This window comes from Streptomyces sp. NPDC058371 (assembly GCF_042723265.1).
Classification (GTDB): Bacteria; Actinomycetota; Actinomycetes; order Streptomycetales; family Streptomycetaceae; genus Streptomyces.
In genome coordinates this window covers 27,415-82,460 of the sequence record NZ_JBHXJC010000007.1, presented here as the reverse complement: position 1 = coordinate 82,460, position 55,046 = coordinate 27,415, and the positions used below count along the sequence as shown (strand labels likewise).

At 70.9% G+C, this 55,046-nt stretch carries 54 protein-coding genes; 29 read left to right on the top strand and 25 right to left on the bottom strand.

Annotation, left to right across the window (positions count from 1 at the left end):
• Positions 1 to 155 precede the first annotated feature (155 nt).
• Positions 156 to 452 carry a GntR family transcriptional regulator gene (locus tag ACFWM2_RS21720; protein ID WP_383282227.1) on the top strand — a complete coding sequence of 99 codons (297 nt, stop codon included), beginning with the start codon at positions 156 to 158 and terminating at the stop codon, positions 450 to 452.
• Positions 453 to 467: 15 nt separating this feature from the next.
• Here ACFWM2_RS21720 and mqnP read toward each other — a convergent pair whose 3' ends face one another.
• Together mqnP and ACFWM2_RS21710 are read right to left on the bottom strand one after the other, a co-directional pair.
• Positions 468 to 1,370, bottom strand: coding sequence for a menaquinone biosynthesis prenyltransferase MqnP (mqnP, locus tag ACFWM2_RS21715; RefSeq protein WP_383282224.1), 903 nt, complete (start codon positions 1,368 to 1,370; stop codon positions 468 to 470).
• A 31-nt stretch (positions 1,371 to 1,401) separates the two neighbouring features.
• Entirely contained in the window at positions 1,402 to 2,853 is a 1,452-nt protein-coding gene (locus tag ACFWM2_RS21710; protein WP_383282222.1) for a menaquinone biosynthesis decarboxylase, read from the bottom strand.
• Between the two features lie 155 nt (positions 2,854 to 3,008).
• On the opposite strand from ACFWM2_RS21710, the gene ACFWM2_RS21705 reads away from it, so the two are divergent.
• A complete protein-coding gene (locus ACFWM2_RS21705; protein WP_383282220.1) occupies positions 3,009 to 3,392 on the top strand; it encodes a PLD nuclease N-terminal domain-containing protein in 384 nt (127 codons plus the stop codon).
• Between the two features lie 86 nt (positions 3,393 to 3,478).
• Here the strand turns inward: ACFWM2_RS21705 and ACFWM2_RS21700 are convergent, their stop codons facing one another.
• Positions 3,479 to 3,898 (bottom strand): CoA-binding protein, encoded by a 420-nt coding sequence (locus ACFWM2_RS21700; RefSeq protein WP_383282217.1) that lies wholly within the window; start codon positions 3,896 to 3,898, stop codon positions 3,479 to 3,481.
• A 70-nt stretch (positions 3,899 to 3,968) separates the two neighbouring features.
• Here ACFWM2_RS21700 and ACFWM2_RS21695 point away from each other — a divergent pair, with 70 nt between their 5' ends.
• Entirely contained in the window at positions 3,969 to 4,619 is a 651-nt protein-coding gene (locus ACFWM2_RS21695; RefSeq protein WP_383282213.1) for a class I SAM-dependent DNA methyltransferase, read from the top strand.
• Here the strand turns inward: ACFWM2_RS21695 and ACFWM2_RS21690 are convergent, their stop codons facing one another.
• The gene (locus ACFWM2_RS21690) at positions 4,620 to 4,736 is read right to left on the bottom strand and encodes a DUF397 domain-containing protein (protein WP_383282210.1); all 117 of its coding nucleotides are present in this window, start codon (positions 4,734 to 4,736) and stop codon (positions 4,620 to 4,622) included.
• Positions 4,699 to 5,646, bottom strand: a complete 948-nt coding sequence (locus ACFWM2_RS21685; protein ID WP_383282207.1) for a Scr1 family TA system antitoxin-like transcriptional regulator — start codon at positions 5,644 to 5,646, stop codon at positions 4,699 to 4,701. The genes ACFWM2_RS21690 and ACFWM2_RS21685 overlap by 38 nt, the downstream gene beginning before the upstream one ends.
• A 111-nt stretch (positions 5,647 to 5,757) precedes the next feature.
• Here ACFWM2_RS21685 and ACFWM2_RS21680 point away from each other — a divergent pair, with 111 nt between their 5' ends.
• Complete coding sequence (locus ACFWM2_RS21680; RefSeq protein ID WP_383282204.1) at positions 5,758 to 6,402, top strand: hypothetical protein; 645 nt, start codon at positions 5,758 to 5,760, stop codon at positions 6,400 to 6,402.
• A 29-nt stretch (positions 6,403 to 6,431) separates the two neighbouring features.
• Here the strand turns inward: ACFWM2_RS21680 and ACFWM2_RS21675 are convergent, their stop codons facing one another.
• Positions 6,432 to 6,758, bottom strand: a complete 327-nt coding sequence (locus ACFWM2_RS21675; protein WP_383282201.1) for an ArsR/SmtB family transcription factor — start codon at positions 6,756 to 6,758, stop codon at positions 6,432 to 6,434.
• Positions 6,759 to 6,870: 112 nt separating this feature from the next.
• Here ACFWM2_RS21675 and ACFWM2_RS21670 point away from each other — a divergent pair, with 112 nt between their 5' ends.
• The 7 genes from ACFWM2_RS21670 to ACFWM2_RS21640 all read left to right on the top strand — a co-directional run bounded on the left by ACFWM2_RS21670 (position 6,871) and on the right by ACFWM2_RS21640 (position 15,284).
• Positions 6,871 to 7,845, top strand: a complete 975-nt coding sequence (locus tag ACFWM2_RS21670) for a zinc-binding alcohol dehydrogenase family protein (protein WP_383282198.1) — start codon at positions 6,871 to 6,873, stop codon at positions 7,843 to 7,845.
• Positions 7,846 to 7,899: 54 nt separating this feature from the next.
• Entirely contained in the window at positions 7,900 to 8,610 is a 711-nt protein-coding gene (locus ACFWM2_RS21665) for a MerR family transcriptional regulator (protein ID WP_383282195.1), read from the top strand.
• A gap of 163 nt (positions 8,611 to 8,773) precedes the next feature.
• The gene (locus tag ACFWM2_RS21660; RefSeq protein WP_383282192.1) at positions 8,774 to 9,886 is read left to right on the top strand and encodes an abortive phage infection protein; all 1,113 of its coding nucleotides are present in this window, start codon (positions 8,774 to 8,776) and stop codon (positions 9,884 to 9,886) included.
• 124 nt (positions 9,887 to 10,010) lie between these two features.
• Complete coding sequence (locus tag ACFWM2_RS21655; RefSeq protein ID WP_383282189.1) at positions 10,011 to 10,469, top strand: nucleoside deaminase; 459 nt, start codon at positions 10,011 to 10,013, stop codon at positions 10,467 to 10,469.
• The gene (locus ACFWM2_RS21650; RefSeq protein ID WP_383282186.1) at positions 10,450 to 11,463 is read left to right on the top strand and encodes an isopenicillin N synthase family dioxygenase; all 1,014 of its coding nucleotides are present in this window, start codon (positions 10,450 to 10,452) and stop codon (positions 11,461 to 11,463) included. The genes ACFWM2_RS21655 and ACFWM2_RS21650 overlap by 20 nt, the downstream gene beginning before the upstream one ends.
• Before the next feature lie 162 nt (positions 11,464 to 11,625).
• Positions 11,626 to 13,734 carry a hypothetical protein gene (locus ACFWM2_RS21645; RefSeq protein ID WP_383282183.1) on the top strand — a complete coding sequence of 703 codons (2,109 nt, stop codon included), beginning with the start codon at positions 11,626 to 11,628 and terminating at the stop codon, positions 13,732 to 13,734.
• Positions 13,734 to 15,284: a hypothetical protein gene (locus ACFWM2_RS21640; RefSeq protein ID WP_383282180.1), complete on the top strand. Its 1,551-nt coding sequence runs from the start codon at positions 13,734 to 13,736 to the stop codon at positions 15,282 to 15,284. The genes ACFWM2_RS21645 and ACFWM2_RS21640 overlap by 1 nt, the downstream gene beginning before the upstream one ends.
• 118 nt (positions 15,285 to 15,402) lie before the next feature.
• Here ACFWM2_RS21640 and ACFWM2_RS21635 read toward each other — a convergent pair whose 3' ends face one another.
• The 8 genes from ACFWM2_RS21635 to hemL all read right to left on the bottom strand — a co-directional run bounded on the left by ACFWM2_RS21635 (position 15,403) and on the right by hemL (position 24,037).
• The gene (locus tag ACFWM2_RS21635) at positions 15,403 to 15,807 is read right to left on the bottom strand and encodes a hypothetical protein (protein WP_383282178.1); all 405 of its coding nucleotides are present in this window, start codon (positions 15,805 to 15,807) and stop codon (positions 15,403 to 15,405) included.
• A 75-nt stretch (positions 15,808 to 15,882) separates the two neighbouring features.
• On the bottom strand, positions 15,883 to 16,959 hold the full coding sequence (gene ccsB, locus ACFWM2_RS21630; protein WP_383282175.1) for a c-type cytochrome biogenesis protein CcsB: 1,077 nt from the start codon (positions 16,957 to 16,959) through the stop codon (positions 15,883 to 15,885).
• Complete coding sequence (locus tag ACFWM2_RS21625) at positions 16,956 to 18,845, bottom strand: cytochrome c biogenesis protein ResB (protein WP_383282172.1); 1,890 nt, start codon at positions 18,843 to 18,845, stop codon at positions 16,956 to 16,958. The genes ccsB and ACFWM2_RS21625 overlap by 4 nt, the downstream gene beginning before the upstream one ends.
• Before the next feature lie 3 nt (positions 18,846 to 18,848).
• Positions 18,849 to 19,559 carry a cytochrome c biogenesis CcdA family protein gene (locus tag ACFWM2_RS21620; protein WP_383282901.1) on the bottom strand — a complete coding sequence of 237 codons (711 nt, stop codon included), beginning with the start codon at positions 19,557 to 19,559 and terminating at the stop codon, positions 18,849 to 18,851.
• 126 nt (positions 19,560 to 19,685) lie between these two features.
• Positions 19,686 to 20,318, bottom strand: a complete 633-nt coding sequence (locus ACFWM2_RS21615) for a TlpA family protein disulfide reductase (protein ID WP_383282169.1) — start codon at positions 20,316 to 20,318, stop codon at positions 19,686 to 19,688.
• 66 nt (positions 20,319 to 20,384) lie between these two features.
• Positions 20,385 to 21,722: a hypothetical protein gene (locus tag ACFWM2_RS21610; protein WP_383282166.1), complete on the bottom strand. Its 1,338-nt coding sequence runs from the start codon at positions 21,720 to 21,722 to the stop codon at positions 20,385 to 20,387.
• Between the two features lie 303 nt (positions 21,723 to 22,025).
• Complete coding sequence (locus ACFWM2_RS21605) at positions 22,026 to 22,724, bottom strand: histidine phosphatase family protein (protein ID WP_383282163.1); 699 nt, start codon at positions 22,722 to 22,724, stop codon at positions 22,026 to 22,028.
• Positions 22,721 to 24,037, bottom strand: a complete 1,317-nt coding sequence (gene hemL, locus ACFWM2_RS21600) for a glutamate-1-semialdehyde 2,1-aminomutase (RefSeq protein WP_383282160.1) — start codon at positions 24,035 to 24,037, stop codon at positions 22,721 to 22,723. The genes ACFWM2_RS21605 and hemL overlap by 4 nt, the downstream gene beginning before the upstream one ends.
• A 364-nt stretch (positions 24,038 to 24,401) precedes the next feature.
• On the opposite strand from hemL, the gene ACFWM2_RS21595 reads away from it, so the two are divergent.
• The 3 genes from ACFWM2_RS21595 to ACFWM2_RS21585 all read left to right on the top strand — a co-directional run bounded on the left by ACFWM2_RS21595 (position 24,402) and on the right by ACFWM2_RS21585 (position 27,293).
• Positions 24,402 to 24,839, top strand: coding sequence for a hypothetical protein (locus ACFWM2_RS21595; RefSeq protein WP_003974483.1), 438 nt, complete (start codon positions 24,402 to 24,404; stop codon positions 24,837 to 24,839).
• A 566-nt stretch (positions 24,840 to 25,405) separates the two neighbouring features.
• Positions 25,406 to 25,609 (top strand): cold-shock protein, encoded by a 204-nt coding sequence (locus ACFWM2_RS21590; RefSeq protein WP_383282157.1) that lies wholly within the window; start codon positions 25,406 to 25,408, stop codon positions 25,607 to 25,609.
• A gap of 193 nt (positions 25,610 to 25,802) precedes the next feature.
• Positions 25,803 to 27,293, top strand: a complete 1,491-nt coding sequence (locus ACFWM2_RS21585; protein WP_383282154.1) for a DEAD/DEAH box helicase — start codon at positions 25,803 to 25,805, stop codon at positions 27,291 to 27,293.
• A 105-nt stretch (positions 27,294 to 27,398) separates the two neighbouring features.
• Here ACFWM2_RS21585 and ACFWM2_RS21580 read toward each other — a convergent pair whose 3' ends face one another.
• Positions 27,399 to 27,773 (bottom strand): hypothetical protein, encoded by a 375-nt coding sequence (locus ACFWM2_RS21580; RefSeq protein ID WP_383282152.1) that lies wholly within the window; start codon positions 27,771 to 27,773, stop codon positions 27,399 to 27,401.
• Between the two features lie 485 nt (positions 27,774 to 28,258).
• Between ACFWM2_RS21580 and ACFWM2_RS21575 the strand changes: the two genes are divergently transcribed.
• Entirely contained in the window at positions 28,259 to 28,594 is a 336-nt protein-coding gene (locus ACFWM2_RS21575) for a MerR family transcriptional regulator (protein WP_383282149.1), read from the top strand.
• A 97-nt stretch (positions 28,595 to 28,691) separates the two neighbouring features.
• Here ACFWM2_RS21575 and ACFWM2_RS21570 read toward each other — a convergent pair whose 3' ends face one another.
• Both ACFWM2_RS21570 and ACFWM2_RS21565 read right to left on the bottom strand, forming a co-directional pair.
• Positions 28,692 to 30,335, bottom strand: a complete 1,644-nt coding sequence (locus ACFWM2_RS21570) for an ATP-binding protein (protein ID WP_383282146.1) — start codon at positions 30,333 to 30,335, stop codon at positions 28,692 to 28,694.
• 105 nt (positions 30,336 to 30,440) lie between these two features.
• Positions 30,441 to 31,178, bottom strand: a complete 738-nt coding sequence (locus ACFWM2_RS21565; RefSeq protein ID WP_383282143.1) for a response regulator transcription factor — start codon at positions 31,176 to 31,178, stop codon at positions 30,441 to 30,443.
• Positions 31,179 to 31,391: 213 nt separating this feature from the next.
• Here ACFWM2_RS21565 and ACFWM2_RS21560 point away from each other — a divergent pair, with 213 nt between their 5' ends.
• Together ACFWM2_RS21560 and ACFWM2_RS21555 are read left to right on the top strand one after the other, a co-directional pair.
• The gene (locus ACFWM2_RS21560; RefSeq protein WP_383282140.1) at positions 31,392 to 32,759 is read left to right on the top strand and encodes a glycosyltransferase family 4 protein; all 1,368 of its coding nucleotides are present in this window, start codon (positions 31,392 to 31,394) and stop codon (positions 32,757 to 32,759) included.
• 706 nt (positions 32,760 to 33,465) lie between these two features.
• Entirely contained in the window at positions 33,466 to 35,025 is a 1,560-nt protein-coding gene (locus ACFWM2_RS21555) for a hypothetical protein (RefSeq protein ID WP_383282137.1), read from the top strand.
• 15 nt (positions 35,026 to 35,040) lie between these two features.
• Here the strand turns inward: ACFWM2_RS21555 and ACFWM2_RS21550 are convergent, their stop codons facing one another.
• Positions 35,041 to 35,634 (bottom strand): CE1759 family FMN reductase, encoded by a 594-nt coding sequence (locus ACFWM2_RS21550; RefSeq protein WP_383282135.1) that lies wholly within the window; start codon positions 35,632 to 35,634, stop codon positions 35,041 to 35,043.
• Positions 35,631 to 36,719 carry an LLM class flavin-dependent oxidoreductase gene (locus ACFWM2_RS21545; RefSeq protein WP_383282132.1) on the bottom strand — a complete coding sequence of 363 codons (1,089 nt, stop codon included), beginning with the start codon at positions 36,717 to 36,719 and terminating at the stop codon, positions 35,631 to 35,633. Before ACFWM2_RS21545 ends, ACFWM2_RS21550 begins: the two co-directional genes overlap by 4 nt.
• 205 nt (positions 36,720 to 36,924) lie before the next feature.
• Here ACFWM2_RS21545 and ACFWM2_RS21540 point away from each other — a divergent pair, with 205 nt between their 5' ends.
• A complete protein-coding gene (locus ACFWM2_RS21540) occupies positions 36,925 to 37,752 on the top strand; it encodes a DUF6597 domain-containing transcriptional factor (protein ID WP_383282129.1) in 828 nt (275 codons plus the stop codon).
• Between the two features lie 215 nt (positions 37,753 to 37,967).
• Positions 37,968 to 39,386: an MFS transporter gene (locus ACFWM2_RS21535; RefSeq protein WP_383282126.1), complete on the top strand. Its 1,419-nt coding sequence runs from the start codon at positions 37,968 to 37,970 to the stop codon at positions 39,384 to 39,386.
• A gap of 17 nt (positions 39,387 to 39,403) precedes the next feature.
• Here ACFWM2_RS21535 and ACFWM2_RS21530 read toward each other — a convergent pair whose 3' ends face one another.
• Positions 39,404 to 40,294 (bottom strand): NADP-dependent oxidoreductase, encoded by an 891-nt coding sequence (locus tag ACFWM2_RS21530; protein WP_383282123.1) that lies wholly within the window; start codon positions 40,292 to 40,294, stop codon positions 39,404 to 39,406.
• Between the two features lie 132 nt (positions 40,295 to 40,426).
• Here ACFWM2_RS21530 and ACFWM2_RS21525 point away from each other — a divergent pair, with 132 nt between their 5' ends.
• Entirely contained in the window at positions 40,427 to 40,825 is a 399-nt protein-coding gene (locus tag ACFWM2_RS21525) for a winged helix-turn-helix transcriptional regulator (RefSeq protein ID WP_383282120.1), read from the top strand.
• A gap of 6 nt (positions 40,826 to 40,831) precedes the next feature.
• On the opposite strand, the gene ACFWM2_RS21520 is transcribed toward ACFWM2_RS21525, so the two are convergent.
• A complete protein-coding gene (locus ACFWM2_RS21520; protein WP_383282117.1) occupies positions 40,832 to 41,338 on the bottom strand; it encodes a MarR family winged helix-turn-helix transcriptional regulator in 507 nt (168 codons plus the stop codon).
• Between the two features lie 523 nt (positions 41,339 to 41,861).
• Complete coding sequence (locus tag ACFWM2_RS21515) at positions 41,862 to 42,347, bottom strand: hypothetical protein (protein ID WP_383282114.1); 486 nt, start codon at positions 42,345 to 42,347, stop codon at positions 41,862 to 41,864.
• Between the two features lie 138 nt (positions 42,348 to 42,485).
• Between ACFWM2_RS21515 and ACFWM2_RS21510 the strand changes: the two genes are divergently transcribed.
• The 4 genes from ACFWM2_RS21510 to ACFWM2_RS21495 all read left to right on the top strand — a co-directional run bounded on the left by ACFWM2_RS21510 (position 42,486) and on the right by ACFWM2_RS21495 (position 44,869).
• Positions 42,486 to 42,824, top strand: a complete 339-nt coding sequence (locus tag ACFWM2_RS21510) for a YnfA family protein (RefSeq protein WP_383282111.1) — start codon at positions 42,486 to 42,488, stop codon at positions 42,822 to 42,824.
• Positions 42,825 to 43,086: 262 nt separating this feature from the next.
• Entirely contained in the window at positions 43,087 to 43,854 is a 768-nt protein-coding gene (locus tag ACFWM2_RS21505) for an SDR family NAD(P)-dependent oxidoreductase (protein ID WP_383282108.1), read from the top strand.
• The gene (locus ACFWM2_RS21500) at positions 43,854 to 44,033 is read left to right on the top strand and encodes a hypothetical protein (protein WP_383282105.1); all 180 of its coding nucleotides are present in this window, start codon (positions 43,854 to 43,856) and stop codon (positions 44,031 to 44,033) included. The genes ACFWM2_RS21505 and ACFWM2_RS21500 overlap by 1 nt, the downstream gene beginning before the upstream one ends.
• 38 nt (positions 44,034 to 44,071) lie before the next feature.
• A complete protein-coding gene (locus ACFWM2_RS21495) occupies positions 44,072 to 44,869 on the top strand; it encodes a tyrosine-protein phosphatase (protein WP_383282102.1) in 798 nt (265 codons plus the stop codon).
• A gap of 27 nt (positions 44,870 to 44,896) precedes the next feature.
• On the opposite strand, the gene ACFWM2_RS21490 is transcribed toward ACFWM2_RS21495, so the two are convergent.
• Complete coding sequence (locus tag ACFWM2_RS21490; protein WP_383282099.1) at positions 44,897 to 45,268, bottom strand: winged helix-turn-helix transcriptional regulator; 372 nt, start codon at positions 45,266 to 45,268, stop codon at positions 44,897 to 44,899.
• Positions 45,269 to 45,360: 92 nt separating this feature from the next.
• Here ACFWM2_RS21490 and ACFWM2_RS21485 point away from each other — a divergent pair, with 92 nt between their 5' ends.
• Complete coding sequence (locus tag ACFWM2_RS21485) at positions 45,361 to 46,200, top strand: SDR family oxidoreductase (protein ID WP_383282096.1); 840 nt, start codon at positions 45,361 to 45,363, stop codon at positions 46,198 to 46,200.
• A gap of 141 nt (positions 46,201 to 46,341) precedes the next feature.
• On the opposite strand, the gene ACFWM2_RS21480 is transcribed toward ACFWM2_RS21485, so the two are convergent.
• Positions 46,342 to 47,535, bottom strand: coding sequence for an RtcB family protein (locus tag ACFWM2_RS21480; RefSeq protein ID WP_383282093.1), 1,194 nt, complete (start codon positions 47,533 to 47,535; stop codon positions 46,342 to 46,344).
• Positions 47,536 to 47,739: 204 nt separating this feature from the next.
• Between ACFWM2_RS21480 and ACFWM2_RS21475 the strand changes: the two genes are divergently transcribed.
• The 3 genes from ACFWM2_RS21475 (at position 47,740) to ACFWM2_RS21465 (ending at position 51,146) form a co-directional block, all read left to right on the top strand.
• Complete coding sequence (locus ACFWM2_RS21475; protein ID WP_383282090.1) at positions 47,740 to 48,573, top strand: DUF3558 domain-containing protein; 834 nt, start codon at positions 47,740 to 47,742, stop codon at positions 48,571 to 48,573.
• 146 nt (positions 48,574 to 48,719) lie between these two features.
• Positions 48,720 to 49,619 (top strand): DUF3558 family protein, encoded by a 900-nt coding sequence (locus tag ACFWM2_RS21470; protein ID WP_383282087.1) that lies wholly within the window; start codon positions 48,720 to 48,722, stop codon positions 49,617 to 49,619.
• Positions 49,620 to 49,811: 192 nt separating this feature from the next.
• Entirely contained in the window at positions 49,812 to 51,146 is a 1,335-nt protein-coding gene (locus tag ACFWM2_RS21465) for a DUF2637 domain-containing protein (RefSeq protein WP_383282084.1), read from the top strand.
• 67 nt (positions 51,147 to 51,213) lie between these two features.
• Here the strand turns inward: ACFWM2_RS21465 and lysS are convergent, their stop codons facing one another.
• Complete coding sequence (gene lysS / locus ACFWM2_RS21460; protein WP_383282081.1) at positions 51,214 to 52,956, bottom strand: lysine--tRNA ligase; 1,743 nt, start codon at positions 52,954 to 52,956, stop codon at positions 51,214 to 51,216.
• A 167-nt stretch (positions 52,957 to 53,123) separates the two neighbouring features.
• On the opposite strand from lysS, the gene argS reads away from it, so the two are divergent.
• Entirely contained in the window at positions 53,124 to 54,893 is a 1,770-nt protein-coding gene (argS, locus tag ACFWM2_RS21455; protein WP_383282898.1) for an arginine--tRNA ligase, read from the top strand.
• The last annotated feature ends 153 nt before the right edge of the window (positions 54,894 to 55,046 follow it).

The window sequence follows — 55,046 nt, the reverse complement described above, 5'->3', positions numbered from 1 at the left end:
GACGCTCCTACGTGGCGTTGGCCGTGCCCCGGGAGGCCTGGACCGCCTCGCCGGGGTTTGTCGTCTGCGACGCTACATCGGGGTACAGCCCTCTGCATACAAGTACAGAGGGATCCACTCGATCGTGCAAGTCAAGGCACGCCTACGTTGGACATATGAGCGATGCAGAGAAAGCCAAGTCTTCGCTGGACCCGATGAGCGCGAGACCGCTCTACATCCAGCTGGCCGACATCGTCGCGAGGAAGATCGAGTCAGGAGAGCTGGCACCTGACCGACCGATCCCATCGGAGAACCACCTCGCCGACGAGTACGAGGTAGCTCGGCTGACCGCACGGCGTGCCGCGCAGGAACTTCGGGAGCGAGGACTCATCGTCACCGTGCGCGGCAAGGGATCCTTCGTCGTGGAGCGGCCACCGACCGTCGCCCGCGACGAGAACAAGAACGCCGGCTGACAGCCGACCGATCCGTCAGACCGTCAGCCCGCGCACCAGCAGATCAAGCAGCGCGCAGAGGAAGAGCGCGATGCCGATGAAACCATTGACCTGGAAGAACGCGCGGTTGAGGCGGGACAGGTCGTGCGGGCGCACGAGGGAGTGCTCGTAGAGGAACGCGCCCGCCACGATCAGCAGACCGAGCCAGAAGAAGGCGCCGGCGCCCGTGGCCACCCCGTACCAGACGAACAGCGCGGTGGTGACGGTGTGGCAGGCGCGGGCGCCCCGGATCGCGGCCGGGATGCCGAAGCGGGCCGGCACCGACAGCACGCCGATCTCGCGGTCCGTCTCGACGTCCTGGCAGGCGTAGATCAGGTCGAAGCCGCCGATCCAGATGCCGACGGCGAGACCGAGGATCACCGCGTTCCAGGACCACTCGCCGGAGATCGCCAGCCAGCCGCCGATCGGGCCCATCGCCTGGGCGAGACCCAGGATGGCCTGCGGGAAGTTCGTGAACCGCTTGCCGTAGGGATAGACGACCATCGGGATGACCGCGATCGGCGCGAGCGCCAGGCACAGCGGGTTGAGCAGCGCCGCGGCACCGAGGAAGAAGACCAGGGCGACCAGCGCGCCGGTCCAGGCGTGCTTCACCGACATGGCGCCGGTGACCAGCTCGCGGTGGGCGGTACGGGGGTTACGGGCGTCGATCTCGCGGTCGATGATCCGGTTGGCGGCCATCGCGAAGGTACGCAGGCCGACCATCGCGACGGTGACCAGCAGCAGCCGGCCCCAGTGGATGTTCTCGTCCCGGTCGAACATCGCGGTCAGGGCGGCGATGTAGGCGAAGGGCAGCGCGAACACCGAGTGCTCGATCATGACGAGGCGCAGGAACGCCTTGGTGCGGCCCGGCTGCGGAAGCGCCGCGGATGCGCTGCTCATCGGCGGGCCTCCGGGCGGCTGTTCAGGGACCTCACAGGCCGTACTCCTTCCAGCGGCGGTCGACCTTCGCCGCCGTCTCCGGGTCGGACAGGACCATCTCGGGCCAGCCGCCGTCCCGGGTGTAGCCCTCCTCGGGCCACTTCTTCGTGGCGTCGATGCCGGCCTTGCCGCCCCAGAACTGCTGGTAGGACGCGTGGTCGAGATGGTCGACCGGGCCTTCGACGACGGAGAGGTCACGGGCGTAGTCCGTGTTGCCGAGCGCGCGCCACGCGACCTCGTGCAGATCGTGGACGTCGCAGTCGGCGTCGACGACCACGATCAGTTTCGTCAGGGACATCATGTGTGCCCCCCAGACGGCGTGCATCACCTTCTGGGCGTGCTTGGGGTACTTCTTGTCGATCGAGACGATCGCGCAGTTGTGGAAGCCGCCCGCCTCGGGGAGGTGGTAGTCCACGATGTCCGGGACGACGATCTTGAGGAGCGGGAGGAAGAAACGCTCCGTGGCCCGACCCAGCGGGCCGTCCTCCGTCGGCGGCCTGCCGACGACGATGGACTGGAGCAGCGGCCGCTTGCGCATGGTGACGCAGTCGATCGTCAGCGCCGGGAACGGCTCCTGCGGGGTGTAGAAACCGGTGTGGTCGCCGAACGGCCCCTCGGGGAGCATCTCGCCCGGTTCCAGCCAGCCTTCGATGACGACCTCGGCGTTCGCCGGCACCTGGAGCGGCACCGTCTTGCAGTCGACCATCTCGATCCGCTTGCCCTGGATGAACCCGGCGAAGAGGTACTCGTCGATGTCACCGGGCAGCGGAGCGGTCGCGGCATACGTCACGGCGGGCGGGCAGCCGAAGGCGATCGCGACCGGCAGCCGCTCGCCCCTGCGCGCCGCGACCTGGTAGTGGTTGCGGCTGTCCTTGTGGATCTGCCAGTGCATGCCGATGGTGCGCTTGTCGTGGCGCTGGAGCCGGTAGAGCCCGAGATTGCGGATGCCGCTCTCCGGGTCCTTGGTGTGGGTGAGCCCCAGGTTGAAGAAGGAGCCGCCGTCCTGCGGCCAGGTGAACAGCGCGGGCAGCTGGTCGAGATCGACGTCCTCGCCGCGCAGCACGACCTCCTGGACCGGGGCGTCCTTCACCTTCTTCGGCGGTACGTGGGTCATCGCGCCGAGCTTGCCGAAGGCCTCGCGCACGCCCACGAAGCCGTGCGGCAGCTCGGGCCTGAGCAGCCCGCCGATCTTCTCGGAGATGTCGCCGTAGGACTTGAGGCCGAGGGCCTTGAGGAGGCGGCGGTCGGTACCGAAGACGTTCATCGCGAGGGGCATCGCGGATCCGCGCACGTTCTCGAAGAGCAGCGCGGGGCCCTGGGCCTTCTGCACCCGGTCGACGATCTCCCCCACCTCCAGATAGGGGTCGACCTCGGCCTTGATGCGCTTGAGGTCGCCCTCGCGCTCCAGCGCCCGGAGCAGGGAGCGAAGATCGTCGTAAGCCATGCGACCCAGTATCGCCGAGCCCGCCCCGTCGCCTGCGCGCGCCCCACCCCGGGGCTCCGCCCCTCAAACGCCGGAGGGGCTGTTTCTTGGCTACCCTGTGCCCGTCACCGGGGTCCAAGTCGCCCCGCCGTCGTTCACTGGGGGATCGTTCGGCCATGCTCAGGTATCTGCCGTTCCTGCTGGTCCTGGCGCTGTGGATCTACGCGTTCATCGACTGCCTGAACACCCCGGAGGAAGATGTCCGGGGCCTGCCGAAGGTCGTGTGGGTCATCATCATCCTGCTCTTCGGCGAGGTGCTGGTCGGCCCGGTCGCCTGGCTCGTGGCCGGCAAGGTCCGCCACTCGCCGGCGGGCGGCTCCACCCCCTCCGAGTGGCACCGCAGCCACCGCACGCAGCAGATCGCGCCCGACGACAACCCCGAGTTCCTGAACTCGCTCAAGGCGGAGAACAGGAAGAAGGACGAGGCGCTCCTGAAGGACTGGGAGGCCGATCTGCGGCGCCGCGAGGAGGAACTGAAGCGGCGCGAGGACGAGGCCTGAGCCCGACATGCCCTTCAGCGATGGCGTGGATCGATCAGCAAGGCCGTGGATCGATCCACGAGACCGTGGATCGATCCGCCGATGGCTCAGCCCAGTAGTCCCAGCCGGGTGATCTCCTGTCCCGCGGAGCGGTCCATCACCATCCGCAGGCCGGCCTCGCGGGTCCTGTCGTAGGCGGCCACGTCTATGACGCCCAGCTGGAACCAGACCGCTTTGGCGCCGAGCGTCACCGCCTGGTCGGCGATGTCGCCGGCCAGCGCGGAGTTGACGAACACGTTCACCACGTCCACCGGGAAGGGGATCTCCGCGAGCGAGGCGTAGCCCTGCTCGCCGTGCACCGTCTCGGCCTTGGGGTGCACGGGCACCACCTTCTTGCCGATGCGCTGCAGCTTCTCGGCCACACGGTAGGCGGCCCTTTCGGGGTTGCTGGACAGTCCGACCACGGCCCAGATGTCCCCGGCGCCGGTGAGGATGTCGTCGATTGTCGCGTCGTCGCCATAAGTCATCGCCACAGGATGGCATACAGGATCCAATATGGCGACGGCGCTGTCAGATCCTGGCTCTAGCCTTCCGGCCATGACCCCTCACCTGGACGCCACCCGGGCGTCGTACGACACCGTCGCCGCCGACTACGCCGAACTCCTCAGGGACCAGCTGGAGAACAAGCCGCTGGACCGGGCGATGCTCGCCGCGTTCGCCGAGCGCGTGCGGTCGGGCGGAGGCGGGCCCGTCGCGGACCTGGGCTGCGGGCCGGGTCGGGTGACCGCGCACCTGGAGGCGCTCGGTCTCGACGCGTTCGGGGTGGACCTGTCCCCGGGAATGGTGGCGGTGGCCCGGCGCGACCATCCGCACCTGCGCTTCGAGGTCGGCACGATGACCGCCCTGGACACCATCAAGGACGACTCCCTGGCCGGAGCCCTCGCCTGGTACTCCACGGTTCACACACCGGTGGACGAACTACCGCTTTTCTTCAGCGAGTTCCACCGCGTCCTCGCCCCCGGCGGTCATCTCCTCCTCGCCTTCAAGGTGGGCGACGAGCACGTGCATCTGGCGCACGCGTACGGCCATGACCTGGACCTCGACGTCCACCGCTTCCCGCCCGACCGGGTCGCCGAACTGCTGCGCGCGGCGGGGTTCGTAGAGGTGGCGCGGCTGGTGCGCGAGGCTGAGGCGCCGGAGAAGACGGCTCAGGCGTTCATCCTGGCCCGCAAGCCGGAGGCAGGCTGACTACCGCCGTACGGCCGACACGAACGCCGCCCAGGCCGCGCGGTCGATGACCAGTACCGGGCCGTGCGGGTTCTTACTGTCACGGACGGGGACGACGGCGGGGAAATCGGGAGCCACTTCGATGCAGTCGCCGCCGTTGTCGCCGCTGTAGCTGCTCTTGATCCAGGTCGCCGCGCTCAGCTCGTGCCTGTCCATGATGCCCGTACCCCTCCATCACGTCGCTGATCAGAGCGGCGGATTCGCGGGCTGACGGAGCGTCCGCCCTGAGCACATCATAGGTCTGGCTGTGGCGCCCGTAGACGGCCGGATCGTCGTTGAAATAGCCCCGGTCCAGAGACTCCGAGTAGACCCACTCATGCCCGTCGGGCAGCCTGATCAACGACATGGAGGCATTCGGACGGACGACTTCGGGGAGGTCGGCCGGGGCGACCTGGATGTGGATGTTCGAGTGCCGGCCGACCCGCAGCAGGTGCGCACACTGCTCACGCATGATGGCCGGGCTTCCCACCACGTTGCGCAGACAGCTCTCGTCCAGCACGACGGCGAAGAACGGGCCGTCGGCGTCAAGGAAGCGCTGTTGCCGACTCAGTCGGGCCCGGACCCGCTCCTCCACCTCTTCGGAGTTCGTGAGACGACGGCTGAACAGCGCCCGCACGTAGTCCTCGGTCTGCAACAGCCCTGGGACAACGCGCTCTTGATACGCCCGCAGAGCCACCGCCACCGCGTCCATCTCGGCCCGCCGCCGGAACCAGTCCGGATGCTCCACCTGCGGATACCAGTCGATCCGGCTCCACAGCCGCAGCAACACCCCACCGGTATCGAGCAGTTCGTCGCAGGTCTTCGCGAAGGTGTCCTGCGGTACCCGCGCGCCCGCCTCCACGCGGGCAACCTGAGAGCGGTCGCAGGGGATCCGGCGAGCGAGGTCCTCCTGCGTCAGGCCTTCCGCCTCGCGGTAGTGCTTCAACACCTCCCCGAACACGGCGGCGGTCGTGACGGCCGCTCCCCCGTCGGCATTACGTCGGCTCACCGCACCCCCTCCGTGACAGTGGGCCACTGTCACGCGTCCGCCATTGATACCGACCGTTCCCCTGAGCCACGCTCGATACACCCAGAGTGATGACGAACGTACGGAGTGAGCATGGCGGAGCAGTGGGAGAAGGGGACGTTGGTCTACGACCCGCGGACGGACAAGGTCGGCGAGTACCGGGACGCGGCAGACCCGTACGCGATGCTGCGCCCCGTCGGCGGCGGCCGGGAGTGGCAGGCCGATCCCGCGTCGATCCGCCGGGCCACGGCGGAGGAACGGCTCAGCGCGGGAGTGCGGGCCGCCAACAGCCGTTCCGGGCAGGCGGATGGGGTGGCGTCGCTCCAGGGCGATGACGTGAACCGCCCTCCCGAGCCCCTCGCCGGTTGCGCGACGTGCGAGGACCTCGCCGTACGGCGTGACGAAGCCCGCGCCCGCTGCGACGGCACCGCGGAGACCGACGCCAACGTGCTGCTGCGCCGGCATCTACGGACAGGCCACGAGGTGCCAGGCAGCAGCCGCCGCCGGATCTTCCGCTACGTGCCGTATTCGATCGTTCAGGACGCGACAGCGGAACCCGAGTACGAGGCACGGTGCGTCTCGGGCGACCAGGCCGACTGCGGCGCCGCGTCCGGCCCCTGCCAAGGCCCGGCGGAGGTCGAGGAGTGGCAGCGCAGACACACCCAGGAAACCCGGCACACCCGCTACCGCCGCAACTTCGCGGACTACGCGGTCATGGAGCCGGCGGACGGCTGTTGAGCGCCCGCATCCCGCGCAGGACGAGCGGCCTACGCCTCGCGCAGGACGAGCGCGAGGAGTCCCGGGAAGCGGGTGTCGAACTCCTCGCGGCGGAGCCGGTTGACGCGCCGCGGTCCCTCGTCGCGCTGCTCCACGAGCCCGGCGCCGCGCAGCACGGCGAAGTGATGGCTCAGGGCGGCCTTGCCGACGGGCACGTCGAAGCTGCCGCAGCTGCGGGTCCAGTCGGCCGAGCCCGCCAACTCCCGTACGAGGCGCAGGCGAACGGGGTCCGCGAGAGCGGCGAGGGCGGCCTGGACGGGGACCTCGCCGGGGTGGGTGTGCGCGGGCGCCGCGCGATGTCCGGTGCGCTCGGCCACGCCTGCCTCCCCTTGTCCTCCCCGGCCCGCTTGCCGAGTGTTCGATGAAAACCATACACTCCGGAGTGTTCGCTTCTCATTGAACAGTCGAATCGTTCACCAGGGGTGTGTCATGCGTGCGGTCCAGATCGAGGAGTACGGCGGTCCCGAGGTTCTCAGGACGGTCGAGGCCCAGGTGCCGGAACCGGGCCCCGGGCAGGCGAGCATCGACGTGGCGTACACCGGCGTGAACTTCGCGGACCTCAAGGCGCGCGCGGAGGGCTACCGGGTGCCGGCGCTGCCCTTCGTCCCGGGACTCGAGGTGTCCGGCCGCGTCCGGGCGATCGGCGCCCACGTCACCGGCCTGGCCGTCGGCCAGGAGGTCGCCGCCCTGACCGAGGGCGGCGCGTACGCCGAGGTCGCCGTGGCCGAGGCCGCGACCGTCTTCCCGCTGCCGGACGGCGTGGACCTGCGCACCGCCGCCACCCTGCCCACGGTGCTGCCGACCGCGTACGCCCTCGTGCACACGGTCGGCCGGCTCCAGCCCGGCGAGACGGTGCTCGTGCAGGGCGCGGCGGGCGGAGTGGGCACCGTGCTGGGGCAGTTGGCGCGCGCGGCCGGCGCCGGCGGGGTCCACGGCGTGGTGTCGAGTGCCGCCAAGGCCGCTTACGCGCTCGACCACGGCTACGACCGGGTCTTCGTCGGCACCTTCGCGGACGAGGTGCGGGCGGCGACCGGCGGACGTGGTGTCGACCTCGCCCTCGACCCGGTCGGCGGTGACACCCTCCGGGCCTCGCTGGCCTCCCTCGCCCCCTTCGGGCGCCTGGTCTCCTTCGGCAACGCGAGCTCCGCCCAGCCGTGGCAGGTCGGCCAGCCCGAGCTGTACCCCCTCGGCCTGTCGGTCTCCGGCTTCTCCATCCTCACCCTGGCGCGCACGGCCCCGGCCGAGCTCCGCGCCCTCACCGAGCGGGCGTTCGGCACGGTGGCCGACGGCTCCGTCACCCTGCCCGTCACCGCGGAGTTCGCCCTGAAGGACGCCCCGGAGGCCCACCGCCTGATGGGAGCCCGCACCAGCACGGGCAAGCTCCTGCTGCGGGTGGGCGACTGAGCGGACCCGGACCCGAACCTGCCACGCGAGCCGGGCCGCGTACGCTTCCGGCCGATGACCAAGCGCGAGCGGCTGCGGCCCGTCGACCTGGCCCGTCTCGCGGGCCTGTCGACGCAGCAGATCCGCAACTACGAAGAGGCGGGCGTGCTGCCCCCTGCCCCGCGGACCGCGTCGGACCACCGCACCTTCGGGGACGTGCACCGGCGCGCGCTGCTGACGTACCGGGCGCTGGCGAAGGGGTACGGGCCGGTGCCGGCCGCCGAGATCATGCGGACCGTGCATGCCGGGGACGTCCCCGGGGCGCTCGCCCTCGTGGACGCCGCGCACGCCGTCTCGCACGAGGAGCGGGCCCTGTTGCGGGCGGCCGGTGAGGCGCTGGAGATCCTCACCCGTGAGCCGCCGGGCACCGGCACCGCGTCGCCGCCGTCCGGTCTGCGCATCGGCGAGGTGGCCGCCCTGCTCGGTGTACGGACGTCCGCGCTGCGGGTCTGGGAGGCCGCGGGGCTGCTCACGCCGGAACGCGAGCGCGGCACCGCGTATCGCCGCTACTCGGCCACCGACGTCCGTGACGCCCGGCTCATCCACACCCTCCGCGGGAGCCACTACCCGCTGCACCAGATCGCGCCCGTACTGGCCGACCTGCGCCGCACCGGCAGCCGCGCGGCCCTGCGCGAGGCGATCGCCGCCCGGAACACGGCCCTGACCGCGCGGACCACGGCGATGCTGGCGGGCGCGGGTGAGTTGCACGCCTACCTGACGTCGTAGCCGGACGGCCGCACCTGTCCGACGTCTCGTAGCCGGCCGGCCTGGCGGTCGCCGTAAGTAGGCCTCTGCTTCATCCCTTCGGCGAGCCGCCGTAGACCAACGGCGGACGGCGGGACCCACGGCCGGTTCCCAGACTGGGGCGACAACGGCAGGGGAGGGCACGATGCGGGACATCAGTCGGGCACGTTTTCTGGGCATGGCCGCGGGGGCAGGGAGCGCGTTGCTGCTGCCCGCGGTACCGGCCGCGGCGACAACAGGGGCCGGGCGCCCCGGACTTGCGCACCGGGGAGTCGTCTACGAGGTCGCGGCGGGCGACACACCCGGCACCGCCTGGAGCGCCGCCCGGATGCGCGCGGACCTGCGGGCGATCCGGCACGACCTGCACGCCGAGTCCGTCAAGGTCACCGGGGACGGCGTCGAGCGGCTCACCTCCACCGCGGCCGAGGCGGCCGAGCGCGGACTGCACGTCTGGCTGGAACCGACGCTGGGCGACGTACCGCAGCGCGAGATCCTCGACCATCTGGCGGAGTGCGGCCGGTTCGCCGAGCGGCTGCGGCGGCAGGGCGCCGGGGTCCACCTCAGCGTCGGCTGCGAGTTCGTGCTGTTCGTGCCCGGCATCGTGCCCGGCGCCACCGCGCAGGAGCGCATCGAGAACCTGCTCTCCGGCAACTTCGACCCCGTACAGATGATGCGCAGGCTGCGCCGCTTCACCGCCCGGGCGGCGGCCGTCGGCCGGTCCGTCTTCCACGGCCGGCTGACGTACGCGGCCGCGCAGGACGAGGAGGTGGACTGGAGCCTCTTCGACATCGTGGGCCTCGACTACTACTCGTTCCACCGGCGCCGGTCCGACCACGTCCGCGAGCTGCGCAAGTACACGCGCTTCGGGAAGCCGCTCGCCATCATGGAGTTCGGCTGCTGCACCTTCGAAGGCGCCCCGGAGCGGGGCGGCATGGGCTGGAACGTCGTCGACTACACGAAGGAACCGCCGGAGATCAAGGGCGACCTGGTGCGCAGCGAACGCACGCAGGCCGCCTATCTGACGGACGTGCTGTCGGTGTTCGAGTCGATGGGCCTGTACGCGGCGCTGGCGTACACCTTCGTCAACGCCGAAGCCCCGCACCGCAGAGAACGCCGCTACGACCTCGACATGGCGAGCTACAGCATCGTAAAAACGATCACGGACCGTCCCGACGACCCGTCCTCCGGCCGGCACTGGGAACCCAAGGAGTCCTTCCACGCGCTGGCCCGGCAGTACGCGCGGGCCCAGCGCTGCTGAAGCGCGTCCCTGCGGGCGCGGGCTGCCGGGAGGGTATTTTCCGCACGTTGCCCCGGTGCTCGGGCACGTTGCCCCGGGGCTGCGGCACGTTGCCCGGGTGATCCGGCCACAGGAGAGTGGGGTCATGGAGCGCATCGATCAGGCACAGGCACGCGCGTGGCTCGCCACCGCCGTCACCGAGGCCCGTGCCGGGCTCGCCGAGGGCGGCATCCCCATCGGGGCCGCCCTGTACGGCGCGGACGGCACCCTCCTCGGCAGCGGCCGCAACCGGCGCGTGCAGGACGACGACGCGTCCGTGCACGCGGAGACGGCGGCGTTCCGTGCCGCCGGACGCCGGCGGAGCTACCGCGGTACGACGATGGTGACCACGCTGTCGCCGTGCTGGTACTGCAGCGGCCTGGTCCGCCAGTTCGGGATCTCCCGGGTCGTCGTCGGCGAGGCGGCGACCTTCCACGGCGGCCACGACTGGCTCGCCGAGCACGGCGTGGAGATCGTCCTCCTCGACGATCCCGAGTGCATCGCGATGATGCGCGACTTCATCAGGGACCACCCGGCACTGTGGAATGAGGACATCGGTGAGTGACCCCCAGCCGGACGCCCGGACGGGCGCCCCCACCGGCCCCCGTATCCCCACGATCGATCTGCGCCCCTGGCTCGCCGGGGACCCCGGCGCCCGCGCCCGGACCGCCCGTACCGTCGACGACGCGCTGCGCACCGCCGGTTTCCTCCTGGTCACCGGCCACGGCGTGGACCCCGCTCTGCGCACCGGCATCCGCGCGGCCGCCCGCGCCTTCTTCGCCCTGCCCGCCGCAGCCAAACAGCCCTACACCGCGAAGGTCGGCGGCCGCGGCTGGCTCGGTCCTGGTGCCGAGGCCAACGGCTACTCGGAGGGCACCGAGACCCCGCCGGACCTCAAGGAGTCGCTGACCTTCGCGACGCACGAGCCGTTCGAGGACCCGGAGGTCAACGCCGAGTGGTACGCGCCCAACATCTGGCCGGCCGAGGCACCCGGACTGCGGGCGCTCTGCGAGGAGTACCTCGCGCGGATGGCGGAGCTGGAGAACCATCTGCTCGCCCTCCTCGGCGAAGCCCTGGGGCTGGCCCCGGACTTCTTCACCAGGCACATGGACCATCCGACGTACGGCTTCAACATCAACTGGTATCCGGGCACGGAGGTCGTCGGCGAGCCGGAGCCGGGGCAGTTCCGTATCGGCCCGCACACCGACTTCGGCACGGTCACGATCCTCGACCGGCAGGCGGGCAAGGGCGGTCTGCAGGTCTACACGGACGACGACGGCTGGCAGGACGCACCCTTCGACCCGGCGGCGTTCACCATCAACATCGGTGATCTGATGGCCCGTTGGACGGGCGACCGGTGGCGCTCGGGCCGGCACCGGGTGCTGCCCCCGCCCGCCGACGCCCCGGCCGAGGAGCTGATCTCCCTGGTCTACTTCGGCGAGTGCACCCCGGGCACGCTGGTGGAGTCGGTGCCCGCCCCGGTGGGCCGTGTCGCCTACGCGCCCGTGGACTCTCATGTGTATCTACGCGAGAAGCTGGACTCGATCACAGTCGGCTGACAGGCGAACGCGTTTCGTAACCCAACGGACATCACGCGCCCTAGTCCGAACCAACTCCCCCTTTTTACACTGGGGTTGATACACCTCACCTCAGCCATGACACAGACAGCAGCGGGATCGACGGCAGCGGGTGGGGCTTGGACCGCAACAGGGGGAGATGCGGTGCACAGAGGGCTGCACGGGCGGGGGGCGCTCTTCGACACGGATCCGCCCGGGCTCGCCCCACGGCTCATCGGCCTGCGCCCGTACCAGCACCGCTCGGCACCACTGGAGCACGCCAAGGAGCTCCCGTTCGTGGTGTTCGCGGGCGCCCGGGGGCTCGGCAAGAGCACGGTGCTCGGTGAGCTGCGGGAGGCCTACAAGGGCCATACGCCGGTCGCGCTGATCGACGGCGAGGAGGGGCAGTTCGGCACGCCGCCGCCGGAACGGCCTCCCGAGGCCTGGTCGCCGCCGACGCACGCGCTCACCACCATCGCCGAGCAGCTCGCGGAGCCGGTGACGGGCGCGGGACGCATCAGCTTCCCGCGGCTGGCTTCCGGTCTGCTCGCGGTGGCGGCGGGCGGCTGGAGCGATCGCGATCTGCCGCGCATCCGTCAGGAGGCGGAGCGGATCCTGCTTCTGAACGACTCCGGTTCCTGGCTGTCCGGGTTCGCGGGGCGCTGGGTGGGCAAGGTCGTCGCCAAGATGATCGCCTCGATGTCGGGCACCGGACCGGTGGTCGAGCCGATCATCGAGGCGACCCTGGAGGCGTTCTCCGAAGGGGTGTCGCCCACCCATCTCCGGCTGCGCAAGGGCGCGACCTGGTACCGCGACTACCCGAACGCGGGCGGCAACCCCAAGCTCGGACTCATCCTGCTGTCCGGGCACTTCCGGGCGGGCGGCGACTCCCGCTCCCACGCGGAGCGCCATCTCGTACGGGCCCTGCTGGCCGATCTCGACGACGCGTACGCGGGCCCGTTGCAGCGTTCGAAGCGGATCGGCCGGCCCGTCGTCCTGATCGACAACGTGCAGGCGCCGGCCGGCCGGGGCCTGATGGAGGCGGTGCTGCGCGACCGCGCCGAGGGCATCGCCGACCACACCGCCTTCTTCGCCTCCCTGCGCGGCGTGGCGCACCCCGCACTGCGCAACGCCGTGCGCCGTACGCTCCCGGAGGCCGTCCGGAACAGCGGCTGGGCGCCGGGCTCCTCGCCGTCCTCGCGGGCGCTGCTCGTCTCGCTCCCGCCGCTGACGGCCGACGACACCCTGCACATCGTGGGCGGCGCCTGCCGTGAGGTCCAAGTGCCGCCGCAACTTCCGCACGCCACGCACCGGTTGACCGCCGGCAGTCCGCTCGGCGTCGCCCTGCTCGCAGAGTCCGCCCGGCAGAACCTGCCCGCCGCCGCCTCGCTGGGCGCGCTGCTCACCGCCGACCTCGCCCTGCACGAGGACCACGACGGACGCCCCGCCTACCAGGAACTCCTCGACCGGCTGGTGCCGGGCGGCCGGCTCGACGAACTCACCGTGCTCGCGGCCGCCCACGACCGCGACTCGGCCCGGGTGCTCGCCGAGCAGCGGCTGCCGGACGACTTCGGCGCCTCCGGTGTCCTCGACCTGGAGGAGCGGCTCGCCCGGGAGGGCCGGCCGGCGAACGCCGGCCAGTTCGTCGGCGACCCGTTCCTGCGCGCGCTGCTGCTGCTCCGGCTGCACCACCTCGATCCGGGCCACGCGCAGTGGCGGGCCGCCCACCGCGCGCTCATCGACCACTACACCGACGTGCCCGGCGGCGCGGCCGGCCACGACCGCGCCCACTACCGGCTGCACCACGAACTCGCCCTGGGCGAGGCCGAGTCCGCGATCGGGTATCTGCGGGACGCCTTCCCCCGGCTCGACCCGCGCCGCTGGCTCTCCGCGCTGGTCTTCATCGCCTCGGCGCCGTACTACCACCCGCACGACCCCGACGGCCGCGACTTCGACGGCCACGACCACCGGGTCCCGGTCGCGCTCGGTCACACCGATGCCGGCGAGCGTCCGCCGGACGGGGTGGACGCCGCGTTGCATCTGCGGATCCGCCGACTGCTGCACGCCGTCTGGCAGTTGACCGATCCGCTGGTGCTGCCGGATCCGAAGGTGACCGAACGGCTGCGGTTCGAGCTGGAGCAGCTGTCCAACGCACGGCCCGCGGGCACGGCCCTGCTGTGGCGGGCCTCGCGGGACTGGCCGGCGGACGCCCTGGCCGGCCGCCCCTTCCGTATCCCGGGCGGGTCCGACGAGGAAGGGGAGGGGGACGAGTGATGGCGCACGTATGGGTGTGGCTGCGCGAGGACATCTGGGAGATACGTTTCCGGAGGTACGTCGCCCTGTCGCTGGCGGCCGTCCTGGTGACCCTGGGGGTGTGGGGCGGCCGGACGCTCGTGCACGACGACCGCTCCTGCGCGGCCGGGGTCGTCCAGCCCGAGGGCAGCACCGAATGCGTGGGCGTCTCCAGCACCACGTACGCCTTCGGCCGGCCCCAGTTCGCCGACACCGTACGGGCGATCAACCGCGAGAACCACCGCCTGGCGCCCGGCGGCCAGGTGACCGTCGCCCTGCTGGAACCCTTCACCGCGACTGACGCCGACAACCTCCGCGACGTGCAGCACGAGCTCCAGGGCGCCTATCTCGCCCAGTACCGGGCCAACCACGACTCCAACGAGCAGACGCCGAAGATCCGGCTGGTGCTCGCCAACCCCGGTGCCAGCGGCGCGTACTGGGAGCACACGGTGGACCAGCTGGAGCGGATGGCGAAGGGGCCCGACCGGCTGCGCGCGGTGACCGGTGTGGGGCTGAGCACCGACAACAACAAGAAGGCCGTCGCGGAGCTGACCCGGCGCGGCATCCCAGTGATCGGCACCTCCATCACGGCCGACGATCTCGCCAACGGGCGGCAGGGCAAGGACCCCTACCCCGGGCTCGCCCGCGTCTCCCCGACCAACACCGACGAGGCCCGCGCCCTCGCCTCCTTCGCCAAGGTCTCGGCCGGCAAGGCGTTCCTGGTCTACGACAAGCCGGGCGATCCCTATACCCGCACGCTCCAGAGCTCCTTCGGGAAGCTGCTCAAGGGCTCGCCGTACGAGCCGCAGCCGTACACCCCGCCCGACGACCGCAGCAAGGAAGGCACCACCGCCAACACCTTCGAGCAGATCACCCACGTGCTGTGCGACACGGCACGCGGCACGGACACCATCCTGTTCGCCGGCCGCCACACCCAACTGCGGCAGTTCATCAACGCGTTGGGCGACCGCGGCTGCCAGGACCGGCGCTTCACCCTGCTCACCGGCGACGAGGGCTCGTACCTCACCGGGGACGAGGACCTGGACCGCAGCGCCCTGAAGCACAACCTGTCCGTGCGCTACACGGCGCTCGCGCACCCGGACGCCTGGGCGAAGGACACCGCGAAGACCGGCGGGAGCGCCGCGGACGCGGAGCAGCTCGACGGGATGCTGCGCCGCAGCAAGCGCGAACCCGTCGGACCCATCGGGCCGATCGCCCTCGACGACGGCCAGTTGATCATCGCGTACGACGCCCTGCGGCTCGCCGTGCACGGCATCCGCGCGGCCACGCCGGACGGGAAGCGGATCCCGGCCCTGGCGGACGTCGGGCTCCAGTGGCCGCAGGTGAAGGGCAAGCAGCTGCGGGTGAACGGGGCGAGCGGCTGGATCTGCCTGGACGTCCACGGCAATCCGTACGACAAGGCCGTGCCGATCGTGGAACTGACCCCGGACGGCAGCTCCCGCTTCGTGAAGATCGCCTGGCCGGAGGGCAGGCCACCGGCCAAGGAGTGCCTGCCGCCCGGCACGGGCTGAGCGGTTCAGCCGCTTTTCCGGTCGGCACCGGATGAGCCGGCCCGGACGGGCAGCCGCGGCCGGCTCCGGTCGAACGCCGCACAGAGCGCTCGGCCCGGGCTGAGCACGCGCCGGCCGGTCAGCTCTGCCCGGACACCTCCACGAGCCGCTCGAAGCGGGCGCGCCAGCCGGGGTCCCGGTCGCCCTCGTCCTCGTGGGTGAACCGGAGGGTGGTGCCACTGGCGTCGTCGGGCGACGCGGGCTCCAGGTGGAACCGGATCCGTCCCCGCCCCTCCACCGTGTACTCGGCGACCCGCTCCACGTCCCAGGCGGTGATTCGCCCGGAGCCCAGTTCACGCAGCGTGACGGCGCCGCCGAGCCGGGGCTCGAAGACCTCGGCCGCGGTGAGCCACTCCCCCAGGCCCTCGGGACTGGCCACCGCGCGCCAGGCCCCGGCCACGGGCTGGGGCAGGCGCAGCAGGAAGTGCCGGACGGTCCCGTCCCCGCGGGTCTCGGTGGGGCTCTCTTCGATGGATCCGCTCATGACCCCACCCTCACCCGGAGCCGAGGGTTCCGCACGCCGCGGGGAACCGGCCTTCTCGCCTGCTCCGAGGCGGGATCAGACGCCGGCGTAGGAGTGCTTGCCGGTCACGAAGATGTTGACCCCGTAGTAGTTGAACAGCCAGCAGGCGAAGGCGATCAGTGCGATGTACGCGGCCTTGCGGCCCTTCCAGCCGGCCGTCGCACGGGCGTGCAGATAGCAGGCGTACGCGACCCAGGTGATGAACGCCCAGGTCTCCTTGGGGTCCCAGCCCCAGTAGCGGCCCCAGGCGTCGCCCGCCCAGATCGAGCCCGCGATGATCGTGAAGGTCCACAGCGGGAAGACGGCCGCGTTCACCCGGTAGGAGAACTTGTCGAGCGAGGCCGAGGCCGGGAGCCGCTCCATGACGGAGATCGCGAACCGGCCGGGCTGCCCGCCGTTCGCGAGCTTGTTCTCGTAATTGTCCTTGAAGAGGTACATCAGGGTGCCGACCGCGCCGACGTAGAAGACCGCGCCGCAGAAGATCGCGGTCGAGACGTGGATGTACAGCCAGTACGAGTGCAGAGCGGGAACCAACTGGTCGCTCGCGGTGTACAAGACAGTGACGGCGAGACCGAGGTCGAGGAGGACCGTGGTGACCAGGGGGAGGCCGAGCCAGCGGATGTTCTTCTTCAGCGCGAGCAGCGAAAGGTACACACCGACGGCGACGGTGGAGAAGGTGATGTTGAACTCGTACATGTTGCCCCACGGCGCCCGCTCCACCGAGAGAGCGCGGGCGACCACCCCGCCCGCCTCGACGGCGAACGCGAGCACGGTGAGGGACACGGCGATACGGCCGTAGAGGTCCCCCTGCTCGTCACCGCCGTGCGCGCCGGGACCGTCCGGGACGTCACGGGCGCCGGCCGCGGAGCGGACGACCACCTTGGGCCGTTCCAGGACAGCGGTGCCACCGGCGGACTGGACGGTGACCGCGGGCGCTTTCGCGCCGGGCTTCTGCGTGAGCGCGGCGGCCGTGCGGCCGACCTTGCTGCGACTGCCGAACAGCCATTCGGCGATGTACGCGAAGAAGGCCAGGGTGTAGACGGCCATCGACGAGTAGATCAGCGTGTTGCTGATGCTGGCGAGGTGTTCGTTGGTTGCGGCGGCGAGAGTCACTGCTTCTCAGCCCCTTCGGCGGCAGGTACGGCGTGAGGTTCGGAGGTGTCCGGATCGGGCTCGGGGGTGACCGTATCGGGCTCGGGCGCGCTGGGCGCCCGGTCGTACAGGAGCGCGGCCAGATCGCCGAGTTCCTGGGGAAGCTTCGCGGACTCGCTGCGGCCGAGCCCGGCCATCTCGACGACGGTGACGCCGTCCGCCCCGGCGGTGGCGCGCACCCAGACGCGGCGGCGCTGGATGAAGAGGGAGCCGGCGAGACCGAAGATCGCGGCGATCGCGCCGGCCAGCGCCCAGCTGCTGCCGGGCTGCTGGGTGACCTGGAAGCCGGCCCACTCCTTGATGTCCTTCTCGAAGGTGATCGAGCCGGCGCCGTTCGGCAGCTTCATGGTCTCGCCGGGCCGCAGCCGGCTCTTGAGGATGTCGCCCTTCGCGTCCTTGAACTGCTTCATCTCGGAGGTGTCCAGTTGGTACACGTTCTGCGGGAGACCGGAGTCGACCCCCAGGCTGCCGTGGTACCCGGACAGTGCGAGCACGGGATAGTCCAGCGCGGGGAACTGGGAGAACATCGTCCCCTTGCCGGCGCCCGCGAAGGTCGGCACGAAGAACGCGGCGAAGCCGAGCTGCTCGCTCTTGCCCTGTGCGTTCCTGTAGCCGTCCATGACCTTGATCGCGCCCTGCGAGGTGACGTTGGAGTCGAGCGGCAGCATCGGCACGGCCTGCCGGTAGACGACCTGGCCCTTGCCGTCGCGGACGGTGACGACGGGCGCGTAGCCGTGGCTGACGAGGTAGACCTTCGAGTCGCCGATCACCAGCGGCTCGTTGACCTGGACGGAGGTCTTCCTCGCCTTGCCGTACGCGCCCTCGCGGTAACTGATGTCCGCCCGGTACGTGCGCGGGGTGCCCTTGTTGGGCCCGGTCCGCTCGTAGGTGCCGGTGAACTTGTCGAGGTCGAAGCTGAACGGCGTCAGGTTGTCGTTGCTGAACAGGCTGCCGGACTTGAAGTCGTCGTACTGCGTGAGGGTGTTGGCGAAGCCGTCGCCCTCGATGATGAGCTTGTCGCCCTCGGACTTGAAGAGCTGACCCCAGGCGAAGGCGACCAGCATCACGATCAGGGCGATGTGGAAGATCAGGTTGCCGGTCTCGCGCAGATAGCCCTTCTCCGCGGCGATGGCGTCCCCGGCGGCGTGCGCGCGGAAGCGGCGCTGTTTCAGCAGCCGGAGCGCGTCCTCACGGACCTGCTCGGGCCCGGCCTCGGTGCGCCAGGTGGTGTACGCGGGCAGCCGGGTCAGCCGCTTCGGCGCGCCCGGCGGACGGCTGCGCAACTGTCCCACGAACTGCCAGGTCCGCGGCACGATGCAGCCGATGAGCGAGACGAACAGCAGGATGTAGATCGCGGAGAACCACACCGAGCTGTACACGTGGAACAGGCCGAGCTTCTCGTAGAGCGGCCCGAGCGTGGTGTGCGTCCTCTGGAACTCCGCGACCTTCGTCGCGTCGGTCCCGGACTGCGGGATCAGCGATCCGGGGATCGCCCCCAGCGACAGCAGGAAGAGCAGGATCAGCGCGACCCGCATGGAGGTCAGCTGCCGCCAGAACCACCGGGCCCAGCCGATGACCTCGCGGCCGGTCCAGGCGAGCCACCCGGCGGCGCCGGGAGCCCGCGTCCCGCCGAACGAGCCGGGCATCGCCGTCTCCGTCGGGGCGGTGGACAACTGCGAGCCGGCCGCGCCGAGTTCCCGCGCGTCCCGCGCGGCTTCCGTGCGCTCGTCCCCCGCGGTGCCCTCGGCGTCGGTCGTCCCGCCGGTGCCGGTCGCTTCGCCGGTGTCAGTCGGCTCGCCGGTGTCAGTCGTACGCATGGAACCGGTCCCGGTTTCGGTCTCGCTCATGGATCAGATCCCCACCGTGAAGCCGTCGGACCAGGTCTGCATGGACTGCACGATGCTGTCCCACGCCCCGGTGAGCAGGAGCAGGCCGGTCACGATCATCATGCCGCCGCCGATCCTCATCACCCACGTGTAGTGGGCCTTGACCCAGCCGAAGGCGCCGAGCGCCTTGCGGAAGGCGACCGCGGCGAGGACGAAGGGGATGCCGAGGCCGGCGCAGTACGCGACGGTCAGTATGGCCCCACGTCCGGCGCTCGCCTGGTCCATCGAGAGAATGTTGACGGAGGCGAGGGTCGGCCCCAGGCACGGCGTCCAGCCGATGCCGAAGAGCGCGCCCAGCACCGGTGCGCCCACCAGGCCGGCCACCGGCCGCCTGTGGAAGCGGAACTCGCGCTGGGTGAGCCAGGGCATCAGCCCCAGGAAGAAGACGCCCATCAGGACCATGAGCACGCCGAGCACCTTGGACAGGATGCTCTGGTGCTCCTGCAGGGTCGAGCCGAAGTACCCGAAGAGCGCACCGCCGGAGACGAACACGGCGGTGAAGCCGAGCACGAACAGTCCCGCACCCGCGACCATCCGCCCCCGTCTGGCCTCGGCCAGATCCGTGCCGGTCACTCCGGTGACGTACGAGAGATAGCCCGGCACGAGCGGCAGGACGCACGGCGAGAAGAAGGAGACGAGTCCGCCGAGCAGGGCGATCGGCAGGGCGATCAGCAGTGCTCCGCTGAGGACCGCCTCGTTCCTGCCGGAAGACTCGGCGAGGTTCGTGGCGAACTGCGCGGACGTGGCGAGATGCGCGGACGCGGCGAGGTCCGTGGACGCGGCGAGAAGGGACACCTCAGGTCACTTCTCCGCGAGGATCGGGTCGAGCATCTCGCGCAGCTTCTCCTCGCTGAGGGCCTGCATCGAGCGGGCCGCGACCTTCCCGTCCCGGTCGATGATCAGCGTGGACGGAATCAGCTGCGGGTTGAGCGTGCCCTTCTTGAAGCGGAGCATCAGCCTGCCCGTGGGGTCGTAGAGGCTCGGGTAGGTGATGCCCTGTTCCTTCTCGAACGCCTTGGCCGGAGAGGTGCTGGAGTCGCGTGTGTTGATGCCGACGAACTGCACGCCCTGCGCCTCGGTGTCCTTGGCGACCTTGACGAAGTTCGGCGCCTCGGCACGGCACGGCGGGCACCAGGAGCCCCAGACGTTGAGGACGACGACCTTGCCCTTGTAGTCGGCGACGTCGAGCTGCTTGCCGTCGACCGTCTTGCCCGAGAGGTCGGGAGCGGAGGCCCGCGAGCCCTTCGCAACGGTGGCGATGCCGTCCTTGCCGGAGACGAAATTGGTGTTCCCCGAGCCCCCGGAGGTGCCCTCGGAACTGCACGCGGCCAGGACGAGTGCCGCGACGGCGGCCCCGGCGGTGACCAGGGCGGCGCGGCTACGGATGCGGTTCGTGCGGTTGAGGCGCTGGGGGGCGCGGCAGGCGGCACTCATGTGAAAAGTTTCGCATGCCCGTTCTGGGGATCTTGCGCACCCCCCTTGCGGGCGGAAACCCGCATTTCAGGCGGCCTCCCCGGACCGATCGGAAGAGTGCGCGGAAGAGCGGGTGGAGGAGCCAGTGGAGGACCCGGTGGAAGAGCGGGTGGAGGAGCCCTTGCCGGTCCCGCCGAGGAACTCCTTCCAGCCGCCGTCCGGCATCCGGCCCACGTCCAGCGACTGCAGTTTGGCCAGCACCTCCGGCTTCTGCACATCGAGCCACTCCACGAACTGCCGGAAGGAGACCAGGCGTACGTCCCCGCCCTTCTCCTTCTCCCGCGCGATGCGCTTGAAGGCGGTCTCGACCGCGTCCATGTAGATGCCGCCGTTCCACTCCTCGAAGTGGTTGCCGATGAAGAGCGGTGCGCGGTTTGTCTCGTATGCCCGCTTGAATCCGGCGATGTACGCCCCGGCCGACTGCTTGCGCCAGCCCGGGTAGTTGTACGACGGCGCCCTGGTCGAGTTGACCGACTGGTTGGCGAGCATGTTGTAGTCCATCGAGAGCACCTCGAAGCTGTGCCCCGGGAACGGGATCGCCTGCAGTGGCAGATCCCACACGCCCTGGTTCTTCTGCGGCCAGCGCTGACGGCCGCCCGGCGAGGAGGCGTCGTAGCGCCAGCCCAGCTCGCGGGCGGTGGGCAGCAGGTTGTTCTGGCCGAGCAGACACGGGGTGCGGCCGCCGATGAGTTCGCGGTCGTAGTCGAAGGGCAGCGCGGGCAGATCGGTCCAGCCGCTGTTGGTCCGCCACTCCTTCACGAAGGACTTCGCCTGGTCGATCTCGCTGCGCCACTGCTGGGGCGTCCAGTTGGCGACCGTGCCGTAGCCGGAGCAGAAGTGACCGTTGAAGTGCGTGCCGATCTCATGGCCGTCGAGCCAGGCGCGGCGGACGGACTTCAGCGTCATCCTGATGTGTTCGTCGGTCAGATAACCGATGTCGGAGGCGCCCGGCGCGTTGTTCGGCGGCCGGTACATGCGCTTCTTCGACTCGGGCAGCAGATAGAGCCCGGACAGGAAGAAGGTCATGTGCGCGTCGTGGTCCTCGGCGAGCTGCAGGAAGCGCTCGAAGAGGCCGGTGCCGACCTCGCCCGCGCCGTCCCAGGAGAAGACCACGAACTGCGGCGGGGTCTCGCCGGGCTCCAGCGGGACGGGCCGCTTCGGCTGGTTGGGCTGCTTGCCGGTGAAGGAGGTGGACCCGTCACCGAGGGGGCGCGCCGGGGTCTTGGGGGCACCGGGCTTTCCGCTGTGGGAACCACCGGGGGTGCTTCCCCCCTCTTGTTGGGCACTACCGCAGGCGGCGAGCCCCAGCGCGGCCGCGGCGCCCGCTCCCGTCCCGATCATTCCGCGTCGGCTGAAGTCCCGCATTCCGTCCCCATTCGTCGCGCCCTCTCAGCTGGCTCCCAGCCGGCACACAATGAGAGGGCGCGACGAAGACGGGGGTTCCGTCAGACTCGCGCATATTTATATGATTTTACGAAGATACGCTCTGATGGCACGACTGCATACGGTTTGTGACGAGGTGTACGCAGCGCTCCGCGAGGGGTACGCGCGACGCCCGCGAGGGTCGTACGCAACGCTCCGCGAGGGTCGTACGCAACGCTCCGCGACGGGCATGCGCAAAGCTCGCGAGGTCGTACGCACCCTCCGCGAGGCGCGTCCGCCGGGCCGTCAGGCTCCGAAGGCCTTGTCCTTCCCCTTCACCGGCTTGGCGCCCGCTAGGAGATGAGCCGGCACCAGATCCCGGGCGGGCTCGCTGTAGCCGACGGAGACGATCTTGTCGCCGCGGTAGGTGAAGGTCGTCAGGGACGCCAGGGTGCACTGCCGCTTGCGCGGGTCGTGCCACAGCCGGCGGCGCTCCACGAAGGACCGCAGGATCCAGATCGGCAACTGGTGGGACACGCACACCGCTTCGTGCCCGCGCGCCGCGTCCTTGGCCGCGTCCAACGCCCCCATCATCCGTACGACCTGCTCCAGGTACGGCTCGCCCCAGGACGGCTTGAAGGGGTTGACGAGGTGCTTCCAGTTCTCCGGCCGGCGCAGCGCGCCGTCGCCGACCCCGAAGGTCTTGCCCTGGAAGACGTTCTCCGCCTCGATCAGCCGCTCGTCGGTCGCGAGGTCGAGACCGTGCGCCTTGGCGATGGGCGTCGCGGTCTCCTGCGCCCGCTCCAGCGGGGAGGAGACGACGTGCGTGACGTCCCGCGAGGAGAGGTGCTCGGCGACCCGGTCGGCCATCTGCCGCCCGAGCTCCGACAGGTGATATCCGGCCAACCGTCCGTAGAGGACCCCGTCCGGATTGGCCACCTCGCCGTGCCGCATCACATGGACGACGGTGATGTCGTCCGCCCGCTCGGTTCCCTGCTCGGTCATGCCGTGGCCTCCGCCGCTGCCCGTGCCGCCGCCGGAAGGGCGTCGGCGATCCGCTGGACTGCCCGCTCGTCGTGCGCCGTGGACACGAACCACGACTCGAACGACGAAGGCGGCAGATAGACGCCCTGCGCGAGCAACGAGTGGAAGAACGCGGTGAACCGGAAGGACTCCTGCTTCTTCGCGTCCTCGTAGTCCCGCACCTCCCGCTCGGTGAAGAAGACGGAGAACATGTTGGACGCGTTCTGCAGTCGGTGCGCCACGCCCTCCTTGCTGAGCGCCTCGGTCACCAGCGTGCGGATCTGCAGCGACACCGCGTCGACCTTCTCGTACGCGGCGTCGTCGAGCAGCCGCAGCTGCGCGAGGCCCGCGGCGGTCGCGACCGGGTTCCCGGACAGCGTGCCCGCCTGGTAGACCGGGCCGGCCGGCGCGAGGTGGCCCATGATGTCCGCCCGGCCGCCGAAGGCCGCGGCCGGGAAGCCACCGCCCATCACCTTGCCGAAGGTCATGAGGTCGGGACGGACCCCGTCGATGCCGAACCAGCCGGCCTTGCTCGTCCGGAAGCCGGTCATCACCTCGTCCGAGATGAACAGCGCGCCGTTCTTCGCGCACGCGTCCTTCAGCCCCTGGTTGAAGCCGGGCCGCGGCGGCACGACGCCCATGTTCCCGGGCGAGGCCTCCGTGATCACACAGGCGATCTCACCGGGGTGCGCATGGAAGGCGGCGTGCACGGATTCGAGATCGTTGTACGGCAGGACGATCGTGTCGCCGGCCTGCGCGCCGGTGACGCCGGGGGTGTCCGGCAGCGCGAAGGTCGCCACGCCACTGCCCGCGGCGGCCAGCAGGGAGTCGACGTGCCCGTGGTAGCAACCGGCGAACTTGATCACCTTGGCGCGGCGGGTGAAGCCACGCGCCAGACGGATGGCCGACATGGTCGCCTCCGTCCCGCTGGAGACGAGACGTACCTGCTCGACGGGCTCGACGCGCGCGACGATCTCCTCGGCGAGCGCGACCTCTCCCTCCCCCGGCGTCCCGAAGGAGGTGCCGCGTCCGACGGCCTCCTGCACGGCGGCGATGACCTCCGGCCGGGAGTGCCCGAGAATCATCGGCCCCCACGAACACACGAGGTCGACGTACTCCCTCCCGTCGGCGTCGGTCAGGTAGGGGCCGTTGCCGGACACCATGAATCGGGGCGTACCGCCCACGGCGCGGAAGGCGCGCACGGGAGAGTTCACGCCGCCGGGCGTGACGGCAGCCGCACGGTCGAAAAGAGTCTGCGAAACTGGGGCTTCGTACGGATAGCTCACACGAGCCATGGTGTCAGAGCCTGCGAAGATCCTGCGGACAGGTGTTTCAGCGCACGTTTCGGCGTGCGGCCGTGGGGGAGGTCACTGTCACGATGATCGGGTTGCGCGGCGGGGCCTGCGCGTCCTAGAAAAGCAGTCGGGTGGAGATATGCATCGCGGTGGCGGACTGGGCGAGGGGACCGATGACCTCGGCCCTCGGCGTGCCCGGCGGGGGAAGCACCGACGCGAGGCGGAGGAAGCTGCCGAGACACGGCAGGTACAGGGTTCACAGAGTGAGCCTGAGCGAATCGACCAGTCGGCCCGTATGGACGGTATGGACTACATGGACCGCAGGGCAGACCGGCTCGGGGCAGGGAGCGGGAATGGTGGCCGGGTGGGGGTGACCTACAAATACTTCGGCGCGCCCGACGGAGCGACGGCGGCCCGCGTCCCGATCTCGATGCGCCCCGAGGAACTCGGCGGCGACGAGCTCGGGATGAACGGCATGTTCACCAAGATCAAGCCGGAGACGATGGCCGCGATGGTTCTCACCGGCATCGAGGGCGTCCCCCTGCACAAGGTGCCCCCGCTGGAGCTGGTCGTCCTCCACCCCGACTACGCGGTCGTCAAGCTCCCGATGACAGTCGTCGACCCCCTCCGCGGCATCGGCGAGGAGGCGGTCGGCGCCGCCGCCTTCATCTGGTCCACGGTCCCGGACCGCGGCGGCCCGCGCGACGCGTTCAACGTCTACCAACTCCTCCACGAGTGGCAGGACTTCTCTCACCGCCTCCACGAGGCGGGCCACCAGCCCTACTGTCTGGTGTGGCCCTGACCTGCTGTTCCGCTGATTCCGGGCGAGGTTTTCGGACCTCGCCCTTGTCATGCGCGGAGTCGGGCGGCCAGGGCCCGTGGATTCTGAGCAACGGCACCGACGTGCCCTGGTCGACGGGCGGGCCGTCGCCACCTGCCTGCATCCATGCGGCTCTCTGACGGCGTCGCTGAACACGTCGGCGAACGCGTCACGCCTACCCGCCTGACGGCTCCGCCGCGATGCCCGGTCGCGCGGTCGCGCGGTGATCGAACGCAGTTCGATCCAGGACGTCCTGCCGCCTTGCGCGGAAAAACAATATCTGTGCTCGCCGGAACAGAAATGGGCGCAACGCCCAATGAGGGTTTCGCGTGCATCGGAACGAGCGTAATTGCTTATCGTGCACCGCCGAGCGCACCGTGCTACTGTCGGCAAAGTTGCAGTTGTGATTCCCAGAACTTCAAGCGCCCCGGCGGCTTCCATACCGCTGGGTGTGCTTTTGTGTCGCCGGTCTTTTCCGGAGAGGGCAATCGCGACCAATCGGAATCCGCACAGTGCGGTTTCCGGGACTGCCCCGAAGGAGAATTGACATGGCTACTGGCACCGTTAAGTGGTTCAACGCGGAAAAGGGCTTCGGCTTCATCGAGCAGGAGGGTGGCGGCCCGGACGTGTTCGCCCACTACTCGAACATCGCCGCCCAGGGCTTCCGTGAGCTGCTCGAAGGCCAGAAGGTGAACTTCGACATCGCGCAGGGCCAGAAGGGCCCGACCGCGGAGAACATCGTTCCCGCCTGACGCCCGACGCTTTCATCGCAGCTGGGGCCCGCACCTTGGGGTGCGGGCCCCGGCGCGTTTCCATGACGCGGTCCGCGAGTATTTTCCGCTGCCAGATCCGCGTTTTCGCATTTCATTGGCGCGTCCTCGCGGTTCTCTGTGCTGCTCATCTGCCGAGAATTCCTTGCTGCGTGCCGCATCAAGGAGGTTCCGCATGAACCGCTCGCGTACGAACAACCACAGCCGCACGAACAGCCGCACGAACAATCGATCCGCCCGTCCGCGCACCGCGCCCGGTGGCGAATTCGCATTGCCGGTGACGGTCACCCCGGGTCTCCCCGCCGTCGAGAAATTCGGTGACCTCGACATGCCTGCGCCCCTGCTGGCCGCGCTCGGCACCGCCGGGGTGACGACCCCGTTCCCCATCCAGGCGGCGACGCTGCCGAACGCCCTCGCGGGACGAGACGTACTCGGCCGGGGCCGCACCGGATCGGGCAAGACGCTCGCCTTCGGCCTCGCCCTGATGGCCCGGACGGCCGGCCGGCGCGCCGAACCCCGGCAGCCGCTGGCCCTGGTACTCGTCCCCACCCGCGAGCTGGCCCAGCAGGTGACCGACGCCCTCACCCCGTACGCCCGTTCCGTGAAGCTGCGGATGGCCACCGTGGTCGGCGGCATGTCGATCGGCAGGCAGGCCCACGTGCTGCGGTCGGGGGCGGAGATCGTCGTCGCCACCCCGGGACGGCTCAAGGACATCATCGACCGCGGCCACTGCCGCCTGGACCAGGTCACCGTCACGGTCCTCGACGAGGCCGACCAGATGGCCGACATGGGCTTCATGCCCCAGGTCACCGCGCTTCTGGACCAGGTGCGGCCCGAGGGGCAGCGCATGCTGTTCTCGGCGACCCTGGACCGCAACGTCGATCTGCTGGTCCGCCGGTACCTGAGCGACCCGGTGGTCCACTCCGTCGACCCGTCGGCGGGCGCGGTCACGACGATGGAGCACTACGTCCTCCACGTGCACGGCGCGGACAAGCAGCGCACCACCACGGAGATCGCGGCCCGCGAAGGCCGCGTGCTCATGTTCCTGGACACCAAGCACGCGGTGGACCGGCTGACCGGACACCTGCTCGACAGCGGTGTCCGCGCCGCGGCCCTGCACGGCGGCAAGTCGCAGCCCCAGCGCACCCGCACCCTGGCCCAGTTCAAGTCCGGACATGTGACGGTGCTGGTGGCGACCAACGTCGCCGCCCGCGGCATCCATGTCGACGACCTCGACCTGGTCGTGAACGTGGACCCGCCGAGCGACCCCAAGGACTATCTGCACCGCGGCGGGCGTACCGCCCGGGCCGGCGAGTCCGGCAGCGTCGTCACGCTGGTGACGCCCAACCAGCGCCGTGAGATGAGCCGCCTGATGGTCGCCGCGGGCGTCGTCGCGCACACGGCTCAAGTGCGGTCCGGCGAGGCGGAGTTGAACCGCATCACGGGCGCGCAGGCCCCCTCCGGCGTCCCGGTCACCATCACCGCGCCGGCCTCGGAACGCCCCCGCCGCAGCGGCGGTCCGGCCACCTCGACCCGGAGCCGTCGCGGCCGGACCGGCCAGGAGCGGCGCCCCGGCCAGGAGCACCGCCCCGCTCAGGACCGGCGCACCGGCCAGACGGCGCGCCGCCCGGCCCAGCGCCCGTCCGCCTTCGACGCGGCGGCCTGAGTGCACCCGTGACCGTCACACGTACGGTGTGAACCGACCGTTCTGATCGATGAGGGCCCCTGCCGGTGTGTGCCGGCAGGGGCCCTCATCGTGTGCCCGGGTGTCTCACTGGTCGGAGTAGCTGAAGTCGCCCATGGTCCAGGCGGTGACGTTGTCGATCGCGACGCGATACATCCCGCCGGTCTCGGGAATCCCCATGCTGCCCTGCAGGATCCGGGCGACGTGGAAGTGCAGATGGGTGGGTGACCCGTCGCCGGCGGGCCGGTCCGGCCCCCTGTCCGCGGTGAAGATGCCGGAGAACGGACCCAACCGGTCCGAGTCCAGCAGGACCTCCGCCACCCGCTGTCTCCATACGGCTTCGGGGGCCAGGCGGCCGGTGATGACGGCGCCGCCCGAGACGACGGTCAAGGACATCTGAGTGCTTTGCTCGGACTCCACCGTGGCGGCAATGCCGACGAGCAGTTCGTCAGGGTTCGACATGAGTGCGGATTCTATGCAGCAGTCCCGGCGACCCGCTGCTCCGGAGGTCATGATCACACGGGCCGCGTACATAATCAGCGCCACCAGCGCTCCAAAATCTATGCTCGCCAGAGTAGACATTTGGCTTCTGGGTGGCTAGCGTTTCTCTCGTAAGCGAAGTCCGACGAGACCTGGCGGAGACGAACCGCCGGTAGCAGCAGTGACTTGGTACAGGTACGAACAGCGGAGAGAACGGAGGGACCTGACGCCATCAGGATCGCCCGGGCACGTGCAGGATCCGGCCCGGGTACCGCAAGGCCCCGGATTGGAAGGTGGTCCCCGGTCACGCATCTGCGATCCCCGCTCTCCTGCCCCTCGACCGGGCCGGACGGCGGACACAGAAGGTCGGCACCGCAGTAGAGCCGACAGATGGTGTTGAATTTCCTTCGGGGCCCTGGTGCCGTACGGCACCAGGGCCCCTCGACGGCGTTGCACTACGAGGTGAGATGACAGCAGACAACCCGCTGGGCGATCGTCTGGACGACGACGACTATCCCGCGTACACCATGGGCCGGGCCGCCGAGATGCTCGGCACGACCCCAGGGTTCCTCCGCGCCATCGGAGAGGCCCGACTGATCACCCCCCTCCGCTCGGAGGGCGGGCACCGCCGGTATTCGCGCTATCAGCTGCGGATCGCCTCTCGTGCCCGCGAGCTCGTCGACCAGGGCACGCCCGTCGAGGCCGCCTGCCGCATCGTCATCCTCGAGGACCAGCTCGAGGAAGCGCAGCGCATCAATGCCGAGTACCGCCGCGCCGCCGAATCACCGAACGGCTCCCGCTGACGCCGGAGCCGTCCGGCGCCCGGCCCACGCCCGGGCGTTCCGCTCGAGTCCGCTCGACGCGAGGGGCTGCCGGCCGGGGACAGGCGCGGCGGCGGGTTCAGCCACGGTTGTCGCTGTCCGGGCCGTCCGTGTCCACGGTGAAGCCGATCACCGACCCGCCGCCCTCGCGCCGGAGGGCGAAGGGCTCGCCGCCGTGCGAGGTGGCGACCTCGCGCACGATGGAGAGGCCGAGGCCGGAGCCGGGGCGGCTGCGGGCGTCGGCGGCGCGGTAGAAGCGGTCGAAGATACGCACCAGGTCGCCGTCCGCGATCCCGGGCCCCCGGTCGAGCACCTCCACGCGCACCGGCCCACGTCCGAGGTCGGTACCGCCGGCGCCCTCGGCAGCGGCCCCACGCCCGGAGCCCTCGGCTCCACGACGGGTCCCGGCGCCGCGCCCGCCACCCTCGGCGCCGCGACGAGCCTCGGCCCCACGCCCGGCACCCGGTCCCCGGCCGTCGGTCCCCCGCCCGGAACCGGCGGCGCCACGCCGGGAAGCGGCGGCCCCGCCGACCGGCCCGTCGTCCGCGCCGGCCTCCCCGCCCGCGCCGAACGGGCGGCCCAGCACCGCGATCTCGATGGGCGCCTTGCCCGTGAGGTCGAACTTCGCCGCGTTCTCGACCAGGTTCGACAGGGCCCGCTGCAGGGCCGAGGGGCGGCCGTCGACGCGGGCGTCGCCCCGTACCCGGACGGTGACGTCCCGGCCGGTGCGGCGGCGGGCCAGCGTCGCCACGTCCGCCGCGAGGTCGGCGAGGTCCAGGGGCTGCACCGGCTCGGTGTCGGACTGGCCGGCCGCGAGGTCCACCAGCTCATTGACCAGGTCGGTCAGCTCGCGTGACTCCAGCGCCAGGTCGGCGACCAGTTCCTCGCGGGCGGCCGGCGGCAGTTCGTCGATCCGGCGGAGCATGGAGATGTTGGTACGCAGCGAGGTCAGCGGCGTACGGAGCTCGTGGCCGGCGTCCTGGACCAGACGGCGCTGGTCCTCCTCGGACTGGGCGAGCCGGCCGAGCATGCGGTCGAAGGAGCGGCCGAGGCGGGCCACCTCGTCGTATCCGGTGACCGGCACCTGGATGCCGAGCCGTCCGGTGCGCGCCACGTCCTCGGCGGCCCCGGCGAGCCGCACCAGGCGGCGGGTGATCCGCCGGGCCAGCCACCAGCCGAACAGTCCCGCCGCGACCACGACCGCCGCGACCAGCAGGACCGTGCGCTGCTGGAGCTGGCGCAGCAGATCCTCGGTGTCGCTGAACTCCTGCGCGATCTGGACGGCGCCCCGCCCGTCGCCGAGCGAGACGGTGGCCGCGCGGTAGCGGTCGCCGGCGACCTCGACCTCCTTGCGCTCCAGCAGCTCGCCCGCCTTGGCGGAGTCGGCGATCCGCCGGTCGTCGGCGGTGGCGGGCAGCCGAGGACTGCCGGGATCGACGACGGCGCCGCCGGGGCCGAACACCTGTACGGCCGTACGGCTGGTACGGATGATGTCGTCGCGCGGGCCGTCGTGATCGGGGTCGGAGGACGTGAAGTCCGAGGCTGTCAGCTTCTCGTGCCGCACCTGCTCGCGCAGATCGTGGACGACCTGCTCGAAGACGGTCTGCTGGTCGACGCGGACGAGCCGGGCGGCGGCGCCGTAGCTCAGAAAGCCGACCAGGACGGTGACGGCGGCGGCCACCGCCGCGAACGACACGGTGAAGGTGGCCCGCAGGGAGGACATCGGCCGCAGCCGGTCCCGAAGCCGCGGGCGGCGGCCGAGCGGCCCCGGCAGGCCGGTCCGGACGCGGGCTCCGGACCGCGACCGGAAGCGGGCACCGGGCGGCACTCAGTCCTCCCTCAGGACATATCCCACGCCCCGGACGGTGTGGATCGGCGCCGGTGCGTCCGGCTCGTCGAGCTTGCGCCGCAGATATCCCACGTACACGGCGAGGTTCTTGGAACCGGGGCCGAAGTCGTAGCCCCAGATCCGGTCGTAGATCGTGGCGTGGTCGAGGACGATGCCCGCGTTGCGGACGAGGAGTTCCAGGAGCTCGAACTCGGTGCGGGTGAGTTCCAGCTCGCGCTTGCCGCGCCAGGCGCGCCGCGCCAGCACGTCCATGCGCAGTCCGACGGCGGCCACCTGCCCCGGCGCGGCCGACGCCGAGGGCGGTATATCGCCGCCGCCCGGGGTACCCGGACCGGACAGGGAGGTTCCGTTCCCGGTACGGCGCAGCAGTGCGCGGAGCCGGGCGAAGACCTCCTCCACGTCGAACGGCTTGACCACGTAGTCGTCGGCACCCGCGTCGAGGCCCGCGATGCGGTCGGCCGTCTCGACCAGCGCGGTGAGCATCAGGATCGGCGTCCGGTCGCCCTCCGCGCGCAGCACCCGGCAGACCTGGAGACCGTCGATTCCCGGCATCATCACGTCCAGGACGAGCACGTCCGGCGGGTGGCGGTGGGCCTGGGCCAGCGCCTCCACCCCGTCGGCGACTGCCGTCACCTCGTAACCCTCCAGCGTCAGTGCGCGTTCCAGGGCATGACGGATGGCGCGATCGTCCTCGGCGAGCAGCACATTGTGGGGCACCCGACCAGTCTGCCAAGAGGACGGCCGGGAACCGCCCGCCGAAGACGGTGCGAACGGGCTTCTTACCCGGCTCTCACCCCGGCCCGGCAACGGACTTACCTCGCCGGGTCACTGTGAGCCGTATGTGAGGTCGCGCGGACGGCCGAATGCCGCCGGGAAAGGCAGTGCATGAACGGCATGACGGGTTGGGAGCGTACGAAGGGCATGGAGCCCATGAAGCGTGTGAAGAGCGGCACAGGTGCACCGGAGCGTGCCCGCGCCGAGCGCTGGGGGACAGGCGCGCCGGAGCGTGCCGGCGCCGAGCGCCGGAAGATCGTGTTCCTGCTGCACAACGCGTACGCCATCGGAGGCACGGTCCGGACGACGCTCAATCTCGCGGCGGCCCTGGCGGAACGGCACGAGGTGGAGATCGTCTCGATGTCCCGGCACCGCGACACCCCGCGCTTCGACATCGACCCGCGGATCAGGCTCGTACCGCTGGTGGACACCCGCGAGGGCAGCCCGGACCTGGCGGACCCGGCGTTCGCACGGCCGGCCGTGGACTTCCCGGCGGCGGACAAGCGGCACGGCCAGTACACCCGGCTCACCGACCTGCGCGTCCGGGCCCATCTGGAGCGGTCCACGGCGGACGTGGTGATCGGCACCCGCCCCGGCATCAACGTCTACGTCGCCCGGTTCGCCCCGCGGCGCGCCCTGCTCATCGGCCAGGAGCATCTGCGCCACGACGCGCACGGCAAGCGGCTGCGCGGGGTGCTCGCCCAGGAGTACCGGGGGCTGGACGCGGTCGTGACGATGACGGCGGCGGACGCCGAGGTGTACCGGAACCGGATGGCGCTGCCCGGGGTGTGGGTGGAGTCGGTGCCGAACATCGTGCCGGAGGCCGGGGTGACGCCGTCCGACGGCTCGGCCAAGGTGATCGCGGCGGCGGGGCGGCTCGTCGCCGGCAAACGCTTCGACCTGCTCCTGGAGGCCTTCTCGGCGGTCGCGTCGAAGGAGCCGGAGTGGGAGCTGCGGATCTACGGCGGCGGGGCGGAGCGGGAGCGTCTCCAAGGGATGATCGACGGCCTCGGGCTCGCCGGGCACGCGCGGCTGATGGGGCCGCGGACGCCCATCGAGGCGGAGTTCGCCCAGGCGTCGCTGGTGGTCAGCGCCTCGGACGCGGAGTCGTTCGGGATGACGCTGGTGGAGGCGATGCGCTGCGGGGTGGCCGTGGTCAGCACGGACTGTCCGCTGGGACCCGCCGAGATCATCACGGACGGCGTCGACGGCCGGCTCGTCCCCGTCGACGACGCGCGGGCCCTCGCCGAAGTGATGCTCGAACTGGTCTCCGACGAATGGCAGCGCCGGGCGATGGGCCGGGCGGCGCTGCGGAGCGCCCACCGCTATGACGCGGCCGGGATCGTCTCCCGCTACGAGCTGCTCTTCGCCGAGCTGCGCGCCACCCGGCAGCAGCGCGCCTGGGCCCGCGAGCGCGCCCGCGTCCTGCGCTGGGCCAGACGCGCGGCGGGTGCGGCAGTACGCCGGGTGCGCGGGTGGGTACGGCCCGCCTGGTCCGGCGCCCGGACGGCCCGGGAGACATGACCGACGGCCACGCGAGCCGTGGCCGACCACAGACGGATGGGTACGGCCCGGCCTGGTCCAGCGCCCGGACGGCCCGGGAGACATGACCGACAGCCACGCGCACCGTGGCCGACCACAGACGGATGGGTACGGCCCGGCCTGGTCCGGCGCCCGGACGGCCCGGGAGACATGACCGACGGCCACGCGCGCCGTGGCCGACCACAGACGGCAAGCACCCGATGACCGCACACGCGCCGCCGCAGCCACCGCGGCACGTCCGCGCAGGCACCAGTCCCAGGGGGCAACGATGACGACTCAAACGACGGACGAACAAGCGACGGATGAACACGCGGCGGACGATGCCGCCGGGGTGGATACCGCCGGGGTGGATGCCCTTCCCGCCCGCCCCTGGCGGCCGGCCCGCCGACATACCGCACGGCTGGACCCCCGATCCCGCCCCGCGTCCCCGGCGTCTCCCCCGCGCCGGGCCCACCCGGAGCGACCGGCGGACAACGGCCCCAGCCCCACCGGACGAGGCCGGAGCGCCGCCGATCAACGACCGGACTCCACCGGACGAACTCTGACCGCCACGGAACAGCAACCAACCCCCACCGCCCGAAGCCTGACCGCCACAGAACAGCAACCGGACTCCGCCCGACGAGGCCGGAGCACCACGGACCAACGACCGACCCCCACCGCACCAACCCTGACCGCCACGGAACAGCGGGTGGACCCCGCCGCGCCGGGTGCCGTCGCGCAGCGGCCGGCGTCCGTGGCGGCGCCCGCGGCTCCGGCCGAGGCGGATCGTCGCCCGGCGCCGCTCCCCCGCTCCGGACGGCCCGCGCCTCCCGGCCGTGTCCCGTGGCGATGGCCGGGCCGGCGTGCGGAGTTCGCCCTCGCGGCTGTCGCTGTCGCCTATGCGATCGCTCAACTGGTGTTCGTCGTACCGCACTTGGCGCACGTCCTCGGCTGGGACGAGACCGTCTACGTGTCGCAGGTGGATCCTCGGAACCCGGCCGCGTACTTCAGTGCGCCCCGGTCGCGCGGTACGAGCGTGCTGGTGGCGCCGGTGCTGGCGCTGACGGACTCGGTGCTCGCGCTGCGGGTGACGCTGGCGCTGCTGTCGGCGGCCGCCCTCTATGCCGCGTACCGGATCTGGCGTCCCCTGACCGGCCGCACGACGACCGCTCTCGCCGCCCTGCTCTTCGCGGGCCTGTGGATCACCGAGCTGTCGGGGGCCGAGGCGATGCCCAACCTGTGGGTGGCGCTGGGCGCGGTGGCGGCGACGGGCTGGTTCCTGAGGGCGCCCGCGGAGCCGCACGCCGGCTGGTGGACGGCCGCCTGTCTCGCGGGGGTCGCGCTCGTACGGACCCCGGACGCGTGCTGGCTCGCGCTCCCGCTGCTGGCGACGGCCGTGCTCGTACGGTCCCGGCGCCGCGTCCTGCCGTATCTGCTCGTGGGTCCTGCCGTGGGCGCGGCCGATTGGATCGCGGAGGCGTATGTGCGCTTCGGCGGCATCGGGCAGCGGCTGCGTGTCTCGGGTGCCACCGAGGGCGGGATGCAGCTGCATCTCAACCTCTACAACGCGTGGCGCAGCCTGAACGGCCCCGAGCTGTGCCGTCCGTGCACGGTGCAGCAGAATCACCCCGAACTGACCCTCTGGTGGCTGGCGTTGCCGCTGCTCGCGGTCGCCGCACTGGCCCTCTGCCTACGGGACCGGAAGCGCGGCCGTGCCCGTACGGCCGTACCGGTGGCCGCCGCGGTCTGCCTCTCGGTGCCGTATCTGCTGCTGCTCGGCTACTCCGCGCCGCGTTTCCTGCTGCCCGCCTACGCGATGCTCGCGCTGCCCGTCGCGGGCGTGCTCGTCCGGGTGGCCCGGACGGGCCGCCCGCTCCTGCTCGCCGTCGGTGTCGTACTCGCCCTGCAACTCGTCAGCCAGTACGCGGTGTTGCAGCACCAGGTCGCGAACGTGGCCGCCACCGACCAGCGGTACCGGGCCGCCGCCGACGGACTGCGGGCGCTCGGGCTGCGCGCGCCCTGTCTGGTCGCGGGTCCGCACGCGCTTCCGGTGGGATACGACGCGGGCTGCGCGTCCGCGGAGACGGCCGGCAACAACCGCTCCACGACGGCGGGTTCGATCGTGGCACGGGCCGAGCGGGAACCGACCGCGGTCCTCACGGCCGGCGGCGGGCGGCCGCCGCACTACGCCCGCGACTGGACGCCGTACAAGCTTCCGGGCACGCACGGCTGGACGGCGTGGCGCGCCCCGCACACCACGCCGTCCTGACGGTCTTGGCTCTGCTCACCGCCGCAGCGCGGCGAGCTGCTCCTCGAAGGGGACCACTGCTGCGGGCCCGCTTTCCGGGGTCCGGACCGGAACGGCTCCCATGAGCGCGGCGAGTTCACCGGCCGCCCGGTCGATCCGCTCGGCCAGTCCCTCCGCGCCCCAGTCCTCCGAGGCCGCGTACACCGCGGTCGGCACGACGACGGCCCGCAGATACGCGAAGAGCGGCCGCAGCGTGTGTTCCAGCACCAGCGAGTGGCGGGCCGTGCCGCCGGTCGCCGCGATCAGGACCGGCTTCCCGGTCAGCGCGTCCTTCTCCCTGACACCCAGCACGTCGAAGAAGGACTTGAACAGACCGCTGTAGGAAGCGGAGAAGACGGGCGTGACGACGATCAGTCCGTCCGCGGCCGTCACCGCGTCGAGCGCGGCGCCGAGCGCCCGTCCGGGGAACCCGTTGGTGAAGTTGTGGGCGATCTCGACGGCCAGGTCGCGCAGTTCGACGACCTCGACCTCCACCGGGACCCGCCCGGCGGTCGCGCCGGCCAGCCGGTCGGCCAGCAGCCGTGTGGACGACGGGACGCTCAGCCCCGCCGAGACGACAACGAGTTTCATACGACGGTCACCTCCTGGGCGGCGGCCACGCGGGCCGCGTGGGTGGGCGCGTCCGGCACCTCGGCCGGGCGGCCCTTGGCGAACTCCTCGCGCAGCACGGGCACGACCTCCTCGCCGAGCATGTCGAGCTGTTCGAGGACCGACTTCAGCGGCAGTCCGGCGTGGTCCACCAGGAACAGCTGACGCTGGTAGTCACCGGCGTACTCCCGGAAGGCCAGCGTCTTCTCGATCACCTGCTGCGGCGAGCCGACCGTCAGCGGCGTCTGGTCGGTGAAGTCCTCCAGGGAGGGCCCGTGCCCGTACACCGGCGCGTTGTCGAAGTACGGCCGGAACTCCCGTACCGCGTCCTGCGAGTTGTGCCGCATGAACACCTGGCCGCCCAGCCCGACGATCGCCTGCTCGGCGGTGCCGTGCCCGTAGTGCGCGTACCGCTCCCGGTACAGCTCGACCATCTTCTTCGTGTGGTCGGCGGGCCAGAAGATGTTGTTGTGGAAGAAGCCGTCGCCGTAGTACGCGGCCTGCTCGGCGATCTCCGGCGAGCGGATGGAGCCGTGCCAGACGAACGGCGGTACGCCGTCCAGTGGCCGCGGGGTCGAGGTGAACGACAGCAGCGGCGTACGGAACTTGCCCTCCCAGGTCACCACGTCCTCGCGCCAGAGCCGGTGCAGCAGCGCGTAGTTCTCGACGGCGAGGTTGATGCCCTGGCGGATGTCCTGCCCGAACCAGGGGTAGACCGGGCCGGTGTTGCCGCGGCCCATCATCACGTCGACCCGGCCCTCAGCGAGGTGCTGGAGCATCGCGAAGTCCTCGGCGATCTTCACCGGGTCGTTGGTGGTGATGAGGGTGGTGGACGTGGAGAGGATCAGCTTCTCGGTGCGCGCGGCGACGTAGCCGAGCATCGTGGTCGGGGACGACGGCACGAACGGCGGGTTGTGGTGCTCGCCGGTCGCGAAGACGTCCAGGCCGACCTCCTCGGCCTTCTGCGCGATGGCGACCATGGCCTTGATGCGCTCGTGCTCGGTCGGCGTCCGGCCCGTCGTGGGGTCCGGTGTCACATCACCGACGCTGAAGATCCCGAACTGCATGGTCGCTCATCCTCCAGGTTGTTTACGATTCAACTATACCCGCAAACAGTGAGGCGGCCGCGGGTATTCCACCGTCGCGGCGTGCGGCCTCCGGCGCTGCGACGCGCAGCGCGCGACGCGCGGCCCAGGCGGGCGGGCATGCGGCGTGGACGCCGGCCGCAACGCCCCATCGCCGGTCGTCAGTGCCCCGGCCTACGATCCCGTCATGGCCGCTCCACGCCGTGACACCCGAGGGATCGTCGACGCCCCGGAGCTCTTCGCGCGCGTGCGCTTCCGCCGGCACGAGCCGGCCGAGCCGCTGCGGCCCTACCTGGAGCACTACTGGCTGATCGACTGGGACCTCACGGAGCCGTACGCCTCCCATGTCGTGCCGCATCCGTCCGTGAACATCGTCTTCCAGCGGTACGCGGGCCAGGAGCCCTTCAGCGAGGTCTCGGGCATCGGGCTCGGGCTGTTCACGCAGAAGCTGGAGGGGAGGGGGCGGGTGTGCGGGATCCAGTTCCGGCCCGGCGGCTTCCGCCCGTTCGCGCCGGAGCGGCCGCTGACGTCCCTCACGGGTGAGCGGATCCCGCTCGGGGCGGTCTTCCCCTCCCCCGAGGGGGCCGCCCGGGCCGCCGTCGACGCCGTACTGACCCCGGACGACGAGCACGCGCGCGTGGCCGCCCTCGACGCGTTCCTCCTGGACCGCGGACCGGCGCCCGACCCGCAGGCCGACCTGGCGATGGCGCTGGTCGACCGCATCCGCCGGGACCGCGCCATCCGCCGGGTCGCCGATTTCGCCCGCGCGGAAGGCATGTCGGTCCGCGCCCTGCAGCGCCTCTTCTCCGCGTACGTCGGCGTCGGCCCGAAGTGGATCATCCTCCGCTACCGCATCCACGAAGCGCTGGAGCGCGCGGAGACCTCCCACGAGGTGGACTGGGCAGGCCTCGCCGCCGACCTCGGCTACGCCGACCAGGCCCATCTCGTACGGGACTTCACGGCAACGGTGGGAGTGCCGCCGACGGCGTACACGGGCGGGGCTTCGCGGCCGTAGACGCAGCCGCCGGCACTGCGGGCGAGCGGGGCTTCGCAGCCGCAGCCGTCGGCGCCGTGAGCGGGCGGGGCGGGGCCTCGCCGTCGTCATCACAGCCGGCGGCGGGCGCGGGGGACCCGGCGGCCGCAACCGTAACCGCGCCTTCCGCACGAGCACCGGAATCCCCCGGGAAAGCGGGTTGACGCCGCCTCCCTCCATGCCTCACATTTATCTGCGTGACACAGACACTGCATGACACAAAGGAATCATCGCATCCGCCCGCCTCGACCCGCTGGGCGATCCTCGGCGTCGTTCTCGCCGCCGACGTCCTCGACCTCCTCGACGCGACGATCACCAACATCGCCGCCCCGACCATCGCCCAGGACCTCGGCGGTGGCGCGGCCCTGATCCAGTGGCTCGGCGCCTCGTACGCCCTCGCGCTCGGTGTGCTGCTCGTCCTCGGCGGCCGGCTCGGCGACAAGTACGGACGCCGCCGGCTCTTCCTCGCCGGGCTCGCCGGATTCACCGTCGCCTCGGTCGCCTGCGGCCTGGCCATGGACCCCGGCACGCTCGTCGTCGCCCGGCTGGCACAGGGCGCGTTCGGCGCCCTCGTCATCCCCCAGGGCTTCGGCATCCTCGGCGCGACCTGGCCCCGCGACCAGATCGGCAAGGCGTTCAGCCTCTTCGGGCCCGTCATGGGGCTCTCGGCGGTCGGCGGCCCGATCCTGGCCGGCTTCCTCATCGACGCGGACCTCGGCGGCCTCGGCTGGCGCCCGATGTTCCTCATCAACCTGCTGCTCGGCTCCGCCGCCCTCTTCGCCGCCGCCCGGCTGCTGCCCCGCGACACCGGCGACCGCACGATCGCCGTCGACGGCCCCGGCTCCGCCCTGCTCGCCGGCGCGATGTCCGGACTGCTCGCCGGTCTCATCGACGGCTCCGCCAACGGCTGGACCGCGACCCCCGTGCTGCTCCTCCTCGCCGGGCTCGCCCTCTTCGCCGCCTTCTGCCACCGTCAGCGCACCGCCGAGAACCCGCTGATCCAGCCCTCCCTGCTGCACAACCGCGGCTTCACCTCAGGACTCCTCGTCGGCGCCGTGTTCTTCGCCGCCGTCGCCGGACTCCTCTACGTGATCTCCCTCTTCCTCCAGCAGGGGCTCGGCCGCTCCCCCACAGGCGCCGCCCTCGGTCTCGTGCCGCTGTCCGCGGGCATCGTGATCGCGTCCATCGCCTGCTACCGGCTGATCGGCAGGTTCGGGCGCCGGCTCGTGCTCGCCGGTCTGCTGATCACGCTCGCCGGGACGGCCTGGCTGCTCGCCCTGGTCACCACTTCCGGCACGGACACCGGCGCCTGGGCCCTGGTCCCGCCCCTGCTCGTGGTCGGTCTCGGGATGGGCACGTGCTTCGGCTCGATGTACGACGTCGCGATCGGCGACATCGCCCCGAGCGAGGCCGGCAGCGCCGGTGGCTCGCTCGGCGCGGTGCAGCAGCTCAGCAACGCGGTCGGGGCGGCCACCGTCACCACCGTCTACTTCAAGACCGGCGGCGGTGAGGCCCACGCCACCGCCGTGAGCCTCGTCGTGGTCGCCGCCGTCGCCCTCGTGTGCTGCCCCCTCGTACGGCTGCTGCCGCGCAAGGCACAGGAACAGCACCACTGAGCGCGCACCGGCCCAGCTCAGGGGACCAGCACCAGCCGACCCCGCAGCCCGCCCTCCGCCAGCCGTGCGTGCGCCTTGGCCGCCTCGTCCAGGGCGTACGTCTCGGCGACTCGCGCGGTCAGCACCCCCGCGTCGACGAGGGCCACCAGCTCCGCCAGACGCGCACCGTCGGCGCTCACCTCCACCGCGTCGGTCCGCACTCCCCGCACGGAGGCCGGCTGCCCCTGGGGGATCACGCCGACGTACGTGCCGCCGTCACGCACCCACTCCAGCGCGCTCTCCCCGAGGATCGCCGCGTCCAGGACCGCGTCCACGCTGCCCGCAGCGACCGCCCCGGAGACGAAGTGGGCCGCCCCCAGGGACCGTACGAACTCCTCGTCGGTCGCCCGGGCGAGTCCGGTCACGGATATCCCGTGGTGCGCGGCCAGTTGCACGGCATAGGCGCCGACCGCGCCCGCCGCACCGCTCACCAGCAGGCTCTGCCCCGGTTCCAGGGCGAGCCGGTCCAGGGCCTGGGCGGCGGTGAGCGCGTTCAGGGGGATGGTCGCGGCGTGCACGGCGTCCACCGAGGCCGGCGCCTTGGCCACCGCGTCGGCGTCCACGATCACGTACTCGGCGTGCGTACCGAGGGGCTTGTCGATGCCGTAGGACAGGGCGACCACCTCGTCTCCGACGGTCCAGCCCGTCGCCACGCCCGTCGCGTCGACCGTCCCGGCCACGTCCCAGCCGAGGCCCAGCCCCTTGCCCGCACCCCCGAAGACACCGGCACGCACACCGGCGTCGACCGGATTCAACGCGGCGCCGGCGACCTTGATCCGCACCTGCCGGGCGGCCGGCTCCGGCACCGCGGTCTCTACGACCTCGACAGCCTCGGGACCACCGAAGGACGTCACCACTACAGCTCGCATGACAATTCTCCCGTTTGGAAAGGGTTGCTACTGGCTGTTGCTGATTTCTTTCCCGCAGCGACAACCCTAGGAAGAGTTACTATCTTTTGGTAAGTAGGCACCTGGAGGTGCGTACGTCACCCGGAGGTGAGCATGCCGACCACGACGGCGGCCCAGCGGCGCGAGCAGGCACGTGTCGAGTACGACGCGTTCATCAAGAACTGCCCCACCAACCAGCTCCTCACCAGGATCAGCGACAAGTGGGTCAGTCTCGTGGTGTGCGCGCTCGCCGATGGCCCCCTGCGCTACAGCGACCTCGGCCGCAAGATCGCGGGCGTCAGCCCCAAGATGCTGACCCAGACGCTGCGTTCACTGGAACGCGACGGAATCCTCGCCCGTACCGTGACCCCGTCCGTGCCGGTCCGCGTCGACTACGAGCTCACCCCGCTCGGGCACAGCCTCGGCTGCCTGCTCTCCGCCGTGAAGGACTGGGCGGAGCTGCACATCGAGCAGGTCAACGAGGCGCGGGAGCAGTACGACGAGGCGTCGTAACCCCGCTTACGCCTCCGGGGTGTCGAGCATCCCGTCGCGGAGGCGGATGACCTGGGCCGCGCCGAATTCCACGGTGCGGCGCATGTGCCCGATGATCAGCGCCAGTTCGTCCTCGTCCAGCCCCTCGAAGAGGCCGTGCCAGCCGACGCTCAGCCGATCCCACATCCGCCCGAGCTCGGCGGCCTTCTCGGGAACGGTGGCCACGAGGACGCGGCGCCGGTCGGTGGCGTCCCGCTCCCGTACGACGTAGCCCGCGCGCTCCAGCCGGTCCACCAGCCGGGTCGCCGAGCCGGTCGTCAGGCCCGTCAGCTCGGCGATCCGGCCCGTGGTCACCGGAGTGCCCTCCAGGCCGAGGAGGTTCAGGCACTGCAGGTCCGTCGGGTGCAGATCCAGGTGGTCGGCGACCGCCTGGTTGAACAGGGCGTACGAGGCCATGTAGCGGCGTGACTCCGACGACAGCTCTTCCAGCAGCCGCGTCCTCTTGTTCTCCCCCGCGTCTCTCCTCTGCGCCATGCAGAAATCGTACGACGCAGCTAACCCCTCCGGGGGTTCCGGGTGCCGACACCCACGTGGGCCGGCGACCCCGGCGCCTGCGCCGTACGGCCCGGGTGGGCCCGGTCCCCTACCTGCCTGCGCACCCGGCGCGGATGCCGGCGCCTGGGTGGGCCAACTCCCCTACCTCCATTGGCACCGTGCGCTGGTGCCGGCGCAGGGGTGGGTCGGCGAGCCCGGCGCCGCGGGGGTGCCGCTGCGCCCACCCTCCCCCACTCTCGGCTCCGCTCGAGCGGGGGGACCCCCATCGCCCCGAGCGGCACGCATGCCCGCAGCTATGACCATCCGACCCGCAGCCGCCCACGCACCGAAGGGGCCGTGCCGGTACATCAAATGCCCGTCGCCATGCGTGAGGACGGGCAAGCGAGCGCCCCCAGAAGACAGCACAGCCGGTAGGGCGACGGGCGGATGTACCGGCACGGCCCCGACCCACCCACCGCCGGACGGCGAACCACCCACCCACCCACCGGCACAAAGCGAACCCCTAGAACGCGTACGCATCCCCCGTATCCAGCGCCAGCACCTGCCGGTGGTCGTTCTGGTGATTCCGATCCACCGCACCCCCGCTCCACACCGTGTCGATCACCAAGGTCACCTCGGCCGGCACTCGGGCGCCCGCCCCCGCCAGCCGCACCCGCAGCCGAATCTCCGCCCCCACATCGTCCGCGGCCAACGCCCCCGTCCGGCACAGCACCGCCCGCGCCCCCGCCCGCGCACACCCCTCCGGCAGCTCCTGCCGATCGGCAAGCCGCACCGACCACCGCAGTCGCACCGTCGCGTCGGCGACATCGGCGGGACCGTGGTTCCGGGGAGTCATCCGCACATCGACGAGGCCGCCCTCCATGGCCACGTACCCGTGATAGGCGAGATCCGCCTCGGGCGCGGCAGCGGCAGCGGCGGACGCACCCCCGCCCGCCACGGCCAGCAGCAACGCACCCGCACCCACACCCACCGCACAGAACTTCCGCATACGCCCGCTCCGCTCCTCCACCACCACTCACGAGTCCACCTGTCACCGCATGTATCCCACCCACGACGCCCCCCAGGCGCCGCCCAACAGGTGAGACACGCGCTCCGACCGGGACGCGCCCCGTGCGAGGGTGACCGCATGCTCGTCGTACGCTCCTCCGCCCTGTTCCTCCTCGCCGCCCTGTTCGAGATCGGCGGCGCCTGGCTGGTCTGGCAGGGCGTACGCGAGCACCGCGGCCTGCTGTGGATCGGCGGCGGCGTACTGGCCCTGGGCGCGTACGGCTTCGTCGCCACGCTGCAGCCGGATGCCGCGTTCGGCCGCATCCTCGCCGCGTACGGCGGAGTGTTCGTCGCCGGCTCCCTGGCCTGGGGCATGGTCGCGGACGGCTACCGCCCGGACCGCTGGGACGTCACGGGCGCACTGGTCTGCCTCGCCGGCATGGCGGTCATCATGTACGCCCCGCGAGGCGGCAACTGAGTCGCGGCCCACCCCGCCGACAAGCCACCCCTCCGAGCCGCCACCTATCCTGACGGCACGACACCGCACGGGCACGACACCGCACGGCACGACACCGCACGACACCGCACGGGCACGGCACCGCACGGCACGACACCGCACGACACCGCACGGGCACGGCACCGCACGACACCGCACGGCGCCGCCCAAGACCACCGCACCCCAAGACACCGCACGACCGCACCCCAAGACACCGCACGAACCGCACCGAGGAGCAGCCGCAATGACCCCCTCAGCCGCCTCCCGCATCGCTGTAGTCACCGGCGCGAGCAGCGGCATCGGCGCCGCGACGGCCAGGCAGCTCGCCGCGGCGGGCTACCGCGTCGTACTGACCGCCCGCCGCAAGGACCGCATCGAGGCACTGGCGGAGGAGCTGACCGCGGCGGGCGGTCAGGCGACGGCGTACGCGCTGGACATCACGGACCGCGTGGCGGTCGACGAGTTCGCCTCCGCCTTCAAGACGGTCGGCGTCCTGGTCAACAACGCGGGCGGAGCCCTCGGCGCCGACCCGGTCGCGACCGGCGACCCGGCGGACTGGCGCCAGATGTACGAGACGAACGTCATCGGCACCCTGAACGTCACCCAGGCCCTGCTCCCCGCCCTGACGGCGAGCGGCGACGGCACGGTCGTCGTGCTCTCCTCGACCGCCGGTCACGGCACGTACGAGGGCGGTGGCGGCTATGTCGCCGCCAAGCACGCGGAGCACGTGCTCGCGGAGACGCTCCGGCTGGAGATCGTCGGCACGCCGGTCCGGGTCGTCGAGGTGGCGCCCGGCATGGTCAGGACGGACGAGTTCGCGCTGACGCGGTTCGGCGGGGACGAGGAGAAGGCGGCGAAGGTGTACGCGGGCGTGGCGGAGCCGCTCACCGCGGACGACGTCGCCGAGACCATCACCTGGGCCGTCACCCGCCCCAGCCACGTCAACATCGACCTCCTCATCGTCCGCCCCCGGGCCCAGGCGTCGAACACGAAGATCCACCGGGACGTGTGATGCCCGAGCCGACGCCACCGGTCGATGAGGAACAGCGTCGGCGCAACCAGGAACAGAACCAGCTGGACCTGGAGAAGAAGCGGGAACGTTACGTCTGGTACTACCTGGCGTACTTCCTCTTCGGCATCCACATCGTCGCGTTCGTGATGATCTACGCGGTCATGCACGCAAAGCAGTGATCTTCCGACGGCTCAACCCCGGCCTAGGCTGACCCGTTGTGAACAGACACATACCTTTCGCCCGCCTGCACAACTTCCGCGATCTGGGCGGCTACGCCACGGAGGACGGCAGGACGGTCCGCCCGGGCCTCCTGTTCCGGGCGGACTCCCTGGGCAAGTTGACGGGCCGGGACGGCGCGAAAGCCGCGGACGCCGCTGACGTCGAGAACGCCGCGGACGCCGCGGACTGGGGCCGCTTCCTGTCGCTGGGCATCCGCACGGTCCTGGACCTCCGCTACCCCTGGGAGATCGAGGCGCGGGGCCGGGTCCCCGAGCACCCGTCGCTGGCGTACCACAACCTGAGCATCGAGCACCGCCCGTACGACCAGGCGACGCTGCCCGCCTCCGTCGCCGCCGGTCCGTATCTGGCGGAGCGGTACCTGGAGGTGGCCGAGGACGGCACGAAGGAGATCCGGGAGACGCTGCAACTGATCGGTGCGGCAGCCCAGTCGGGAGCACCGCTGGTCTTCCACTGCGCGTCGGGCAAGGACCGTACGGGCCTGGTGGCGGCGCTGGTGCTCGCCCTTCTGGATGTCCCGGAGCGGACGATCGTCGAGGACTTCGCCCTCACGGAACGGGCGACGCCCCGCCTGGTGGCCGACTGGCACGCGGCCAACCCGACGTCCGAGCTGACCTGGCCGGCGTACGCCACGGCCCCCGCCGAGGTGATGACCCTTTTCCTGGCCGCCCTCAACACCCGCTACGGCTCGGTACAGGGCTACGCCACCGAGACTCTGAAGCTGGACCCGGCCTTCCCGCAAGCCCTCCGCACGGCTCTCCTCGACCGAAGCAGCTGAGAGACCGACCGCGGTAGCGCCACCGCGCTAACCCGCGCTGTGCGGCGACAGCCGCCGTGTGATCCGGTCGAACAGCTCCGTCAGCGGCTCGCCGACGTCCCGGCCGAACTCGGTCAGCCCGTAGGTGACCTGGGGCGGCGTCGTCGGCTCGACCTCCCGCCAGACCAGGCCGTCCTGAACCAGCGCGCGCAGGGTCTGGGCGAGCATCTTCTCGCTGATGCCCTGGATGCTCTCGCGCAGCTCGTAGAACCGGAGACCCTTGCTCCGCAAGGAGATCAGCACCCAGATGCCCCACCTGCTGGTCACGTGGTCGACCACATCGCGCGCGGGGCAGTCGGTGTGAAACACGTCATACCGCTTGCCCGTCTCGGCCTGTCCGGTCTGCGCGCCTCCCGCCATGCCAGGAGCTTACCTCAAGGTATGTCCTTACCAAAAGTTAGCCCATTCTCCTAGCGTGCGGGGCACAGAGGACATCCGACAAGGAGCTGATCATGATCGTGGTGACCGGGGCTACCGGAAACATCGGCCGGCCGTTGACGCAGGCACTGGCCGAGGCGGGCCGGCAGGTGACGGCTGTGTCACGGCACACGGCGGCGGTGCCGAACGGCGTCCGCCACGTAGTGGCCGATCTGGCCGAGCCGGCCGGCCTCAAGCCCGCGCTGGCCGGGGCGGAGGCGCTGTTCCTGCTGCTGTCCGGCGATCTGCACGCCACTGGAGCCAACCCCGCCGACATCATCGGCGAAGCTGCGGCCGGCGGGGTCCGCCGGGTCGTCCTGCTTTCCACGCAGGGCGTGGTGACCAGGCCCTCCGGCCGGACGCGGATCGCGATGCGCGCGCTGGAGGACACGCTGCGGGAGTCCGGCCTGGAGTGGGCCGTCCTGCGGCCGGGCGGCTTCGCCTCCAACGCCCTGTGGTGGGCCGATTCCGTCCGCACGCAGCAGATGGTCGCCGCGCCCTTCGGCGACGTCGGGGTGCCGATCATCGACCCGGCGGACATCGCCGCGGTCGCGGCAGCCTGCCTGCTGGACGACCGGCACAGCGGCGGCGTCTACGAGTTGACCGGCCCGGAGGTGATCACTCCGCGCCGGCAGGCGGAGGCCATCGCCGCCGCGCTGGGCTCGCCAGTGAGGTTTCACGAGCTCACCCGCGAGGAGGCGAAGACCGCCATGACCCAGAGCATGCCGGCGGCGCTCGCCGACGACACCCTGGACATCCTCGGTTCCCCGAGCCCGGCCGAGCTGCGTGTCAGCCCGGACGTCCAGCGGGTCCTCGGCCGCGCCCCGCGCTCCTTCGCCGACTGGGCCGCCCGCAATGTCGCCGCGTTCCGCTGAGACCGGTCGGCGCCGCCGGAACTGCTTTCGTGCTCGGCGATCCACTGCCGGCAGTAGAGGAACCCGACCCGGAGCCGACGCCGACCCGGCCCCCAGTCGGACCGGAACCGAGCGGGGCCCCCGGACCGGGGCCCCGCGTCGTCAGCCCTTCACGCAGACGAACTGCTTCAGCTTCGCCACGACCTCCACGAGGTCACGCTGCTGTTCCATCACCTGCTCGATCGGCTTGTACGCGCCCGGAATCTCGTCCACGATGCCCGAGTCCTTGCGGCACTCGACGCCCCGCGTCTGCTCCTCCAGGTCCTTCGTCGTGAAACGACGCTTCGCGGCGTTCCGGCTCATGCGTCGGCCGGCGCCGTGCGAGGCCGAGTTGAAGGCCTTCTCGTTGCCGAGGCCCTTCACGATGTACGAGCTGGTGCCCATCGAACCGGGGATGATTCCGAACTCCCCGCTGCCCGCGCGGATCGCGCCCTTGCGAGTGACGAGCAGGTCCATGCCCTCGTACCGCTCCTCCGCCACGTAGTTGTGATGGCAGGAGATCTCCGTCTCGAAGGTCGGCTTGGCCTTCTTGAACTCCTTGCGGATCACGTCCTTGAGGAGCGCCATCATGAGGGCGCGGTTGTGCTTGGCGTACTCCTGCGCCCAGTAGAGGTCGTTCCGGTAGGCCGCCATCTGCGGGGTGTCGGAGACGAACACCGCGAGATCGCGGTCGACCAGGCCCTGGTTGTGCGGGAGCTTCTGGGCGACGCCGATGTGGTACTCGGCCAGTTCCTTGCCGATGTTCCGCGAACCGGAATGCAGCATCAGCCAGACCGAACCCGACTCATCGAGACAGGTTTCGATCATGTGATTGCCCCCGCCAAGCGTTCCCATCTGCTTGGTCGCCCGCTCCTCCCGGAACTTCACCGCGTCCGCAACCCCGTCGAACCGCCCCCAGAAGTCGTCCCATCCCGCCGTGGCAAGGCCATGGAACCGCCCCGGCTCGACCGGGGAGTCATGCATCCCCCGCCCGACCGGAATGGCCTCCTCGATCTTCGACCGAAGCCGCGAAAGGTCCCCCGGCAGATCATTGGCCGTCAGAGACGTCTTGACCGCGGACATCCCGCAGCCGATGTCCACACCCACCGCCGCCGGGCACACCGCGTCGCGCATGGCGATGACGGAACCGACCGTCGCGCCCTTGCCGTAGTGCACGTCCGGCATGACGGCGAGGCCCTTGATCCAGGGCAGCGTCGCGACGTTCTGGAGCTGGCGGAGTGCGACGTCCTCGACCGAGGCCGGATCGGTCCACATCCGGATGGGAACCTTCGCACCCGGCACTTCCACGTACGACATTTCGTCCTCATTCCCCCGGAAAACCAACAGAAGTCTCAAATCGCAAAACCGGCGCCAAGATCGACGTATGGGACAACGGACCAGCGGTCACGGCAGTGCGTGCGATACACATTGTTCCCTGCGGCCGCCCTCGCGCGGCAAGCGAATAACCACAGGACACCAGCCCAGGACCGAACCGAGGGCACCGTCGAGAGGAGCCTCACCATGCAGCGGAAGGCGTACGTACCCGGCGCCGCCGTGCTCCTCGCGGCACTGCTGGCCGGTTGCACCGGCGGCTCGGGGAGCGGCGACGAGGTCGGCGACTCCAAGGCCGGCGACACCACCGCGTCGGCGACCGCGGCCCAGCCCGGCAAGTACCGCACTCTCCCCGAGGCGTGCGCCGCGGTGGATCACAGCTCGCTGGACTCGCTGTTGCCCGGGATCGAGCAGCTCACGGACGAGCAGCAGCGCGAGAAGGCGTACGCCGGCGAGGCCACGCAGACGTTCGACACGGACCGGAAGGTCGGCTGCCGCTGGAAGGTGGAGTCGACGGACGCGACGGACCATCTCTTCGTCGACTTCGAGCGGGTGGTGTCGTACGACAACTCCGTGAGCGATGCCGCCCGGGCGTCGAAGGTGTACACGACCAAGGAGGACGCGGCGGATCTGCCCGAGCCCTCCGGTTCGGACACCGCCGGTTCCGGCTCCCCGGCGAAGGGTTCGACGCCGGAGAGCACGCCGTCCGGCTCCGCCGGGGACGCGGACCCCGGCGACGGCACCCCCTCCGGGTCCGCCACGGCGAGTGAGACCCCGGCCGATCTCCAGCCCCGCATCCTCGACGGTCTCGGCGACGAGGCCTTCCTCGACGACAAGCTGAGCACGTCCGGTTCGACCGCCCAGCAGCGCACGGTGACTGTGGTGTTCCGCACGTCCAACGTGGTCGTGACGATCGAGTACGAGGAGCAGCCGGCTCAGGTCGGCGCCGTCCCGGACAGCGAGGAATCGCAGGACAGGGCGCTGAAACTGGCGCAGAAGCTGGTCGACGCGTTCAACGCGTAGGGGGTCCGCGGGGCCGCTCGGGCCCCCTGCCGAACCTCCTGAACGGGAAACGTGCCGCGCGCCCACCGCGTACCGTGGCCCCTCGGACCGACCGGTCGCACGTGCCGTGTGCGCCCGACCCACGAGCCGTCTTGAGTGAAGGAACCATGCACCGACCTGCACAGCGAGCCCAGCGAGACCAGCGAGTTCGGCGACGCGACCGCATCCTTGTGTGCGCCGCCGCCGTCCCGGCGATGCTCGTCGTCGCCGGCTGTTCCTCGGACTCCGGCTCCGGTGACGACGCGAAGAAGGCAGCCGACGAGAGCGCGTCGTCCGCGAGCGCCTCGCCGAGCCAGGTTGCGGCGGCCGCGTACGCGAAGCTGCCCGAGCCGTGTTCGGCGGTGTCGAAGAAGACCTTGGGCGATCTAGTACCGAAGGCCAAGAAGTCCGGCAATGAGGGCAAGTCGGACGACATCTCGACACGCGGCAACTGCTACTGGGACAGCCTCGACAGCAACGGCGTGAAGGGCTCGCAGTACCGCTGGCTGAACGTGGCCATGCTGCGCTTCGACTCGGACTCGCGTGGCGCCGGCGACAAGCTGGCGCACACGTACTACGAGAAGCAGGTCAAGGGCGCCACGGCGGTGACCGGCGCGAAGAACACCAAGTCGGAGCCGGTGTCCGGGACGGGCGACGAGGCGACGGCCGTGCGCTACGAGCTGAAGAAGAAGGAAGGCACCTTCAAGCAGCAGTCGGTCGTGACGCGCGTCGAGAACGTCGTCATCACCGTCGACTACAACGGCGCGGGCCTCGCGGGCGAGAAGTCTCCCGATGCCGGTGACCTGGTGAAGGCCACGGAGAAGGCGGCGAAGGAGGCGGTGGCCGCGGTGTCCGCCGCGAACGGTGACGGCGGCAAGGCGAGTGCCTCCCCGTCGAAGTCGGCGGCCAAGTCGTCGTCCCCTTCGTCGAAGGAGTCGAAGCCGTCGTCGAAGTCGTCGAAGTCCGGCAAGGCGAGTGCCTCGCCGTCCAAGTCCGCCTCCCCGTCCAAGTCCGCCAAGAAGGACTGACGGGGCACCGGTCGAGGTCCGGCCCCGGAGCGGGTTGACGGCCGATCCGTCGTCCAACTCGCCCTCCGGTCAGACCACTTGCAGGAGTCCGGCGCCCGCGCGAGCCGGGCTCCTGACGGACCGGGCACCCGTACGCCGTACACATGTGCCACCCTGTTGCGCGCAACAACACGCAAGGGGAGGGGATTACCGGTGGCCGCGCCAGTGCAGCTCACTCGGACGCACCGCATTCTCATCGGCGTGGTCGTCGCGGGAGCGGTGGTCATCGCCGGCATCGGCTTCGCCGGTTCGTATGCGGCGGTCCGCGAGCTCGCCCTCAAGAAGGGCTTCGGGAACTTCTCGTACGTGTTCCCGATCGGCATCGACGCGGGTATCTGCGTCCTGCTCGCCCTGGATCTGCTGCTGACCTGGATCCGCATCCCGTTCCCGCTGCTGCGCCAGACGGCGTGGCTGCTGACGGTGGCGACGATCGCGTTCAACGGCGCCGCGGCCTGGCCCGATCCGCTGGGCGTCGGCATGCACGCGGTGATCCCGATCCTGTTCGTCGTGTCGGTCGAGGCCGCCCGGCACGCGATCGGCCGGATCGCGGACATCACGGCGGACAAGCACATGGAGGGCGTCCGCCTCACCCGCTGGCTGCTCTCGCCGGTGCCCACCTTCCTGCTGTGGCGCCGGATGAAACTGTGGGAGCTGCGCTCCTACGACCAGGTCATCAAGCTGGAGCAGGAGCGTCTGGTCTACCAGGCCCGGTTGCGCTCCCGCTTCGGCCGCGCCTGGCGCCGCAAGGCGCCGGTGGAGTCCCTGATGCCGCTGCGGCTGGCCCGGTTCGGCGTCCCGCTCGCCGAGACGGCCCCGGCGGGCCTCGCGGCGGCCGGTATCGAGCCGGCGCTGCTGCCGCCGGCGCCGCGGCACCCGCAGCTCGGCACGGCGGCGGACACCCGTGCCGCGGGCGGTGAGCCCGTACTCGCCGGGGCGGTGTCTCCCGTCGAGCAGCGCCGGGGTCCCGGGGGCGACCAGTACGCCGAGCAGCCGGAGTACGCGCAGGAGCAGCAGGACGCGGGGCCGGAGAGCCCCTGGTTCTCGGCGCAGGCTCCCCAGCAGGTCGTCTACGAGGGCGGTTACGACCCCACGTACGTGCCCGAGGAGCAGTACGAGCAGTGGTACGAGGAGCAGGAGTCGCAGCAGTACGAGCCGGGTCCCGAGGAGACGGGCAGCTTCCCGATCCCGGCGGGTCCGGGCCGCACCCGTCAGCTGGGTGAGGGCGCGGCTCCCGAGCCGGAGCAGCTGCCGATTCCCGGACCGCGCGAGGAGCAGACGCCGCTCGCCGACGAGAAGTCCCGCGAGGAGAGCTTCTACCAGGTGTTCCGGCAGTCGATAAACGGCCAGGGCCTGCCCACGAAGGGCGAGTTCGGCAACAACGTCGAGGCCACGTGGGGCGTCACGCTCACCGACAGTGAGCTGAAGCGCTACATGAACCGTTTCCAGAACCGCTTCAACGCGGAGCTGGAGGAGGACCACATCGCCTGAGTCAGGGGCGGATACGAGGAGGGGCTCCCGGTGATCACCGGGAGCCCCTCCTCGTGTCCGCGGGCGGTCAGGCGCCGAGCAGCTTGCGCACCCGGTCCTGGCCCACGGCGAGCAGCAGTGTGGGCAGGCGCGGGCCGGTGTCGCGGCCGACGAGCAGGTGGTACAGGAGCGCGAAGAAGGTGCGCTGGGCGACCTTGATCTCCGGCGGGAGCTCCTTGGGGCCTGCTTCGGCGGAGAAGCCGGCCTGGACCTTCGGGACGCCGTAGACGAGGTGGGTCAGGCCGTCCAGGGACCAGTTCGCCTCCAGTCCCTCCAGCAGCAGCCGCAGCGAGTCGCGGCCCTGGTCGTCGAGGGACTTGAGCAGGTCGACGTCGGGCTCGTCGCGGACGACGGTCCGCTCCTCGGCGGGGACCTGCGTGTTGATCCAGGTCTCGGCCTTGTCCAGCCGGGGCCGGACCTCGTCGAGGGAGGTGAGCGGGTTGCCGGGGTCGAGTTCGCTCAGGATCCGCAGGGTCTGGTCCTCGGCGCCGGCGGTGATGTCGGCGACCGAGGCGAGCGTGCGGTACGGCATCGGGCGCGGGGTCCTGGGCAGTTCCCCGGCGGCGGTGCCGACCGCGCGCACGTACGCGGCGGCGTCGGCCGGGAGCACGCTCCCGTCGGCGACCTTGGCGGCGAGCTTGTCCCACTCGTCGTACAGCCGCTGGATCTCCTGGTCGAAGGCGATCTTGAAGGACTGGTTGGGCCGGCGGCGGGCGTACAGCCAGCGCAGCAGCTGCGGCTCCATGATCTGGAGCGCGTCGGCCGGCGTGGGCACGCCGCCCTTCGAGGACGACATCTTGGCCATGCCGCTGATGCCCACGAACGCGTACATGGGACCGATCGGCTGCTTGCCGCCGAAGATCCCGACGATCTGGCCGCCGACCTGGAACGAGGACCCCGGCGACGAGTGGTCGACGCCGCTGGGCTCGAAGATCACGCCCTCGTAGGCCCAGCGCATGGGCCAGTCGACCTTCCAGACCAGCTTGCCGCGGTTGAACTCGCTCAGCCGGACGGTCTCGGAGAAGCCGCAGGCCGAGCAGGTGTAGGTGAGCTCGGTGGTGTCGTCGTCGTACGAGGTGACCGTCGTGAGGTCCTTCTCGCACTGCCCGCAGTAGGGCTTGTACGGGAAGTACCCGGCGGCGGACCCGCTGCCGTCGTCCTCGTCCGCCGCGCCGGAGCCCTCGGCGGCCTCCAGCTCGGCCTCGTCGAGGGGCTTCTGCGACTGCTTCTTGGCCGGTGCCTTCTTGGTGCGGTACTGGTCGAGGATCGCGTCGATGTCACCGCGGTGCCTCATCGCGAAGAGGACCTGCTCGCGGTAGACGCCCGAGGTGTACTGCTCGGTCTGGCTGATCCCGTCGTACTCCACGCCCAGCTCGGCCAGCGCGGCGGTCATCGCGGCCTTGAAGTGCTCGGCCCAGTTCGCGTACGCGGAGCCGGCGGGCGCCGGGACGGAGGTCAGCGGCTTGCCGATGTGCTCGGCCCAGGAGTCGTCGACACCGGGGACGCCGGCCGGGACCTTGCGGTAGCGGTCGTAGTCGTCCCAGGAGATCAGATGGCGCACCGTGTACCCGCGGCGGCGGATCTCGTCGGCGACCAGGTGCGGGGTCATGACCTCGCGGAGGTTGCCGAGGTGGATCGGACCGGAGGGCGAGAGTCCGGAGGCGACGACGACCGGTTTGCCCGGGGCCCGACGCTCCGACTCCTCGATGACCTCATCCGCGAAACGGGAGACCCAGTCGGTGGTCTCGGTGCTCTGAGCCACGATCGGCACGTCCTTCTTTCTCATACGCCAGTACGGCTGACCGCACCATTCTCCCAGCTCGGCCCGGAAGAGCGAAAACGGCTTTTCACCGCATGGGATACTGGGTTTTCGCAGCCGCCGCGCACCTCGCGCGGCTGCGGAATCCTTCGGAACCCGAGCAGAACGGCATCCACTCCATGGCCTCGGTCACGTCCCTCACCGCTTCCGTCCACCAGCGCCTCGCGGACGCCCTCTCGGCAGCTCTGCCGGAGGCCGGTGCCGCGGACCCGCTGCTGCGACGAAGTGACCGGGCCGACTTCCAGGCCAACGGGATCCTGGCGCTCGCGAAGAAGGCGAAGGCGAATCCGCGCGAGCTGGCGGCGCAGGTGGTGGCGCGGGTCGAGTCGGGTGACGTGATCAAGGAGATCGAGGTCTCCGGACCCGGCTTTTTGAACCTGACGATCACCGACGGCGCGATCACCGAGAACCTCGCCGCGCGGGCCGCGGACACCGAGGGCCGCCTCGGCGTCCCGCGCGCCGAGCACCCGGGCACGACGGTCATCGACTACGCGCAGCCGAACGTGGCGAAGGAAATGCACGTGGGGCACCTGCGCTCCGCGGTGATCGGCGACGCGGTGGTCCAGATCCTGGAGTTCACCGGCGAGAGCGTCGTACGGCGTCATCACATCGGCGACTGGGGCACCCAGTTCGGCATGCTCATCCAGTATCTGATCGAGCACCCGCACGAGCTGGACCACAAGGGCGGCGAGGTCTCCGGCGAGGAGGCCATGTCCAACCTGAACCGGCTCTACAAGGCCTCGCGCGCGATCTTCGACTCCGACGAGGAGTTCAAGACGCGGGCGCGGCGCCGGGTGGTGGACCTCCAGGCGGGCGAGCCGGAGACGCTGGCCCTGTGGCAGAAGTTCGTGGACGAGTCGAAGATCTACTTCTACTCCGTCTTCGACAAGCTGGACATGGAGATCCGCGACGCGGACGTGGTCGGCGAGTCCGGCTACAACGACATGCTGGACGAGACGTGCCGCCTCCTGGAGGAGTCGGGCGTCGCCGTCCGCTCCGAGGGCGCGCTCTGCGTGTTCTTCGATGACGTCAAGGGCCCGGACGGCAACCCGGTCCCGCTGATCGTGAAGAAGTCCGACGGTGGCTACGGCTATGCGGCGACCGACCTCTCCGCGATCCGCGACCGTGTCTTCGGCCTGAAGGCCTCCACGCTGCTGTACGTGGTCGACGCCCGGCAGTCGCTGCACTTCAAGATGGTCTTCGAGACCGCCCGGCGGGCCGGCTGGCTGAACGACGACGTGAGTGCCGTGCAGCTCGCCTTCGGCACGGTGCTCGGCAAGGACGGCAAGCCGTTCAAGACCCGTGAGGGCGAGACGGTCCGGCTGGTCGATCTGCTGGACGAGGCGGTCGAGCGGGCGACGGCGGTCGTGCGCGAGAAGGACGTGCAGGGTCAGCTGTCGGAGCAGGAGATCGCCGAGCGCGGCACCCAGGTCGGCATCGGCGCGGTGAAGTACGCGGACCTGTCGACGTCCGCCAACCGCGACTACAAGTTCGACCTGGACCAGATGGTCTCGCTGAACGGCGACACGTCCGTCTACCTCCAGTACGCGTACGCCCGGATCCAGTCGATCCTCCGCAAGGCCGGCGAGGTCCGCCCCGCCGCCCACCCGGAGCTCGAACTGGCGCCTGCCGAGCGGGCGTTGGGCCTGCACATCGACCAGTTCGCGGAGACGCTCGCGGAGACCGCCGCCGAGTACGCGCCGCACAAGCTGGCCGCGTACCTCTACCAGCTGGCGTCGCACTACACGACCTTCTACGACAAGTGCCCGGTCCTGAAGGCGGAGACGCCCGCGCAGGTCGAGAACCGTCTCTTCTACTGCGACATCACGGCCCGCACCCTCCAGCAGGGCATGTCCCTGCTGGGCATCAGGACGCCCGAGCGTCTCTGACGGCCGGCAGGACGCGCGGACCTCACGGCCCCGGGGGGGGGGGGGGGGGGAAAGGGGCCCGGGGGAGGGTGGGGTACACGCCCTTTGGGCTCAGGCGGGGTGGGGTTTTTGTACTGCCGAAGTGATAGCAACCAATCCTGCGGGTGGTTTAGC

Coding starts and splice junctions, on each gene's coding strand:
- hemL (WP_383282160.1), bottom strand. CDS start 24,037: ATGGCTCGTGTGAGCTATCCGTACGAAGCCCCAGTTTCGCAGACTCTT.
- ACFWM2_RS21710 (WP_383282222.1), bottom strand. CDS start 2,853: ATGGCTTACGACGATCTTCGCTCCCTGCTCCGGGCGCTGGAGCGCGAG.
- ACFWM2_RS21590 (WP_383282157.1), top strand. CDS start 25,406: ATGGCTACTGGCACCGTTAAGTGGTTCAACGCGGAAAAGGGCTTCGGC.
- ACFWM2_RS21515 (WP_383282114.1), bottom strand. CDS start 42,347: ATGCGGAAGTTCTGTGCGGTGGGTGTGGGTGCGGGTGCGTTGCTGCTG.
- ACFWM2_RS21505 (WP_383282108.1), top strand. CDS start 43,087: ATGACCCCCTCAGCCGCCTCCCGCATCGCTGTAGTCACCGGCGCGAGC.
- ACFWM2_RS21635 (WP_383282178.1), bottom strand. CDS start 15,807: ATGAGCGGATCCATCGAAGAGAGCCCCACCGAGACCCGCGGGGACGGG.
- ACFWM2_RS21655 (WP_383282189.1), top strand. CDS start 10,011: ATGGAGCGCATCGATCAGGCACAGGCACGCGCGTGGCTCGCCACCGCC.
- ACFWM2_RS21665 (WP_383282195.1), top strand. CDS start 7,900: ATGACCAAGCGCGAGCGGCTGCGGCCCGTCGACCTGGCCCGTCTCGCG.
- ACFWM2_RS21545 (WP_383282132.1), bottom strand. CDS start 36,719: ATGCAGTTCGGGATCTTCAGCGTCGGTGATGTGACACCGGACCCCACG.
- ACFWM2_RS21695 (WP_383282213.1), top strand. CDS start 3,969: ATGACCCCTCACCTGGACGCCACCCGGGCGTCGTACGACACCGTCGCC.
- ACFWM2_RS21570 (WP_383282146.1), bottom strand. CDS start 30,335: ATGTCCTCCCTGCGGGCCACCTTCACCGTGTCGTTCGCGGCGGTGGCC.
- argS (WP_383282898.1), top strand. CDS start 53,124: ATGGCCTCGGTCACGTCCCTCACCGCTTCCGTCCACCAGCGCCTCGCG.
- ACFWM2_RS21580 (WP_383282152.1), bottom strand. CDS start 27,773: ATGTCGAACCCTGACGAACTGCTCGTCGGCATTGCCGCCACGGTGGAG.
- ACFWM2_RS21650 (WP_383282186.1), top strand. CDS start 10,450: ATGAGGACATCGGTGAGTGACCCCCAGCCGGACGCCCGGACGGGCGCC.
- ACFWM2_RS21720 (WP_383282227.1), top strand. CDS start 156: ATGAGCGATGCAGAGAAAGCCAAGTCTTCGCTGGACCCGATGAGCGCG.
- ACFWM2_RS21520 (WP_383282117.1), bottom strand. CDS start 41,338: ATGGCGCAGAGGAGAGACGCGGGGGAGAACAAGAGGACGCGGCTGCTG.
- ACFWM2_RS21530 (WP_383282123.1), bottom strand. CDS start 40,294: ATGCGAGCTGTAGTGGTGACGTCCTTCGGTGGTCCCGAGGCTGTCGAG.
- ACFWM2_RS21575 (WP_383282149.1), top strand. CDS start 28,259: ATGACAGCAGACAACCCGCTGGGCGATCGTCTGGACGACGACGACTAT.
- ACFWM2_RS21700 (WP_383282217.1), bottom strand. CDS start 3,898: ATGACTTATGGCGACGACGCGACAATCGACGACATCCTCACCGGCGCC.
- ACFWM2_RS21585 (WP_383282154.1), top strand. CDS start 25,803: ATGAACCGCTCGCGTACGAACAACCACAGCCGCACGAACAGCCGCACG.
- ACFWM2_RS21625 (WP_383282172.1), bottom strand. CDS start 18,845: ATGAGCGAGACCGAAACCGGGACCGGTTCCATGCGTACGACTGACACC.
- ACFWM2_RS21485 (WP_383282096.1), top strand. CDS start 45,361: ATGATCGTGGTGACCGGGGCTACCGGAAACATCGGCCGGCCGTTGACG.
- ACFWM2_RS21615 (WP_383282169.1), bottom strand. CDS start 20,318: ATGAGTGCCGCCTGCCGCGCCCCCCAGCGCCTCAACCGCACGAACCGC.
- ACFWM2_RS21470 (WP_383282087.1), top strand. CDS start 48,720: ATGCACCGACCTGCACAGCGAGCCCAGCGAGACCAGCGAGTTCGGCGA.
- ACFWM2_RS21660 (WP_383282192.1), top strand. CDS start 8,774: ATGCGGGACATCAGTCGGGCACGTTTTCTGGGCATGGCCGCGGGGGCA.
- ACFWM2_RS21510 (WP_383282111.1), top strand. CDS start 42,486: ATGCTCGTCGTACGCTCCTCCGCCCTGTTCCTCCTCGCCGCCCTGTTC.
- ACFWM2_RS21540 (WP_383282129.1), top strand. CDS start 36,925: ATGGCCGCTCCACGCCGTGACACCCGAGGGATCGTCGACGCCCCGGAG.
- ACFWM2_RS21480 (WP_383282093.1), bottom strand. CDS start 47,535: ATGTCGTACGTGGAAGTGCCGGGTGCGAAGGTTCCCATCCGGATGTGG.
- ACFWM2_RS21550 (WP_383282135.1), bottom strand. CDS start 35,634: ATGAAACTCGTTGTCGTCTCGGCGGGGCTGAGCGTCCCGTCGTCCACA.
- ACFWM2_RS21640 (WP_383282180.1), top strand. CDS start 13,734: ATGGCGCACGTATGGGTGTGGCTGCGCGAGGACATCTGGGAGATACGT.
- ACFWM2_RS21500 (WP_383282105.1), top strand. CDS start 43,854: ATGCCCGAGCCGACGCCACCGGTCGATGAGGAACAGCGTCGGCGCAAC.
- ACFWM2_RS21525 (WP_383282120.1), top strand. CDS start 40,427: ATGCCGACCACGACGGCGGCCCAGCGGCGCGAGCAGGCACGTGTCGAG.
- ACFWM2_RS21705 (WP_383282220.1), top strand. CDS start 3,009: ATGCTCAGGTATCTGCCGTTCCTGCTGGTCCTGGCGCTGTGGATCTAC.
- ACFWM2_RS21670 (WP_383282198.1), top strand. CDS start 6,871: ATGCGTGCGGTCCAGATCGAGGAGTACGGCGGTCCCGAGGTTCTCAGG.
- ACFWM2_RS21475 (WP_383282090.1), top strand. CDS start 47,740: ATGCAGCGGAAGGCGTACGTACCCGGCGCCGCCGTGCTCCTCGCGGCA.
- ACFWM2_RS21680 (WP_383282204.1), top strand. CDS start 5,758: ATGGCGGAGCAGTGGGAGAAGGGGACGTTGGTCTACGACCCGCGGACG.
- ACFWM2_RS21490 (WP_383282099.1), bottom strand. CDS start 45,268: ATGGCGGGAGGCGCGCAGACCGGACAGGCCGAGACGGGCAAGCGGTAT.
- ACFWM2_RS21610 (WP_383282166.1), bottom strand. CDS start 21,722: ATGCGGGACTTCAGCCGACGCGGAATGATCGGGACGGGAGCGGGCGCC.
- mqnP (WP_383282224.1), bottom strand. CDS start 1,370: ATGAGCAGCGCATCCGCGGCGCTTCCGCAGCCGGGCCGCACCAAGGCG.
- ACFWM2_RS21605 (WP_383282163.1), bottom strand. CDS start 22,724: ATGACCGAGCAGGGAACCGAGCGGGCGGACGACATCACCGTCGTCCAT.
- ACFWM2_RS21560 (WP_383282140.1), top strand. CDS start 31,392: ATGAAGCGTGTGAAGAGCGGCACAGGTGCACCGGAGCGTGCCCGCGCC.